Consider the following 57,671-nt stretch of genomic DNA (forward strand, 5'->3'; position numbering starts at 1 on the left):
AGCGGCTGGATGCCGTTCTATTCTTGTACTAACCGGAGTTACGACGGAAGCAAATCTAGAGACTCACATGCGTGCGACTGGCATTAAACCAAATGAAATTCATAAAAATCTTCATGATTTGATAACCACCATCTAACAAGAACATAGAATAAACTATTTATATAGCATCAAGGGAAGGAAGAGGTTCATATGCCGGAATTACCGGAGATGGAGAACTACCGAAAGTTATTATCGGAACGAATACTGGATCAATCCATTACGAACGTTACCGTTAGCCGTGAAAAATCAATAAATGTAACTCCAGAAGTTTTTGAAAAAGAACTTGTAAATGAGCGGATTGTTTATATCGAGCGCAGGGGTAAACATTTGATTTTTCATATGAGTACGGGTAAAAGACTTGTACTGCATCTCATGCTTGGAGGCATACTTTATATCGGAACAGAACAAGAGCGTCCAAAACGGTCAACTCAAGTGGAAATTGAATTTGGTGAAGTCGTTCTTTATTTTATCGGCCTGAGACTCGGTTATCTTCACTTATTGAGTGCCAAAGAAACGGATGAGCTCATGTCTGATCTTGGACCCGAACCTCTTGACTATCGTTTTACGTTAGAAAAGTTCAAAGACCGATTAAAGGGTAGAAGAGGTACGATAAAAACAACACTTGTGAATCAGCGTGTTATTGCGGGAATTGGGAACTGTTATTCCGATGAAATCGCCTATGCTGCCAGTCTAAGACCTGATACGAAAATACAAGATGTTCTTCTTAACGAGGATGCTTTATCAAGACTCTATCATGCGATCCAATCTGTTCTGCGCGAAGCGACTGCAGGCGGGGGTTACATGGAAATGCCGCTGTATGCAGGTGACGAATTGACAGGAAAGTATGATGAGCAGTGCCGTGTCTACGACCGAGAGGGAGAGACCTGCACGAGATGTAACGAGGGGATCATTAATAAAGTGGAGATTACCGGGAAGAAAGCTTTTTTCTGCCCCGTATGTCAGCATTGACCCCTAACTTATATATAGGTAGTCACGTAAGTACTCGCGGGGGTTATTCGAAAGCAGCTCAAAGAGCATTTGATATGGGAGCCAATGCTTTTCAGTACTTTCCGAAAAATCCTCGAGGACTTCGTGTGAAAAATTTTGATATGACAGAAGCGATGCGTTGCAAAGCTTTCTGTATAAAATATGGGCTTCAGTCTATCGCACACTCTCCCTATCCTACGAATCCCGCTTTGGGTCCTATCAAAGGGAATAGTCAATATCAAGGAATGGTAGCTTCTTTACAAAATGATCTACACATTGCGGAAGCTTGTGGTTCAGCGGGTGTTGTCGTTCATTTTGGTCATGTGAAGACGAGTGATCCGCTTGCTGGGTATCGTCACATTATTCAGTTTTTAGACGATGTTCTAACGGGCTGGGAAGGCAAATCTAAGATTTTAATCGAAAATCAAGCAGGGGATCATGGTCCTATGGGTACGACTATCGAAGAAATGGTGCAAATACGAAATTTGTCCCGATACGCTGACTCGATTGGTTTTTGTTTAGATACATGTCATGCCTATGCGAGTGGTCTTTGGAACGGATCAGAAGATCCAGAATTGCTTGAAAAAGGACGAAGTCTGGGCTATTTTGATGCGCTTGTTGCCATTCATGTGAATGATTCAAAGTATGGATATCGTTCTAATAAAGACCGCCATGAACGAGTGGGTAAAGGATATATAGGGGAGAAAGGACTTGCCTGGCTGTTACAGCAAAAAGACGTGAAGGGCTCGATATGGGTACTGGAAACGGAAACAGGTGAAGATGGAACTCATCAAGAAGACATAGAGTTAATTCGAACTTGGTTAACTTGAAAGCTGTTTTAGGAAGGTGAGGGGAGAATGAACTTATTTCTGGATGATTATCGAACATGTCCACCTGGATTTACCCTTGCAAGGGATGTAGAAGAGTGTAAGCTGCTTCTTATTGAATATGATGTAAATATTTTATCCTTGGATTATGATCTAGGTTATGGCAATCCAACGGGTCTTGATATTGCTTCATTTATCGTGAATAAGCAGATGTATCCGAATGTAATTTATTTGCATACTTCAAGTGATGCTGGACGAAGAGCAATGTATGAATTACTATACATGAATAAGCCGGACCGTACCGAAGTTCATAATGGCCCTATGCCGCAGGAGCTACTTGAACAAATTGCGCAAGCATCGAGAACCAAACAATGAAACCTATTGAACAAAATGAAATTTTGCGAATGGCATGGGAAGGGAAAGCCTTTGCTCTGTATGTGTATACTCCTTTATGCGGCACTTGTCAGGCGGGCTTGCGGATGCTTGAAGTGGCAGAGTATCTCTTGCCAGAAGGGATCCTGTATGAAGCAAATATAGCAGATATCCAGAACGTGGTTCAGCAATATCAGATTACGAGTGTACCCGCTTTACTATTGTTTAGCGGAGAGAAGCAACTTCCGACTCACATTTATAAAATGGAATCGGCTCAGCATTTGTTGAATCAAATCAGGAGGGTGGTTTCTTCATGATTGGGATGCAAAATGTATCACTTCAGCGCGGTGACAAGCTTATTCTTGATGATGTAAACATTCAAATGGGTAAAGATGAAAATTGGGTCATTTTAGGAAGAAACGGAAGCGGGAAAACGACGATTCTTGAAATGATGATGGGTTACTTGTTCCCAACGAAAGGGAAAGTGAATGTACTTGATTATACCTATGGAGAATGTGACGTCCGTGAAGTCCGTAAAGAAATCGGCTACATTAGTCAAACATTAATAGAAAAGCTGGCGTTAAAAGATCCAGTATGGGAAGTAGTCGCTACTGGAGCTTACGCTTTTTTGCGTTTTTATCAGCACATCCCGGATGAAATTAAAGAAGAAGCGCATGCCAAACTTGCGGATATCGGAATTTCCCATTTAGCACAGCAGCCTTTTGGGACGCTATCACAAGGGGAACGTAAAAAGGTGCTCCTGGCGAGGTCGCTTATGGCCCATCCCAAATTATTGATTATGGACGAGCCATGCGCTGGTCTAGATCTGTACGAACGGGAGAATATGTTACTGGCCGTAGATAATCTAAGAAAGCAAGATATTGCTATTGTGTATGTAACGCATCATATTGAAGAGATTATGCCCTTATTTACTCATATTGCGCTTATCAAAGATGGGAAGGTCGCTGCGGCGGGTCCTAAAAAAGAAGTATTAACTAAAGAAACAATAATGGAAACGTACGGAATTTCTGTGGAGCTGGATTGGTTTCATGAACGCCCTTGGATACGAGTATGCAGTGGAGGTTAATAAGAATTGAGTAATCAAGAACAGACGGCAGAAGGAATCACAACCCGTTTTATATGTACAGCAAATCATGGATTTGCTCCTTATGCACAAGAAGAACTTCGGAGAATGTTTGGAACCGTAAAAAGTACAATGCTTGTCTCTGGTGAAGTGTTTTTAGCTACTTTGTCAGCACCTCAGGGAGAAGTTACAGAGCTTCTGTATCAAACGCCTCCCATTTTTCTAAGGCATTTATTCCCTATCCACTTTGAAGTGGGGATGGACGATCAAGACCATGCGTATGATCAGTTATTTCGGTTTTTACTGAATCATAGTGCACTGCAAGAAGGCACATTCAGTCTGCAGGTAAGAAAAACAGAACAGAGCTATTACGAAGGAACTTCTGGTGCATTTAAACAGCATATCTTACATGGCATTGAACTTCTCCCTGCGCAGCACGTGGTGCAGGATGCGGACCTTATCGTATCTGTATATCTTACAGAGGAACGTTTGTATGCAGGTGTATCCCGTGCGGCAGATAATCTGTCGGACTGGAATGGAGGAGCTGTTCGCTTTCAGAAGGAAGAGGGACAGATCTCAAGAGCTAAATTCAAACTGCTTGAGGCCGAAAAGACATTAGGGATTCCTTTTTCATCGTTTCATCGTGCAGTGGATATCGGTGCAGCACCAGGGGGATGGACTTCCTTCTTGCTAGAAAGAGGGCTTGAGGTTACAGCAGTTGATCCTGCCAAAATGAATCCAGTTCTTCTTAAGAATCCTAGACTTAAATATGTATCTAAAAATGCGGGAGATGTAAAATTCAAGGAAAATGAATTTGATCTTCTCGTATGTGATATGAGCTGGAGTCCAAAACTCATGGCGAGATTAGTTACCGATTTACTTTACAGCTTAAGACCTGGCGGTACAGCTGTCGTAACTGTAAAGCTAATGCATAAAAAACCAATGGCGCTGATTAAGGAAGTAACCCATATGTTTGAAGATTCTCGAATGCAGATTCAGCTTGCTAAGCAGCTTTTTCACAATCGGGACGAGATTACGTTATATATGATTAAGTATTAATGGTGGAAAAGGCAATGTCTATATAAACATATGCCTTTCGCCATATAAAAGAACATTTAAAAAAGTGCTTTACATTTGGTTCATTCCTGTCATATAATGAATCCAAAATTAACCAGTGCGATAAATGAGGGAAAGCATCCCTGTTGTATGAATTTGCAAGTAATGATTGCAAATTCAGCAATAGGGGGCTTTCTCTTTTTTTATGTACATAAGGAGGTCATTATGCGGTTTCCTTCGCGTTTAGAAAGAGGTTCTATCCTCGGAGGGAGATACCAGGTTGTCAGGAGTATCGGCCCTGGTGGAATGAGTCATGTATATATGGCAGAAGATTTAAGGCTTCCAGGAAAGAAATGGGCAATCAAAGAAAGCCTGGCGCATCCAGGATATCAAGGGAATGTAGTTACAGAAGCCGAGATGCTGATTGAACTTCAGCACCCTCGTTTACCGCAGATTGTAGATTTTTTTGAACCCGATGCAGACGGATATACCTATCTAGTGATGGATTATATTCAGGGGATAACACTTACTGAATATCTTAGCAAACATGATTTTACACTTCCCTTTGACAAGATCATCCGGATGATCCAAGAGGTAATGGAGGTTCTTGATTATTTGCACCACCGTTCACCGGCCATCATATATCGTGACTTGAAGCCGGGAAACATTATGATCACAGGAGCAGAAGAACTTCGACTTATCGATTTTGGAATTGCTCGAAATTATAAAGAGAATCATCAGCAGGATACAGTGAAACTCGGAACCATCGGATTTGCTTCACCCGAACAGTATGGCAGCGGTCAGACGGATGTAAGGTCCGATTTGTATAGTCTTGGAGCATTATTCTTATATTTGATAACCCGGGGAGCACACAGCGAATGGATACCGGGCGTAGAGCAACTGCTTCGACATGAGGCATTTCGTCCTTATATTCCGATCATCAGGAAACTGCTTCGATCTGATCCAGGAAGCAGATATCAGTCAGTAGAAGAACTTAGAGAAGAGATGTTCAAGTTATCACATCGCTCATTACCTGGTATACAAGAACAAGGAGCGGTGTTTCCACACGGAACTTGTGTTGTCTCTGTTATAGGCACAGGACCTGGCGTGGGCGTTACTCATACTTCCATAGCCATTGCTCATTATCTGGCTAGATTGAAATGCAAGGTAGCCATTATCGAATTTTCTCAGCGAGCAACTGCTTTTTCGAGAATAGATTCGATAGCTCATGGAGAAGATGGCGTAACAGAAGAACGGCGTATGTTTGAAATAACAGGGGTTCACTATTTTCGCAGAACAAGCAAGAAAGAGATTCTTCAGCTTTTAAATAGCAATTATCAATATATTGTTTTGGATCTAGGATGTGAACGTCATCCCTATTCCATGGAAGAGCTGCAGCGAAGCGATGTGCCGATTGTGGTTGGAGGAGCAGCAGAGTGGAAGCAGTCAGATCTCTATTTGTTCTCACGAAGTTATGAATCAACTGTTAAAGCAAAGTGGAATTACGTTGTACCTCTCGCCGGAAAAAACACGGTAGTAAGATTGCGAAAAAACTTGAATTCAAGACATGTATACAGTTTACCACTACAAATAGACCCATTTGATCAAGAAGATGAGGTCGATGAAGCTATATCAGACATACTTAAGGACATCGTTCCCGCGATGAAGAAAAAAAGCTTCTTTTTCAAAAAAAGAAATTAGGAAACAGCACTCAAAGTAAGGGTGTAGATAGGAGTTCACTTGTGTCAAAACTTAGACGACAGAGCAAAAAAATGATCTATGCCGGCCTTGCAGGTGCAGGAGCTGCTAGTCTTTTACTCGGAAGTTATATGTTCTACGATTTTTATGCTGACAATGTGAAACAGAATAAGCAAGAAGCACAATACGAAATAAAGCTAGGTGAGCTTACACAGCAGTTAAAGGGTGAACAAAAAGGTAGCAGGAAAGGTTATGTTGCTGCTCGGGATGTGAAGCCGGGTACGCTAATTCAGAATTCGGATGTAAAAGCGATCCAAATTTCTGCTGACCAGTCACCAGCGAATCTAATGGATAATCTGGAGGATATAAGAGGCACAGTTGCAAAAATAGAACTGCAAACCGGAACAGTCATTACCGAAGCCATGTTGTACCAAGACGAGCCGACACCAGCTGACCTAAGAAACCGTGAGATTTCAGTTATTAAACTGCCATCTGTATTATCAGCGGGGGAAATGGTCGATGTTCGTATTCAGTTTCCCACAGGTCAAGATTATATTGTTTTATCAAAGAAAAAGGTAGAAAAACTAAACGGTCCTACCATGTGGATCACATTGACGGAGGAAGAAATACTGACCTTGTCGAGCGCAATGGTTGATGCCTACTTACATAAAGCATCTCTCTATTCACTAAGTTATGTAGAACCAGAGTTTCAAGAAAGAGCTATTCCTACATATCCAGCTAACGAAAAAGTACTCCAGCTAATCGAGGTAAATCCCAATATAGTAGAACACGCGGAACAGGCTCTAGCAAAACACTTGAGAGGGACACTAGAAAGTGCACTTGCTTCCTCCCAGACAAACGTAGTCTCAGAATCAATTGAACAGGATCTTTTGACTTCACGAGGTGGAGGTATAAGCTCTTTGGGTGAATCATGGCACTCAGATCAAGATATGAACCAGACAAGCTCTGAAAGTTCGAGCGAAGCAGAAGTATGGAAAGAATCTGCGTCTGAAGAGCCCGGAAATTCCAAAGAAGTTTATGGACCGTTAGCGGAGCAAAATCAAATTTTATCACAGCCAGGGACGACAAATCCTTAAGTGAAGGGTGAAGGGCTAACCAATGAAAACATGGATATTTGCAGGTTTGGCAAGCAAAACAGACGTAACATTATATCTTAGTAAGATCCTAGCGAACATGGGTTTTAAAGTACTGCTTGTTGATGGAACCGAATATGAACGCTATAGGTATAGCATTGATCCTATCTTTTTACCGGAGTGGATTACTGAGTTTGAAGGATTCGATGTAGCTTGCGGGTTTACAAATTATAAGCGAATAGTGGATTACTTATCTAGTGTGGATGAGGATATAACCCATTATGATTTTATTCTTGTGGATGTTGAAAAGATCGATTTTTTAACCAAAGAAGAGTGGATATCAGCGGCGGCAAGACTGTGGGTCAGTACGTATCGTCGAGAGGATCTCGAGAGAGGCAAGGAATGGATTTACATACTTCAAGAGAGACTTCAAGCCGAAGAGTTACCGAGCTTTTACAGACTTTGGACGCAGATCATGGATACGACAATAGATCAGTATGCATGGGGATTTTATAATGACATTCCCATTCATTTTCATGGAACACCTGTCTCGATCTATTGGAATGAGATGGATATGGCGCTGCAAATTGAAAATGAACATATCAAAAAAATTCGTATAAAGCCATTATCTAGACAATACAAGAAATCACTTGCGTTATTGCTTGAACTCCTTACCGGATGGACATTTGCGGAGTCGAAAAAAGCCTTATCCCTTATAGAAAGGAAGAGAGCATGAGTATTGTTACTTTTTGGAGTCCATATCAGCGTAGTGGTACCACATCAAACATGATGTCAGTAGCTTATATGATTGGATTATCTGAACGTGTACGTTCCCTTGTCATGCATATGGATTATGCAGGAGAAAGCTGTGAGTTAGGGATGCCGGTTCGTGAGACGAATACCGACTTTGTAATGGATCAGTTATCCACAACCGGATGGGATGCTATGTTTCGTTTGTATTCCAGTGGAAGTTTAACAAAAGAAAAGTTTAGAGATTGTACGATACCTCTTCTGAGGGACCAGCTGGATTTACTTCCAGGGAAATATAGACTTCCTTTTACGGGAGAGATGGACCTAAGCTCTAAGCAGATATCTCCTGTTTTTAAAATTGCGAATGCGGCGTATGACCTGATATTACTGGATGCAGGAAACGGAGAAAGTAAGGAGAGAGAGATCATGAAAGATAGTGATGTTGTGGTTGTTAATCTGAATCAGAATATGCGAGAAGTAGAACAATTCTTCACAAACACGAAATGGAAGGAAGAATGGGAACAGAAGAAGATTATTATTTCACTCGGCTTATATGATCGTGATTCTAATTGCACTCCAGCCAATATTAAACGTCGTTTTGGTTATAAAGATCCAATCTTACCGATTCCATATTGTTCACCGTATAGAGATGCATGGAACCGAAGAGATATCGGTACTTACATACATCAGACGATAAATATGGATAAGAAGAGCGGAGAGATGGGAGAACTTGCTGCGAGTATTCGTGAATTATCTAAATTGATTATGGAGAGCGCTGGTTTGCGTAGTATTTTAAAACAACTCGAAAGAGGAGCATAACAGAGGGGAGGGAAGACGTAATGAATATTTTCCTTCTGCTCATATTGTCTGCCAGTTGTATTCTACTCTTATTCATGAAGTTAAGGAATAACCGAAAGATCACAGAGTCCAACCCTAAGAAAGGGAAGGAAGAAGAAGCAACATTAGTGCATGTGACAGAGTATGTGAAACAGGCGTTACATGAGTTAAGTCATAGCCAATTGGCAGATGCAGGACTGCACGAAGAGGAATATAAGCGGAAAATAAATCAAAGAGCAGAGATGAGAAGAGCACTGAAAGACTGTATATCGGGTAGCTTGAGTGATAAACATTATGTGAAGAAATTAATTACCGATGTACTTATTCATAGTTATGGACTGACAGAACGTAATATTAATGAAGCCATCCCATTTGACCGTCCTGGCGAGTTAAGTATTCAGGACCAATTCGAGATTATATTTTATATTTACCAGCAGCAATTTGGAGTAGAAGCGTTATCAAAGCTCATTGATACATATGATTTGGCAGAGCTAAGAAGGCAATCTGAATCAGACTCAGGCGGATACTACGAAATTACTTCGAAAGACATTATGTATATTTTTGAGTGTGAATATCGCGAACTGCATTTTTTAGACAAAGTTAATATTCTCGTACAGCGGGTTTATCAGCAGTATAAAGGATTCTCGGTTGTTGATGATATTCGGGATCAGCAGATTGACGGGGTAAGTGCTGGGGTGAGCGGAGTATTAGGACATGAGATGAATCCGATTCCAGATATGTCATTTCATATCCTTAAGGAAGATCATGATTATGAAATCGAATCTGAAGTTAGCCGCAGTACAGAAAGTGTTTGGATTTTTTATAGAGGAAAAACGATTCATTTATCATTTTTATCTTTTGGTTCAGAACGTGAGCTGAAAAGAGTATGCCAGAATATATACAAGTACAATCATCCGGGTCAGTTATCAGAATCCAAAGGATATAAGGTGAATGAAATGAAGGACGGATCAAGGGTAGTTGTCGTTAGACCTCCTTTTTCGGAATCCTGGGCATTTTTTGTTCGTAAATTCGATTTACCGAGTGCGACATTGCCGAAATTAATTACGGGCGCTAATTCAGATATGGTTATTGAACTCATTCGTTATCTTATGAAAGGCTGCAGAATTACATCGGTCACTGGTGCGCAAGGCTCTGGCAAAACGACCTTGTTAATGGCGATGATCGAGCATATTTATCCATATCATACCCTGCGTGTACAGGAAATGGCTTTTGAACTTCATTTACGAAAGCTGTACAGCAAACGTAATATTTTGAGCTTCCGGGAGACAGATCATATTTCAGGTCAACAGGGGCTCGATCTGCAAAAAAAGACCGATGGGACGGTTAATATTCTCGGCGAGGTTGCAAGTGACGAAGTGGCGGCTTGGATGATCCAAATGTCTCAGGTGGCCAGTCTATTTACCGTATTTACACATCATGCCAAGACCTTTCCTGATTTGATTTTTTCTCTGAGAAATTCACTTCTTAAAGTAGGAATGTTTAGACATGAACATATTGCGGAGGAACAGGTGGCGAGTGTGCTTAATTTTGATATTCATCTGAAAAAAGATGCGGATGGAGGAAGATATATCGAGCGGATTACCGAATGTGTCCCAGATCTAGCTTCATCTCGCTCAGGTGGAGAAGCTTTTACCTATCGGAATATAGTGGAGTATCGTGCTGGCATGTATCATATGGTCTCTCCGATTTCGTCACGTAATCATAAGGAAATGATCTCGCAGATGAGCAGGGAGGATGCCTCACGGTTCGAACAATTTGCAGCATCCTATTGGGGGAGCAGCCATGTCTCTTAAACAAGTATTACTTCTGATCCTGACGATATCCATCCTAGGTCTGCTCATCATTTACGTTTTCATACAGCTCACGAATCGTAAACACCATTATTCGCCGCAAAGAATGGATAACCAGAAAATTAAGAGTTCCAAAAGTCTCAGGGCTGTAATGAAAGCCTTTCTAGTTCAGTCTTATGCTTATGCAGTTAAAGTTCCTGGTGTTGCTGGTTATATTCAACTTGTCCGAAAGAAATTAAGTTATCAATATGGAATGAGTGAATACTTGCTGCGTATAGAGACGATGAAACAGACTTTTCTGATATGGGCTACCTTCCTTGTTTCAGGTATCGTTCTCATGACAATTCAGCCTGGCTTGCATTTCTTCATGTTGGTCTTGCTGGTAGGTGTTGTGGTTAACAGTCTATTTCTAGATATGGCGGTCGCTAGACAAGAACGTAAACTTTTATCTGAGATGGTAGAGTTATTTGCAGAAGTCAGGCATAGATACCATCAACATGGCATGGTCGAAGAAGCGTTATACGAAGCAGCCGAAGTGTCTCAAGGAGAAGCTGCGAGACATGCGATGCACATCTACGCTGCGCTAACATCTGTTCATCCAGATGAAGCTTTGGAACGTTATTATGAGACAGCCCCTAATCGATTTCTAAAAGCATTTGCTGGAATATCCTATATGGTAATGGAGTTTGGAGATCAGGAGGCAAGACAAGATTCCATCTATCTTAAAGGAATTGGAAGTCTAACACAGGAAATTCATCTGGAAATATTACGACTTTCAAAGCTGGATTATTTATTAAAAGGTCTTAATGTGATTAGCCTCGCTCCGGTCTTTTTCACAAAACCCATAGAGGAATGGGCAAGAAACAGTTTTCCTACGATGAATGAATATTATGAAAGCAAACATGGTTTTATTATTCTGTTGTCTATTTACATCATTATCATCGGATCCTATGCTTTATTGCAGCAGATTCAGCGGACGCAAGAGACGGGTTACCTTGCAGGAGACCGGAAGCAGATATGGGAAAAGCGATTGTATGAGTGGAAATGGATGCGGCATTTAGCATCGGCTTTTGGTCCGAAAACGGGCACCCGGTCCTATGCATCTCTTGCTAAGCTTCTTCGTGATACGAATACCCATCTCAGATTGGAATGGTTTGAAGTTAGAAGAATTACCTGCTTTATCGGATGTTTTATTTTTGCTGTAAGCAGTGTCGGTATCTTGCATCATATTCAAAGAAATCATATCTCAAATCAGCCTGTTGTGAACGCTACTGTATTTGGAGAATTACCGCAAGCCGAGAAGGAAACCTCACTTTGGTGGACAACTCTCGACCAGAAAGTAATGAAAGATTTGAACATGAGTGCGAGCAGCACCTACGAACAGATTGAGAATTCTTTGCATCGTCACTCAGATAAAAAGTTGCTTCATGAAGATATAAATACTTCAGTACATCGAATTACAGAGAAGCTCCAGGCGTGGAATCATGAAGTTTTTCATTGGTGGGAACTGTTGTCTTGTCTGTTCATAGCTTACATAGGTTACCATCTTCCCTTATTGCTGCTTTACACCGAAAGGCGTTTCCGCAGAATGGATATGAGGCATGAAGTATACCAGTATCAGACTGTAATTTCGATTCTTCGGGATATGGACCGAATGTCGGTTGAAGAAATACTCGAATGGCTGAATCGTTTCGCAGTGATTTTCAAAACTCCGCTGCAAAAATGTCTTCTTCACTATGAACATGGCCCTGAAGAAGCTTTGGAACAGTTAAAGGAAGAAATAACTTTGCCTGAGTTCCAAAGGATTGTAGACAAGCTTATCCTAGCGCTTGGTACGATCACGATAAAGGAAGCATTCGATGATTTGGATCATCAGATGTCCTTTTATTTTGAACAGAGAAGACAAGAATACGCGAAGACGATCGAGACGAAAGCAGAATGGGGCCGCATCATTGGTTTTACTCCGATGTATGCTCTGATTTTTCTTTATCTGGTGCTCCCGCTGATCGTGGTCAGTTTTACGCAAATGAATGTTTATTACGAACAAATTCAAAAAATATAAATTGAGAACTCGGAGGCATTAAAAATGAATAACGCATCTTCCGCATTAAAAGTAGCAGCAGGTATTTTTCTTACCATCGCCTTGATAACGATTGTGGTCATTCTCTTTATTTCAGCTCAGGAGGCAACCAAGACAGCCCAAAATAACTTTGCTGATATTCAGACTGAATTATCACAAACATCGTTTACCGTTTATGACGGAACGACTATTAGCGGATCTCAAGTAACGAATGCACTTCGTAAATTCAAAGGAAAAGACCAGTTCGGTATTTACATTAAAACAGGTAAAAATGCAGCAGGACAATGGTACGGATATCCTCTTAATGTAACAACAGAGTCTTCCGCATATGGCGAAGTCGTAGCGCCTGAGGGGGCAACATTAGGTGCCGTTGAAAATACATTAAATGAACGTAAAAGCGAGTACGTAAATCCGAGCGGAAGATTTAAAGCTACCGTGGTGAAAGATAGTTCCAACGTGGTACGCGGACTTCTATTTACACAATCATAATTAGATGAAAAGGGGCGAGCAAGCTGGGAGAACATACACGAGACATCCTGTTAATAAGTGCAGTCATTAGCCTTTGTCTTGCCGCCTGCATTTTCACACTTTCTTTACTATCCAGTATGGAAGAAGCTGCAGAAGAGAGACGTAATTACCATGCAATCGAAGATGGAAGAATCCAGAGTGTGAGTGAATCTCCCGTGACGGAATTAATTAAAGGGGGATATGTACATGCACTTATCAATGAAACCAAGAGCACGGAGAATAGAAGATCCTATGAATCCTATAAAATAAAAGTGAATGGTCTAGATCTAGAAGAAGCAACAATCGAGATAAATTCAAGTTACCTTATAGAGTACGAAAGAGATTCAGCAGGGGTTCTTAAGCAAATCTCTTTTTGGAAGGAGGGAATTACTCCTTGATAGACAGTCTTTCAAAAATGCTTGCCGCATTGCTTGCTGTACTTCTGCTTTATATATATCCTGCGGCAGAGGCCGCAAACAGACAGGATGAGCTTTCTCAGCTGACTGTATATAATACGGTCACTAGCTTTGTTGATGCAGTAAGAACGAAAGGATATATCACTCCGACGATGTATAATCAATTTCAACAGGAATTATCTTTAACAGGAAATACATATAACACCCAAATCGAACATCTTCATAAAAAGTATGTCCCGGCGTATGATGATCCCGCCAATCAGCTGGGTTTTACAGGTGAATTTGATGCGGTAATGAATGGCTACTATAATGAGCAGATTATGCCTGTTTTATATCCTGACAATCTAGTTTCAATTGATGATCCTAGCCGGAAGTACTTTTTGACAAGCGGTGATTCTTTTCGAGTCGAAGTACAGAATACAAACCGCACACCAGGCGCTATTTTTCAGGAGTGGCTTCATTTTGGAGCTGAATCTGTGAACAGGGTAACCGCCAATTATGGGGGTATGGTGCTAAATGAGGATTACTGATTATTCCGTTCTTTTTGTAATTATCATGTTTCCTTTCTTTTGGGTTTATTCTCTACATGGGACGGATGACCTGATGGTAATGAGGTTAGAGCAGAAATATAACCAGTCGATTCAGACTGCAGTACAAGATGCAAGTCAAATGATGCATCAGAACGAGGACCCATCACTTGAAGCAAGTTATGATTCCGTCAAGCTGCTTAAGGTGGATAAAGATCTTCTACTGGATCGATTCATGCAGACCATTTCAATCAATTTTGGACTTGAAAATGACCTTCCTGCGCAGCAGGCTTTTCTTACCTACCTGCCCGCTCTTGTCGTTATCGATTATGACGGGTTCTATCTTTATCGTTCAACAGCTTACACGGATATTTCCGGAAATGAGGCAGAAAAGCATCTCTGGACGGAGAAGAAATTGTATGTATATGAAGATGACGATGGCAACCTATTTCGATTCACGCTGGATGATTATGTACACGTATATGCACAAGGTACGAATCAATGGATAGAGGGTTACCGGAATGAGCTGCAATGGCTAACCTCTGTACCTTTACTACAAGATGCAGAAGGTTTTGAAAATGTAAGAAGACAGGTCATAGTCAGCAGCATTCAAGATCATCTTGCGAGCGCCATTACATATCATAATGATCATGTACTTCGTAATGGGAATGTATATCAGTTCACATTTCCTACCATTCGACAAGAAGAGTGGTACAACACGATTGATGATGTGGGAGTCATGGCTTTTATCCAGGGAATCCCTGTTGGTGATCAGTATTACAATAATTACGCTTTTGGAAGTGGAAGATTAGTAAAAAAAGACGTGATCATCGGTGCGATCGATGAATCGACAGGTTCTAAATATTACTATAAGAGTGGTTGTGAGTTTCCTTATAGGCCGGTAGAAAGGTTCAACAATGCGAGAGAAGCGGCCGCCTCTGGTTACTATGAGCGAACTTGTTATGAAGGACAAGGCAGTTTCTAGTTTTATTCTCAAATATAATAGCAAGAAGTTTATGGCTTATTCAAACTCCTTGTTTCGGTAGAGCTCTGTCTTGTGCTAATATATCATATTAGAGTGAAATATGAACAAGATCATATAGGCATACTGCCTTACAGATAGGAGCCAATCGCACGATATGAGTTTATTGACTGTTGAAAATGTAAGTCACAATTTTGGAGATCGCACTTTATTTAAGAATGTTTCCTTCCGCCTGCTTGCAGGAGAACGTGTTGGGATTGTAGGAGCGAATGGGGTCGGCAAATCGACACTCATGAATATTTTAACGGGCAAACTGCTGAAAGACAGCGGAAAAGTGGAGTGGACACCAAAAGTTCGTTACGGTTACCTCGACCAACATACGAAACTGACTCCTGGAAAAACAATTCGGGATGTCTTGAAGGATGCATTTTTACCTTTGCTTGAACTTGAAAAAGAAATGATGGAAATCACGGAACGAATGAGTGATGCTACGCCAGAGGAACTTGAGCAATTGCTTGAGGAAATGGGCGAAATACAGGAGCAACTGGAAATCGGAGACTTCTACCTCATTGATGTAAAAGTAGAAGAAATGGCGAACGGACTTGGTTTGTCTGCTATTGGACTTGATCGGGATGTAGCCGCACTAAGCGGGGGACAACGTACGAAGGTACTCCTCGCAAAATTGCTGCTTGAGAAACCGAATGTTCTACTCCTGGATGAGCCTACTAACTATTTGGATGTAGAGCATATTGAATGGCTTACTCGTTATTTGAACGATTATCCATATGCATTCATGCTTATTTCTCATGATACGGAATTTATGAACAAGGTTGTTAATGTGATCTACCATTTGGAATTTGCGAAGCTTACGCGATATACAGCGAATTACGAAAAATTCCTTGATATGGCGGATATGAACAAAAACCAGCATATTGAAGCTTATGAGAAGCAGCAAGAGTTTATTAAGAAACAGGAAGACTTTATTCAGCGTAATAAAGCGAGATATTCTACATCAGGCCGTGCAAAGAGCCGCGAGAAACAGCTGGATCGTCTTGAACGCATTGATCGTCCTGAAGAAGCAGCGAAACCTATTTTTGGATTTAAAGAAGCTAGAGCCAGCGGAAAAACGGTATTCGAGGGGATCGATTTTGAAATCGGATATGACCGTCCGCTTCTTCCTAAGATGACGATGACGATTGAGCGCGGAGATAAAATAGCAATCGTCGGTTGTAATGGTGTAGGTAAATCAACACTGCTAAAGACCATTCTTGGTAAGATTCCGGCATATAGCGGAAAAACCTACCTTGGTGACTTTTTGTTCCCTTCTTATTTTGAACAGGAAGTTCGTCCTGAGAAAATCACACCAATCGATGATGTGTGGAATGAATTTTCTCATCTGAATCAGCATGAAGTGCGTGCTCATCTTGCTCGCTGCGGTCTTAAAAATGAACACATCACAAGACCTCTCAATATGCTCAGTGGTGGAGAACAGGCTAAAGTTCGGCTATGTAAATTAATGATGCGTGAAACGAACTGGATTCTATTTGATGAGCCTACGAATCACTTAGACGTTGTGGCAAAAGAAGAGCTGAAACGTGCGTTAAAAGAATTCAAAGGTACGGTAATTCTTGTATCTCACGAACCTGATTTCTATGAAGATTGGGTAACAAAGACTTGGGATGTGGAGGAATGGTCTCAAAAAGCTTAGTTTTAAGCTAATGAGTCTTTCTTTTACAAATTTTCTCATCTGTGTTAAAATGAGCACCTGAATATAACTTTATATCGACGAATCACTAGGGGGGCCGCTTGTCGGCTGAGATGGATATATTCCGGACCCTTTGAACCTGATCTGGTTAAAACCAGCGTAGGGAAGTGGGCTAGCAGACTTGTGCTAGTATGAGTTTTGACGTATTGAATAAAGTATATGGCTAAGTAGATGTTAAGGCGAAGAGAATTTCCTTCCTTCTTGCTTTATATATCACTTTAGTGAATGCTCATTTTCAATTCCGCCTAACCAAACCACTCCTTACGAGGAGTGGTTTTTTTGCGTTCATTGCAACCAGTTATCAGCAAGGACAGTTTCATACCAAATGTAAACTGCTAGATGAAAGCGTTGGGGTATGGTCTCACAGTGAAATTGGAAGGAGGGTTCGCTTGCCTAAAAAATGGATTGAATTTCATGTAATTTCCTCTCCGCAGATGAATCATGACTTAGAACGAAGCCATTTTACAGAGATCTGGCCGTATGTAACTTCATTACATCTACGGAAGAAGGAAAGTACTTACGAAGAAATGGAGAAACTCATACATCGGTTGCTAGAGCTAAAGATACCTGCGAATAAGTTGACCCTTAACCGTCAAACCAAACTTGCGCTTACATACCAAACAGGAGCTCTTCATGTGGGAGTGCAAGAAGTAAGCCTCGCTTTGAAAAATTCACTATACAAAGAAGGACATACAGATTCAAGAACTAAACGAGCTATAAGACTTGGTGTCTCTGTCCATTCACTGGAAGAAGCGAAGATCGCTGAAGAAGAGGGAGCAGATTATATTTTTTACGGGCATATGTACTCTTCTCATAGTAAACCTGGCATGCCTCCAAAAACACTTTCTTCCCTTCAAGAGATTTGTGGTGTGATTAACCTGCCTGTTATCGCCATCGGTGGAATTACACCCTCACGGGTTGAAGAACTGATGCTCTCAGGTGCAAGTGGGATTGCCGTAATCTCCGGAATATTACATTCAGAAGATCCGCTGGAAGCTGTCTATACGTATAGAAAAGAACTAGAAAAGTATGGGGATATCAAGGAGTAGGGAATGGAGGTAAATAGGTGACTGTGAATAGATTAGATCAGACAAATAAACGGAATTCGGAAGTGCTTGTTATCGGAGGCGGTGTCATCGGTTCTGCTATAGCCTACTACTTGTCATGTGATGGAATGGATGTAACCCAGCTGGAAGGTGCCCATCAGGCAAATGGCGCTTCTGGTCATGCGGCGGGTATGCTTGCAGCAGGGCTTGAGCATTTTTCATCAGAGGAGCTTAGGAGATGGGCTCAGCGCAGCCAGCAGCTTATGGGACCATTAATTGATAATCTAAAGCTACACAGTGAAATCAATGTAGCCATGAATGGCTCAGGCTTTGTTGTCCCCTTTATAAAAGATAGGAAACCTGGAGAAGAATTCTCAGAAACCATAGACCCCGCAAAGCAGAAACACTGGTGGGACAAGAGTAAACTTCAAGATGAAATCCCAGGTATCACTGGGAATGCAGAAGGTGCTTTGTTTTATCCAAAAGAACATCAACTGTTACCAGCCGAGTTAACCAAAGCCTATATCAAAGCTGCACAAAAGAATGGAGTTGCTTTTATCGATCACTGCTCCGTTTCAAGGCTGCTGCTCGAAAATGACCGCGTTACTGGAGTAGAGACGAATCAAGGCATTTATAGAGCAGATAAAGTAGTGGTTGCGGCAGGACTTGGCAGTGATGCAATCTTAGGGTCCATCGGTATTGAACTGAATACCTATCCTGTAAAAGGCGAAATGGTAGCCCTATCAATGAACAGTGAAACTTTACGTTATACGATCTATACTCCTGATGTTTACATTGTTCCAAAACCAAATGAGGAAATTTGGATCGGTGCCACGAGTATTCCTTACGGAAATGATCATAAGGTAAGTGCCTTTGGGCTGAATACCCTTTTACATAAAGCAACAGGCTTGGTTCCTGGCATAGAAGAAGCTGCTTTTCTGCGCACATGGGCAGGCCTAAGGCCACAAACAATAGATGGATTACCGTACATAGGAGCGTATTCTGAAGTTCAAGGCTTGTATCTTGCTGTAGGTCATTACCGGAATGGGATTTTACTTAGTGCAGTCACAGGAGAGACGATGAGCCGCTTGTTATCTGGAGAAACGGAAGATGAGATCGGTATTAGGTCCTTTTCAGCAAGCCGGATTATAAAGAAGAGGAGGGGAATTTATTGCTAATAAGGGTAAACGGACAGCACATGCAAATCGAAGAGGATCAATTAAGTGTCAAAGATTTGCTGGAGTCACTAGACCTTGGCGTAAAGACCGTTGTTATTGAATGTAACGAACAAATTTTGACGAAAGATATGCATCCAAATACATTGCTAAAAGATGGAGATCATATTGAAATTGTACATTTCGTAGGAGGGGGATAATGATGTTAACGATAGGTAAATATAATTTTCATTCTCGGCTATTGCTCGGAACAGGTAAATTTGAGAATCTGGATGTACAAGGAAAGGCAGTTGAAGTTTCAGAAACAGAGATTCTTACGTTTGCAGTACGCAGGCTTAATTTGGATAAGAAAAACGAAGCTCATTTTCTAGACCAGCTCGATCTCACGAAATATACATTATTGCCTAATACAGCAGGTGCAAAAACCGCCGAGGAAGCTGTACGAATTGCAAGGCTCGCGAAAGCTTCAGGTCTATGTGATATGATAAAGGTTGAAGTCACCCAGGATGAACGAACACTGCTTCCTGACCCATTAGAAACGGTAAAAGCATGTGAAATCCTGCTTACGGAAGGCTTTATCGTCCTTCCGTATATATCGGATGATGTCATTCTTGCCAAAAGACTTGGAATGATGGGTGTCCATGCACTTATGCCTGGAGCGTCACCTATTGGTTCTGGACAAGGCATTAATAACCCAAGAGCACTTGAATTTATTATAGAACAAGCGGCTGTCCCTGTTATCATTGACGCAGGAATACGTTCACCTCGCGATGCGGCGTATGCCATGGAACTAGGTGCGGATGCGGTGCTTCTAAATTCAGCTGTATCTGGCGCAGGCAATCCGGTCGTGATGGCAGAAGCGATGAAATATGCAGTCTGGGCAGGAAGGAAAGCATACGAGTCCGGGATGATTCCCGTGAAACGGTATGCTGCAGCAAGCAGTCCGCTGGAAGGGATGTTTGAAAATTGAACAAAGAAGTTTTTTCTACTCATAAAAACGAAGAAAAGATAGAAGCTCAGCATCATGAACGATACTCAAGGCAGGAGCTTTTTACTCCGTTTGGAGCCGAAGGTCAGAAGAAATTAATGGACAGCCATGTGCTTATTATCGGTGCGGGTGCACTAGGCACAGGGATCGCTGAGACGCTGGCAAGAGGAGGCGTAGGTCACCTTACGATCGTGGACCGCGATTATGTGGAGTGGTCTAATCTGCAAAGACAGCAGCTGTATAATGAAGATGATGTGAAACAGCGGCTTCCAAAAGCGGTGGCAGCCCAGAAACGGCTGCAGGCTATTAACTCTGAAATTACCATTGATATTCATGTTATGGATGCAGGGATTGATGAACTAGATGAATTGATCGAGGCTGCAGACTTAGTTATGGATGCGACTGATAATTTTGATACAAGGCTTATTATTAACGACCTGGCTGTGAAATATGGTACTCCATGGATTTATGGGGGCTGTGTTGGCAGTTACGGAATTACCTATACCTTTATTCCCGGCAAGACCCCGTGTCTAAATTGTCTGCTGGGGGAAGTTCCGCTTGGCGGGGATACATGTGATACTGCGGGGATCTTACCTCAGACGGTACAGATGGTAACGGCTAATCAGACAATGGAAGCCTTTAAATGGCTGAGTGGAAATGATGATGCGATGCGTAAAAAGTTATTATCTTTTGATATGTGGCGCAATGAATATACATCGATTGGTGTAGATCGAGCTAAAAATCCTGCATGTCTTTCTTGCGGAGCGGAACGCACATATCCCTATTTAAATGCTGCTAATAACGATAGGTCTGAGGTGTTGTGCGGACGGGATACGGTACAAATACGGCCTGCTCGTAAATTAGAGTGGGATCTGGAGCAGGTTGCAGAGCGCCTTCGCAGACTGAATCAAGGCAAGGTAGAGAGCAATCCTTTCCTGATTTCTTTTCAGCTGGATGCGCAGCGGATGGTTATTTTTAAAGACGGGCGGGTTCTCGTACACGGTACAAAAGATAAAGCGGCTGCAAAAACGTTGTATCATCGTTATTTCGGATAATTCTTATTAAATAGCATTCATCAAAAAAACCATTCACAGTGCTGTGAATGGTTTCTATTTTTACATGTGAATTATCTGTAATTACTCATCTTTACTCTGAATAACCAAGAGTAATCCTTCTTTTATGGTTATGGTTCCTGTTTCATGCAGCAGCCGATTACTGATCCCAAGAGATTCACCAATAGAGAGTACGGCATCATGAAGTGTGTACATAAATCCTTCGAGTGTTATTCCTGTAACCTCATTTGACAGAGGGATGAGTGATACATAAGGAAAATCATTTCGCGAAACGACATGTACCGAATCTGTTACTGATATACGATTATGTCGATTCCGGATTGAACACGTAATGCCGCGCTTCAACACTTTAGACAGAATCTGAATATTAGCGAGTGTATGGTCCAGTCTTGTTCCGATTGCGCCCAAAATGATAATTTCCCCAGGCTCCATTTTTATTGCATATTCTAAAGCCAATTCAGTATCAGATAAATTTTTGTTAATCGGGTCACAACTAACAAATTGTTTGCTGCTCTGCTGTATTTTACGAAGCTGCTCCTCTGTTACCGAATCAAAGTCTCCTGCGGAGAGATCAGGTGTAATTCCATGCTGAACCAGGAACCATGCCCCATAATCAGCACCAATGACGGTGTCTCCCGGCTGTATTTCTTTGATATCACTTTCTTCGAGTGAGCCTCCCGTAAAAATAATTACTCTTCCTATAGTCATTCTGGCACCTTCTTGAATGTGAGTTCATTACTATCCTTGAGTATATAGGACATTTTCTTGTTGCACAATCTGCCAAAAGTCTTCTACAATGTAAAAAGTGTGTTAATAAAATGACTTATAAGGTGAGGTTAGAAGCCGCAGTGGATATGAGTGTTTTTGAAGTGTTCAGTATTATAGGAACGATTGCTTTTGCGATGTCGGGAGCTTTTGTTGCCATGGAGGAAGATTACGATATCTTAGGCATTGTGGTACTCGGATTGGTGACGGCCTTTGGCGGGGGCGTAATCCGGAACGTTCTTATCGGAGTTCCTGTTACAACGCTCTGGAGTCAGGGCACCTTAATTATGCTTGCACTTATTTCTATTGCGATTGCCTTTGTACTGCCTATTCCATGGATTGGTCATTGGAAAAAAACAGAGATGTTTTTTGATGCGATTGGGTTATCTGCTTTTGCTATTCAGGGTGCGCTTTATGCTACAAAAATGAATCACCCGATCAGCGCGGTTATAGTAGCAGGGGTTCTGACCGGTATTGGCGGTGGTATTATTAGAGATTTGCTCGCAGGACGGAAACCGATGGTCTTAAGAGATGAAATTTATGCGGTGTGGGCAATCATGGCGGGACTTCTTATTGGACTGGGTATGACGAACAGTACAACGAGCCTGCTCATTCTTTTTACAGTAGTTGTTATGCTGAGAATGCTATCTGTGCACTATAAATGGAAGTTGCCTAGAAGATCTCTAAGACCAAGTGAAGAAGTGATATTAGAGGCTGGTGCTAACAACCATCAAACGAAAAGTTTATAAGGGTAGGAGATAGGAGAGAGATATGATACACGTTTTGTTTGTCTGTTTAGGTAACATATGCAGGTCGCCGATGGCGGAGGCGGTACTGCGGCATAAAATTGCAGCTCGTCATCTGGATGGTAAAATAGCAGTGGATTCTGCAGGCACGGGGGATTGGCATATCGGTAAACCTCCTCACGAAGGAACAAGCTCATTACTAACTTCTAAAGGAATCACATATGAAGGTATGACCGCGAGACAAGTGAAAGAAGAAGACTTTGTTACATTTGATTATATTATTTGCATGGATGATTCAAATGAACTCAATCTTCGCAAACTACGGGGCGCGGAAAATGCCAAGATTATAAAGTTTATGGATCTGCTTCCTGATGAGCAGGTTAGAGAAGTACCGGATCCTTATTACACAGGCAATTTTGATGAAGTGTACCGGCTTATTGATCTTGGGACGGAAGTATTGTTGAAGCAAATTATAGAAGAAAATTAACATGAAAAAGCCGGCTCTGTGAGCCGGCTAATATCATGATTTTAATGAAAGCGATATCATTAGGCCTGTATGAGTTGTTATACCTGTAATCAACCTTTATTGAGGAAGTGGATCAATGCATCGGGTAATTCATTTTGCCAAAAACCCCATTGATGCTTACCGTCTTTTTCAGCATAAGTTACCGCAGCACCTCGATCTTCTAAAAGTTTGCGAGTTTTTCGGTTTAGATCTACAAAATCATAAACGCCCGTATCGGCTTCGAAATCTCTTTCTTGCAGTCCGACAATCATCCAAATTTTAAGCCATGATAAATCGTTTGCTTGCGCGTATATTTCCTGCGACTCTTCATAAAAAGCACCAGACATACTGATGACTTTGCTAAACAGGTCTGGATACATCAAGGCCAAGTGCAGCGATACACTTCCGCCAAGCGAATCGCCAGCCAGAATACGTTCGTCTTTAGAGCGGCGAACCGGATATTTTGCTTCGATGAAAGGAATAATCTCTTCTGCAAAAGCAGAAGTGTACTTATCAAACAGGCTGCCAAAAGGAGCATATTCCTGCGTTCGAACTTTCACATTAACTTCGACACCGACGATAATAAAAGGTTCAATGCCTTCATCAAGAATAAGGCGGTTTGCCGTTGTAGCGATCCGGCCAAAGTTAAAAAATTCTTCGCCATCCTGACAGTAAACAACAGGATAACTTAATAATTCATTGTAACCAGGCGGGAGATAAATGCGAAGATTACGTGTTTCATTCAAAAATTGACTGAACATTTCTTCTTTTAAGATGGTTCGTTTTAAATATCGAGAATCCGTCATGATTTGTCACCTTTTTCGTTTATTTTTGCAATCATCTTAACAATAAGATAAGATTAAACGTAAGTGCTTACGTTGTACAAGCAATGATTCTAGCATGAAGCTGTTATACCAATTTATAATACCTGTTATATAAACAAAAAAAGACAAAAGTTAAAAAAATCAACGTTTATCTTTGACGTATGTACCAAAACAGGTGTATAATAATTCTATAACAGCGGAACTTGATATTCAAATTTTTTGTTGAGGTGAAGAAAAAAATGAGCAAGGTTCCTTACGAAGTATATACAGAGGAAGTAGAAGCTCTTTCTGTATTGTCTCCAGACGGTGAAATCGTTAATAAAGAGATGATGCCAGAGCTTTCCGATGATCAATTGAAAGAAATTATGTACCGTATGGTATTTACACGTACTTGGGATGATCGCGCAGTTAACCTGGGCCGCCAAGGACGTCTTGGATTCTACGCACCAGTATCTGGTCAAGAAGCTTCCATGATCGGTAGTGAGTTTGCACTTGAGAAAGAAGACTATGTAGTACCGGGTTACCGTGATATTCCGCAACTCGTATGGCACGGACTTCCACTTTATCAAGCATTCTTGTATTCCCGCGGTCACCAACACGGTGGTCAAATTCCAGAAGGCGTAAACGTAATGATGCCGCAAATCATCATTGGTGCACAAATTCTGCATGCAATGGGTATTGCAATGGGCTTCAAATTGAAAAACCAAAAGAATGTTGCAATCACTTATACAGGTGATGGCGGTTCTTCTGAAGGTGACTTCTACGAAGGTCTTAACTATGCAGGCCGTTTCAAACTGCCAGTTATTTTCTTTGTACAAAACAATGGTTATGCCATTACAACACCTTTCGCGAAACAAACAGCTGCTCTGTCTATCGCACATAAAGCAGTTGCAGCAGGTATCAAAGGCATTCAAGTTGATGGAATGGACGTTTTCGCAGTAATCGCCGCTGTTAGAGAAGCTGCAGAACGTGCTCGCAACGGAGAAGGCGCAACTTTGATCGAAGCTTTGACATATCGTTACCGTCCGCACTCCTTGTCTGACGATGCTTCTAAATATCGTACGAAAGACGAAGAAGGCGAATGGAATGAAAAAGATCCAATCAATCGTCTTGCTAAATACCTTGAGAAAAAAGGTCTTTGGACTGAAGAAGATACAGCTCGCGTGAAAGATGAAGCGAAAGCGAAAGTGAACGAAGAAATCAAACGCGCTGAGAAAACAGAAAAAATGACAATCTCTGGTCTGATCGACAGTATGTTCGAACACACACCAAAACATATGGAAGAACAAAAAGCAGATTTCGAATAATTTCGAAATTCGGTAAAGGCTTTTTATAGAAGTGTTTGCCACAGAATTTGTGGCTGGACCCTGATCCTTGTAACTGCTTGTACATATCAAGCTGACAAAGGTCGCTGGGTGGTCATAGGAACTGTTAAATGTTTAAGGAGGAAATGAAGCAATGGCACAAATGAACATGAAAGAAGCGATTCGCGATGCAATGCGCGTAGAGCTCAAACGCGACCCGAATGTCCTGGTTTTCGGTGAAGACGTGGGTAATGTCGGCGGTGTATTCCGTGCGACTGAAGGTCTTCAAAAAGAATTTGGCGAAGAACGTGTATTCGATACACCGCTTGCTGAGTCTGCGATCGGCGGTCTTGCAGTAGGTCTTGGTGTTACAGGTTTCCGTCCTGTTGCTGAAATTCAATTTGTAGGATTTATCTTTGAGGCACTTGACCAAATTGCGGTTCAAGCTGCACGTATGCGTTTCCGTTCAGGCGGTCGTTACAACTCCCCAATCGTGTTCCGTACACCTTTTGGCGGCGGCGTAAAAGCAGCTGAACTTCATACAGATTCTCTGGAAGGTTTGCTTACGCAAACTCCGGGTATTAAAGTAGTAGTCCCATCTAACCCTTATGATGCAAAAGGTCTTTTGATCGCGTCTATTCGTGATAACGATCCTGTATTCTTTATGGAGCATTTGAACCTCTACCATGCGTTCCGTGCTGAAGTACCTGAAGAAGATTATGTGGTTGAACTTGGTAAAGCGAATGTTGTTCGCGAAGGTTCTGATGTAACCATCATTACCTACGGTATGATGGTTCATACATCTGTGAAAGCTGCAGAAGAACTGGAAAAAACAAAAGGTATTAAAGTAGAAGTTATCGATTTGCGTACAATTAGCCCAATCGATATCGATACAATCTTGGCATCTGTTAAGAAAACAAACCGCGCAATCGTGGTTCAAGAAGCTCAAAAGAGTTCTGGCGTAGCTGCTGAAGTCATTGCACAAATCAATGAAAAAGCAATTCTACACTTGGAAGCTCCTGTTCTTCGTGTTGCGGGTCCAGATACCGTATATCCATTTGCGCAAATCGAAGACGCTTGGCTTCCTACACCTAATCGCATCATTGCAGCAGTGAACAAAGTACTCGAATTTTAATTAGGGATTTAAACTAGGGAGGTAATACAAGTGGCAAAATTTAATTATAAATTCCCTGAACTTGGGGAAGGTCTTCACGAAGGCGAAATCATCAAAATGCACATCAAACCAGGTGATAAAGTTACTGACGACGATATCATCATGGAAGTTCAAAACGACAAGGCAGTCGTAGAAGTACCTTGCCCTGTTAACGGTACAGTTCAAGAAGTATTCGCAAAAGATGGCGACATCTTTAACGTTGGCGCAATTGTAGCGGTAATTGATGCTGAAGGCGAAATTCCTGAGCAAGACGAAGAAGAAGCTTCTCAAGAAGCAAATGCTGCACAAGGCGGAGCAGACACTACAGATTCCCCTGCAAGCAGCAGCCCAAGCGAAGCAAAAGAAGGCGGAGAGCAAGGCGTTTCCACAGCTTCTAGCAAAGAAGTTTTGGCAACACCTAGCGTTCGTAAATTTGCTCGTGAACAAGGTGTGGACATCTCTGAAGTTACGGGAACTGGCAACAACGGTAAAGTAACAAAAGAAGATGTAGAAGCATTCAAAAATGGCGGCGGTAAAGCAGCAGCTACTCCTGCGAAAGAAGAAGCAGCACCAGCAAGTGCTCCTGCAGCAAGCGCTGGCGTTAGCACTCGTGCGGAAGAAGAGCGTGTACCATTCAAAGGAATTCGTAAAGCAATTTCTAATGCAATGGTTAAATCTGCGTACACAGCACCTCACGTTACAATCATGGACGAAGTAGATGTAACTGAACTTGTTGCATTCCGTACTCGCATGAAACCAATCGCTGAGAAAAAAGGTACAAAAGTAACTTACTTGCCATTTATCGTAAAAGCACTCGTTGCAGCAACTCGTGAGTTCCCTGTAATGAATGCAATGATCGATGAGCAATCTAATGAAATTGTATACAAAAAATACTACAACATCGGTATCGCTACGGATACAGATAACGGACTAATTGTTCCAGTAATTCATGATGCAGATCGTAAGAGCATCTGGATGATTGCTGACAGCATCCGTGACCTAGCAGCACGTGGTCGTGACGGTAAATTGTCTGCTAACGAAATGAAAGGCAGCACAATTTCTATCTCTAACATTGGTTCTGCTGGCGGTATGTTCTTCACTCCGATCATCAACTTCCCAGAAGTTGCGATTCTTGGAACTGGACGTATTAGTGAAAAAGCAATCATTAAAGATGGTCAAGTAGTTGCAGCTCCAGTAATGGCTCTGTCCCTAAGCTTTGACCACCGTATTATCGATGGTGCTACAGCTCAAAACTTTATGAACTACATTAAATCCCTGCTCGCTAATCCCGAGTTGTTGGTAATGGAGGTATAATAATATGGTAGTAGGCGACGCTTCTCTCGATATTGACACTCTAGTCATTGGTGCAGGCCCTGGTGGTTATGTAGCAGCAATTCGTGCGGCTCAGCTTGGTCAACAAGTTTTGATCGTTGATAAATCAGAACTCGGCGGTGTATGTTTGAACCGTGGTTGTATTCCTTCCAAAGCATTGATCTCAGCAGCTCATGCTTTTGAAAATGCAAAACATGCTGATCAATTCGGCGTAACTGCAGAAAACGTAAAAGTGGACTTTGCAAAAACTCAAGAATTCAAAAACGGTGTTGTTAAAAAGATGACTGGCGGCGTTAGCGCTCTTCTTAAAGGCAATAAAGTGGAAGTATTCAACGGTGAGTGCATGTTCATTAATGAAAACGAAGCGCGTGTATTCAACGATCATGAATCTCCGCGTTACCGTTTCAAAAACGCAATTATTGCAACAGGTTCCCGTCCAATTGAACTTAAACCATTCCCATTTGGCGGACGCATTCTGTCTTCTACAGAAGCTTTGAACCTGCAAGAAGTACCAGCTAGCATGATCGTTATCGGCGGCGGCTACATTGGTGCTGAGCTTGGTCAAATGTACTCCAAATTCGGAACGAAAGTAACCATCATCGAAGGTATGGATACTGTTCTTCCTGGATTTGATAAAGACATGACGAACCTTGTTGCGAAAAACATGAAGAAAACAGGCATCGAAATCGTAACAAATGCAAAAGCAGAATCTGCTGAGCAAACGGATAAAGATGTAACTGTTAAATATAGCGTTAACGGCGAAAGCAAAGAAGTTACTGCAGAATACCTGCTTGTAACGGTTGGTCGTCGTCCAAACACAGATGGTGAGCTTGGTCTTGACCTGATCGGTGTTGAAACTGACGAGCGTGGTTTTGTTAAAGTTGATAACCAAGGCCGCACAAACCACAAACACATCTTCGCAATTGGTGATATCGTAGCAGGTCTTGCACTTGCACATAAAGCTTCTTACGAAGGTAAAGTAGCAGCTGAAGCGATTGCTGGAATGCCTTCCGTAGTGGATTACAAAGTAATGCCAGCGGTAGTATTTACAGATCCTGAATGCTCCAGCGTTGGTTACACTGAAAAAGAAGCGAAAGAAAAAGGATATAAAGTTAAATCCGGTAAATTCTCTTACGCAGGTAACGGTCGTGCCGTTTCCCTTGGACATCCTGAAGGTTTCGTGAAGCTTGTTGCTGAAGAAGACACAGGAATCGTACTAGGCGGACAAATCGTTGGTCTGGAAGCTTCTAACTTGATCGCTGAAATCGGTCTTGCTATCGAAATGGGTGCTACCCTTGAAGATATCGCATTGACTATTCATGCGCATCCAACACTTGGTGAAATCGTGATGGAAGCATCCGAAGTGGTTCTGGGTCATCCAATCCACACAATGGTTCGCTAATCTCTTACGAGTTTAAGTAATTCATTTAAACAGCATAGTTTGCTTTGGAGGCAAGAGGCGGTCATTCGTCTTCTTTGCCTCTTTTTTTTGCTGAAACGAAAGTGGTTCACGTATTCACGTGTGAAAATTGTGATAATATGAAGAAGTAATCATTATGTTTTAAAGGAACAAGGAACAAGGAACAAGGTTATAAAGGAAAGGGGTTAGTCTTAAAGTGAAAGTCTATCAAGAGCTGCTTCAAGATATTATGGAAAACGGTGTAAAAAAAGAAGATCGTACAGGTACAGGGACGATCTCAGTATTTGGCCGTCAAATGAGATTTGACCTATCAAAAGGATTTCCGCTCGTTACAACGAAACGTATTCATTTAAAATCCGTCGTTCATGAACTGTTATGGTTCTTAAGCGGTGAGACGAATATTAGATACTTAAAAGAAAATGGTGTACGCATTTGGGATGAATGGGCAGATGAGAACGGTGATTTGGGACCCGTCTACGGTTCGCAGTGGAGAACGTGGAAAACACCTGAGGGCACATTTATTGATCAAATCTCGAATGTTATTGATTCCATTAAAAATAATCCGGATTCACGGCGTCATATTGTAAGCGCATGGAATGTAGCAGAGATCGATAACATGAAATTGCCTCCATGTCATTTTGTATTTCAGTTTTATGTAGCTGGAGGCAAGCTGTCATGTATGCTGACGATGCGTTCCGTGGATACATTCCTTGGGTTGCCTTTTAATATTGCAAGCTACGCGTTATTAACACATATGGTAGCTCAGCAGTGTGGTTTAGAGCCGGGTGACTTTGTTTGGTCCGGTGGAGATGTGCACATTTACATGAACCACTTGGAGCAGGTAGAGACACTTTTATCCCGCGAACCATATGATCTTCCTAAACTCGTAATCCACCGGAAGCCGGAGTCTATTTTTGATTATAAATATGAAGATTTTGAATTTGTAGATTATAAGTATCATCCGACGATTAAAGCACCGGTTTCTGTATAAATTCTATTATTTATGGAGGTGAGCTAATGAGCATAAGCATGATCTGGGCCATGGGCAAAAACGGAGTAATCGGAAAAGATAACGGCATGCCTTGGCGACTTCCTAAGGATATGGCTTTTTTTAAGGAACAAACAACAGGACACACCGTCATCATGGGACGAAAAACATGGGAATCCTTTAATGGCAAACCGCTTCCTAACCGCAAGAATGTAATCCTCTCTCGTAAAGAACAAACCTTTGATGGGGCTGATGTGATCCATTCCGTAGAGGAAGGGGTAGAGATGGCGAAAGAACAGCCGCTATTTGTCATCGGAGGAGCAACCGTATATACGGCTTTTATGCCATATGCTGATCGATTGATCGTTACCAGAATTAATGAGACTTTCGACGGTGATACGTTTATGGAAGATGTGGACTTGGAGCAGTGGGAGTTGGCTAAAGAGATCGCCGGAGAAAGAGATGAGAAAAATCCATATGATTATACCTTTCAATTTTATGAGAGACGTTCTTAATCTTGGTCTTTTAAAAGTTCCTAGCTTGTAGAGACGTAAATTCCCCATTTTATTTTGTGTTTACCTTCATAAAAACTATCTATCATGTTATGTAATCAATATGCAGAATAATGCAAATTATTATTCTCAAAATCCATTTAATATTTGTGATTCTGAATGCTAATATAGTTGAAATGTCAGCACTTGCAGGAATACTTAAGCCATTTATGATGGATCTCTAGTGTGAATGCGCCCCGACTGTTGTATAACCTAAAGTACAAATTTTCTTTTTGTGATACAATAATCAAAAAAATGATACATGGACTGTCAACTATAGTGCAATTGTTCGGATTTTAGCATGAATAGCTCGATAATGTTGGGCAGATGAAAATGGATGGGGGAACGTAACATGTCTACACCAACTGGATTTATGGAGTACAAAAGACAACTTCCGGCGGATCGACCGCCTGAGGATCGTATTAAAGATTGGGAAGAGTTCCATAAACATATGTCAGAGGAAGAACTAAGAACACAAGGTGCCCGCTGTATGGATTGTGGAACTCCCTATTGTCATGCCGGGGTTGATATGATCGGAGGAACATCCGGTTGTCCGGTTCATAACTTAATTCCCGAGTGGAACAATCTGGTGTATCGTGGACTATGGAGAGAAGCACTTGACAGGTTACACAAAACGAACAATTTCCCTGAATTTACAGGCCGCGTTTGCCCAGCTCCTTGTGAAGGTTCATGTACAGTTGGCCTTATCAGTCAGCCGGTTACGATCAAGACGATTGAGGAAGCAATTATTGAAAAAGGTTTTGAAGAAGGATGGGTAGTTCCAAATCCTCCTGAGAAACGTACGGATAAACGAATTGCTATCGTAGGCTCCGGGCCCGCTGGACTCGCTGCTGCTGCACAACTTAACAAAGCAGGTCATAACGTTACTGTCTATGAGCGTGCTGACCGTATCGGCGGTCTGTTAACGTACGGTATTCCCAGCATGAAACTGGACAAAGGGGTAGTGCAGCGCCGAGTAGATCTGCTTGCGGCAGAAGGAATTACTTTTATAACGAATACAGAGATCGGCAAAGATATTTCATCGGAAGAACTGGTGAATCAGTATGATGCGGTTGTCCTTTGCGGCGGAGCAACCAAACCTCGTGAATTTAACATTGAAGGCAGTCAGCTGAACGGAGTTCACTACGCTATGGATTTTCTGAATGGAACGATCAAAAGTTTGCTCGATACAGGACTTGAAGATGGAAACTACATTTCGGCAGAAGGCAAAAAAGTGATCGTCATCGGCGGAGGCGATACCGGTTCTGACTGTGTTGCGACTTCGCTGCGGCATGGGGCAAAAAGTGTAACCCAATTTGGTACACACGAAAAGGCACCATTGGAACGCGATCCCCTTATGAACCCATGGCCGCAATTCCCGAATGTATATACACTCGATTATGCTCAGGAAGAAGCAAAAGCACTTTTTGGTAATGACCCTCGTGAATTCTCGATCATGACCACGAAATTCGTGGGTGACGAGGATGGAAATCTAAAGGAACTTCATACGATTGAAATTCAGCGTATTGTCGATGAGACCGGTCGCAAAATCTATAGACCGATCGAAGGAACTGAAAAAGTATTTGAAGCGGATATGGCCCTTATCGCGATTGGTTTTGATGGGCCAGAGCAAATGATTCCTCAGCAGCTGGGACTTGAAACAGATCGTCGTTCGAATGTGAAAGCACGTTATGGCAAATACAACACGAACGTAGATAAAGTATTTGCAGCCGGCGATATGAGACGTGGTCAAAGCCTTGTGGTATGGGCAATTAATGAAGGACGCGAAGCGGCCCGTGAAGTGGATAAATATTTGATGGGTTCTACTGTACTTGCATAAGGAAAAAAAGTGGAGTTTAATTTATATAGTTAAAAATAAATGAAGAGAGTCTCTTAGAGAAGTTTACATTTCTAAGAGACTCTTTTTTATTACGAAACCTCAATTTTTCTGTTATAATGAGGTCTACTTAGAAGCAAGGAGCTTCCGTCATTACTTGAGGGGAGCTCCTTTTCGCTTCGCTAGGGCTACAGGGAGGAACGGACGCATGAAAACGCTGATTATCGCGGAAAAACCAGATATGGGACGCACTATAGCGGCGGTCGTTGAACCGCGTGCCAAAAACAATCGTACGTATCTTGAAGGTGAACAATATATCATAACTTGGGCCATCGGTCATCTACTGGGGCTTGCACAGCCAGAAGCTTATGATAATAAATATAAACGGTGGAGTATTGATGATCTGCCGATTATTCCAGATCGATTCAAGATTACACCTAACCCAAGAACAAAAGACCAACTAAAAGTGATTGGAGAGCTCTCGCGCAAAGCGAATTTGATTATTAATGCTTGTGATGCGGGGAGAGAAGGACAGTATATTTTTGATCTGATCCAGCAACAATTGAAGCTGAGTCAACCTGTCAAACGATTATGGATTTCGGATCTGACTCCGGAGAGTATAAAAAAAGGGTTCGAACAGCTACATGATGCTTCGGAATTTGAACATTTAACGGAAGCTGCAAGAGCTCGCAGTGAAGCGGACTGGCTGATTGGCATGAATGCATCCAGAGCATTTACAACAAGACATAATACACTGCTTTCCGTAGGAAGAGTACAAACCCCTGTACTTGCGCTAATCTATGACCGGGAAAAAGAAATAGAAGCTTTCGATTCTCTCACCTATTTCGAGGTTTCAGCTTTATTTGAGCAGGAATCTACGGATTATCAGGGCATATGGCAAGGTGAACGATTAACTTCTGCTGAGAAAGCGCAAGAGATTGCGGATAAAGTAAAGGGCAAAACAGGGAAGATCGCTAAATATGAGGTGAAAAATTCGAAAGAGTATCCTTATAAACTGTATGATCTGACTCTATTACAAAGAGAAGCGAATGCGAAATTTGGATATCCAGCAAAAAAAACACTCGATATTGCACAAGCCTTATATGAAAAACATAAATTGATATCTTATCCAAGAACCAATTCGAACTATGTTACGGAACAGAATATAGATGGTATGCAAAAAACACTACAGTTGTTAAAACATACACCGTATGCCGAATTAGCAGAGAAAGCAAATCCGTCCCTTGTACACAAGGGAAATAAAAGTGTATGCAATCCGCAGAGAGTGGAAGATCACCATGCGATTTTGCCAACGCTGAAGAAGCCAGGAACACTTAGCAAAGATGAAGGACAGATCTATGATTTAATTGTACGCCGGTTCTTATCACACTTTTATCCGCCAGCAGAATATAAACTGCATACCGTATATACCGAAGTGGAAGGTCATACATTTAAGACGAACGTTAAAGAACTGCTTTCGTTAGGTTGGAAAGTGGTGCAGCCTTCGGAAGATAACCAGGCGAAAAAACGCAAGACAAAAAAGGGTGGGGAAGAGGAAGAACCCGAAGAACTTATTTCGGTTCCTTTTCAGGTAAATCCCGATCTGCCTGTGCAGTGTACAAAGAGTGAGATGAAAGAGAAACAAACGAATCCGCCGAAAAGTTATACAGAAGGTACCTTGCTAAAAGCAATGGAAAGTGCGGGTAAGCAGATAGAGAATGAGGAGCTTCGAGATGCCATGAAAGATGCGGGCCTCGGAACACCAGCAACGCGGGCGGCTACGATTGAACGGCTTAAACAAGTCGGTTATATTACGATGCAAGGCAAGAAGATGCTGGTTACTCAAAAAGGGAAGATGGCCATCGAACTCATTCGAAGTGCAGGCGTCGATCTGCTAGCTTCCCCGGAAATGACTGGACAATGGGAACGCAGACTGAGTCAGATCTCTAAAGGAGAAGCTGCGCAAGATAAATTTATGGAGAACGTGAAGCGATTTACGATATCCATTATTGAAAAAGTTCGGGTTCAGAAACCAGCTCCAAAAGATGCTTTTGGTGATGAGGATACAGCTAGTAAAGGGAAGAAGGCAGCGGGAACTCGGACAAAGAATCGAACAAGTTCACCAGCTGGGCAGCCTCGCTCCCAAAATAGTACAAGCCGGGGTACTTCTTCTGCGGATAGATCCGTAGCAACAACCAGTACAAACCGTACAGGAACTGCTGCAACCGTGCGTACTGCACTAGGTTCTTGTCCTCGTACAGGATGCGGAGGGCAGATTATTGAAGGGCGTAAAGGATATGGTTGCAGCCATTTCAAACAAGGATGCGGTTTTGTCATATGGAAAGAATACGCTGGAAAACAAATCTCTCAAAAAATGCTGGAATCTTTACTGAGCAAGGGAAAAACGCAGGTGTTATCTTTTAAAGACAGCAGGGGGACCGTAACAAAGTCGAAGATTATACTAAATGATCCGGTGACTGGAAAGTTATCACTTGAACGGCAAGAGTAGTACATGTAATCAAACATGAATGATAAAAGAAGGACTGACCTTGGTGGTATTCCATGTCAGTCCTTCTTTTATTATTTTAAATGAGATTGTTGCTTAATATACTCCGAAATAATCTTCGGTACATGAGTAAGGTCTTTAATCGTATAAAGGGAATAGTTCTCTGGCTTATTTAATTCGATCAGATTGTACTTCCACTCCATATCTTGCTCGATGTATATAGCATGGACTCCTGCCGTGAGAGCAGGTTCAATATCTGTACGAAGAGAGTTGCCAATCATCCACGTATTTTTACGATCCATTTGCCCTTCGCTTACAATTTTTTCGAAAGCTTCAATGTTTTTATGGCGAGTAATATAAATTCGATCTTCAAAATATTCACCGAGCTTCATTTGATCAATCTTACGTTGTTGAATCATTTGCTCGCCGCCAGTATATAGGTGAAGCGTATGGCCTTGATCAACGAGATACTCTAAAGTTTCAACCATACCTGGATAGGCTTCAATCTCCTGATCATATACACTCATTCCAAGCTTCTGAAGTTGTGCTTGTTCATTCGTATCAATGGGACGATTTACCTTTTTAGAAAAATAGACGTAGGTGTCAATTAATGACTGAGGGAAATGCTGACTTGCAAAACCAAAAATGGCAACCCCGGATACATCAATCTCCATTTGCTTATTTCGAATTTCCTCTACGGTAATTTGGTAATCACAGAACCATTCTTGCATCAGTTCGAGGAATGCTCCGAGTGTAAGGTTAAAATACTTATTGCAATGAATGAGCGTGTCATCAAGATCAAATATGATTTGCTGTTTTATATTGGATTTCATAGAATCTCACTCCTTATTTCTCTAGTGATGTCGATGTCATAACCTGATATAAGATTCCAAATACATGTTCAGTTCCGATAATCCATCAGGACGCACACAGTACTTCTCACTTTGCTCTTGACCCAGATGTGTTTGCAGAAGACCGGACACTCGTAGTGACATCAGATGAGGTCTGAGTTTGTCTTCTGTTTGTCCAAGTTCCTCTGAAATTTGTTGTAAGGATTTGGGCTTATTAGAGATATATCGTAAGAGCTGGAGCCGTTCGGGACTTGAAATCGCTTCGGTCAGACGAAGTAAACTGATAGGCGGCTCGTCCTCCCGATGTTCAGGCACATCTACAGGATATTGAATTAATAACATACCTTTATAAAAACAATACATATTAATAGGCCGATTATGAACGGTAGGGAAAAGTATGATTTTTTGAAGATCAGGCATCTCCTCGACCATTAACCCTGAAGTAGCATAATCAATCAATTGGTCGGGACTCATTTTTGTCAGGAGGAGCTCTTTCTCTGAACTGTCTTCCTCAATTAATTTCCGAAGTTCTGGATTCAGATGTTGAAAATAATGCTCATCCCACATTTTAAGTAAAGGTATGTAGTCATCACGAATGCGTAATGTTTCCGCAAGAGTCATATCTGGAAGGATATGATGAACCTGTTTCCACAGCTTTTCGGCAGGTTTTGTGCCGAGTTCATTAAGAAATGGCTCAACTTCACTCGTTGTCTCTCGTAGTGCTGTCCAGGCATACAAAACATCATAATCGCTAAAGGGCCAGTTAGAAGCTTCTTTCAATAATTCACGAACTTCTTCCTTTAGTGTGCTATCTACGGTGTGAATCCATTCAGGCCCGATATCTAGGCTCTGAACCCATCTTCTAGTTACATAGACCATAAAGCTATTCAGCAACTCGTATATGGGAGTAACGTCTATTTTCACCTGATAACCCATCTGTATGAACAGACCTCCTATCACAGGTATAAGCTTACTATACAAAAACAAAGTATTCATACTATTATCGCTTGTGTTTAGCTGTATTGTCCACTATAATGTTGAATACTTTGTAACCCGTTTCTGAATGAATAAGCATATAATAGAAGATAGTTACAGGTCGTCAGAAATGACGATTTTTTATTTTGTCATGGGAGCATAGGAGGGAAAAAATGTTTTGAGTAAGGCAACTGGGGCAATACGACAGGAAGGTTCTAAGGCGCATTTTAGTATTCTCATTGTAGTTATTATTGTAGCTGGTCTAAGTCAAGGTTTGCTTTTGCCTGTTCTCTCTATTTTTATAGAGCAGATGGGTGTCTCCTCCAGTATAAACGGTTTAAATGCCGCAGTCATGTACATAGGCTCTTTTGCAATGACACTGGTAGCTGAGCGGATTTTAGGGGCGGTAGGTTTTAAGAAACTAATCGTTTCTGGTCTTATTATCGTTATGATTCCGCTCATGTTGTTTCCACTCATTCCTGATCTAAGACTTTGGTTCTTATTACGGTTTTTGGTTGGGATCGGAGACAGCGCCCTCCATTATTCAACTCAGTTATGGGTACTGCTGGTCACTCCGGCAGCTTCTCGGGGTAGAAACATATCGATATACGGAATGTCTTATGGAATTGGATTTAGTATAGGTCCCCTGGGAATTAAGCTCCTAGGATATGGACAGGTTGTACCGTTTGCTATTCTTTTTTTCTTAATGTTAATCGTTTTGTTATTTGCTTTGAAATTACCGGATACCCGGCCTGAGAAAATAATGAATGAAGGAAGCGGAACCGGGAGATACCGTCGCAGCTTTATTTTAGCCTGGTATGCACTCATTCCAGCATTCTTATATGGGTATATGGAATCGGGCATGAACAGTAATTTCCCTATCTATGGACTTCGTATCGGATTTAGCGAGAGTGATATCTCTACATTACTTCCTTTTGTAGGGATCGGGGGACTGCTTCTTCAATTACCGCTTGGAGCTTTAAGTGACCGGTTTGGAAGAAAACGAATTCTTATGATCTCAGGAATCGTAGGCGGACTTTTATTTATGCTTATCCCCTCAGCAGGGACACAATTTTGGCCAACCTTATTACTACTAACTATAGCTGGAGGACTTGTTGGTTCGTTCTTTTCTCTGGGCCTTGCTTATGCAGCTGATATTTTACCTAAAAATGTGTTGCCGGCTGCAAACGTTGTGGCTTCTTTTCAGTTTAATATAGGGAGTATTATTGGACCTAATCTCGGAGGGATTATGCTTGGACTGGGTGCTCCGGGCGGCATGTTCTGGCTGCTGGGCGCATGTTATCTCTTGTTTGGAATGGCCGGGTTTTTCTTTAAGCAGAACAAATCATAAAGAAAGAACATTTGTTCGCATGGAAAATCTACTCTATTTCCAATAAACTAAAGATATACATTCTACGGATAAGAGGAGATATAAACGTAAATGATCAGAGTAGAGCAATTGGCAAAGGCCGTTGGTTCAGATAAGATTCCCGTTTTGAAAGAAATTAGCTTTGATCTGCAGCAAGGCGAGTTTATTGGCATTGTCGGTGGAAGCGGAAGCGGTAAAAGCACTTTGTTACGATTGTTGGCTCTTAAAGAAAGTTGGGACCGTGGAAAATTCAACGTGCATGGTACAGATATTTTCAAAGCTGGGTATGCTGGTAAAAAACAGATTAAACGTGAGTGGGCTTATTTAGAGCAGAATCCAGAATTATTTACGAATAAAACAGTTCTCAAAAATGTACTCATCGGAAGATCGGGACAAACACCTTGGTGGCGTATGCTGACAGGTATGGTTCGGTCTGATGATTACATGGGTGCTATGGATGTGATAGAGAGTGTCGGGCTTCTGGACAAAGCCCATATGAAAGCTGGACAACTTAGCGGCGGTGAACGTCAACGTGTTGCTGTTGCCAGGGCTCTAACCCATGGAGCGAAAGTAATTCTAGCGGATGAACCTGTTATCGGTCTTGATCCGAAATCAGCAGATAGTGTACTTGAAAATTTCAAGAAGCTATGCGAGGAAGAGAATATGACGGTGATTGCAGTGCTGCCCATCGAACTTGCAGAACGTTATGCTACTCGGATCTGGGGGCTTTCTGAAGGAAGGCTCGCGTTTGATATTCGTGGCAGACGACTTACATTATATGAGAAAAACAAGATTTAATGAATGAGAAGAGTGATCTGGTGCAAATCATAAGAAATTCACATAAACTTTTCTTTCTGGGTGCGATGCTGCTTTCTATATTTTTGATTAGTGGCTGCGGCAATGGACTGGATTCCTTCAATGATCCAAAATCACTTATGAAGACTCCGCAAATGACAACAGAAAGAGAAAATCTACTCAGTGTTATTCAAGGAGAACTTCCTGAAGGTTCTACGATTACCCAGCCCAGAGAGATGTCAAATAAGATTATTCAAAAAGATTTAAATAACGATGGCGTAATGGAGGCAGTTGTTTTTTATGATCTGCCTGATGATCCTGAAGTGAAGATTCGAGGAATGCTGCTTGAGAAGCAGGGAGATACATGGGTCAAGAAATTGACTTTTGATGGGATAGGTTCAGTTCTTAATTCCTTTCGTGTACAAGAGATAACAGGGGATGAAGGACTCGAAATTTTGGCTGGATTCTCAAGCGGAGTAGAACAGAATGCGCAAAACTGGCTCGTCTCCTACACGTATAAAGGTGGAACTCTGCAGAAAATTTTGGAGATGCCTTATTCAAAATACGTAATTATGGATGAATTTCGTAATCCTATGGATTTAAATGGTGATGGTATTCATGACCTCACAATCATGAATATCCTACCGACGACAGGACAAGGGACGATAACGGTATATCAATATAACGATGGAAGTTTTGAAGTGCTCGACAAAATGACGATTGATACGAAGATGCGGGATTTCTATAATGTATCAGCAGGAAAGATATCGAAAAACAAAACAGGGATTATTCTGGATATCGCGCTTGATGCTTCGAATTCCTATTCTGATTTAATCTATATGGAAGATAATCAATTGGTTGAGGCTTTTAAAGGAACAGATATTACGTTTAAACCTAGAAAGATATTAAGTGAAGATATCAACAACGACGGTATTGTGGAATTCGGTTTGCTTGAAGAACCGCCGGGTTGGGAACATTTTGTAGATAGTGAAAAACTATACTTCTATTCTTTTTATCAATGGAATGGTGAAGATGGCCTAACCTTTATAATGCAGCAATATCGGGATGATCAAGATCGTTTTTATTTCAACTTGAAACCCGAGCAATATGGGAATGTCACACTTGACACGAAGTCAGTCAAGGATAAATATTTACGCTTTAAATTGGCAGATACCGATGAAACGGTTGCTGAGATTCAGTTTTTCTCACTGGACAGCTGGGAACGAGTAAAAGATGAATGGAAACAAATCGTTCGTTCTAGTAATCAGGTAATAGGATACAGATTGCCAAAACAAGCAGGTCAAAACACACCAAGTAATAATTTACTTACAGATCCGCAACAGGAAGGAATGATTATAGAATGAGTAAAGTACTGATTATGGAAGATGAGGAGTCTATCCGCAGTTTTATCGTACTAAATTTAAAAAGAAATGGATTTGACGTCTTGGAAGCGGCGGATGGTCTTGAGGCAATGAAGATCATAAATGCCGTAAGTGATATTGATATTGCGCTTCTTGACGTCATGGTACCTGGGATTGATGGGTTTGAAGTGTGCCGCCGTATTCGTGAAACCAATGAACGAATCGGGATTATCTTTTTAACAGCAAAAGTTCAGGAGCAGGATAAGGTATATGCTTTATCTGTTGGGGCTGACGATCATGTAAGTAAACCTTTTAGTCCGACCGAGCTCATTGCACGTATACAGTCTTTATTGCGCCGAGTGAATGTGCACCGGGAAACAGCGGCCAAAGTTACCTTTGAATCAGGTCCATTCTCTCTTGACCTAATCTCCAAGCAGTTTAAAAGAAATGGGCAAGCCATTGAACTCACACCGACTGAGTTTTCTCTTGTACAATTCTTCCTTGAAAAAGAAAACACTCCTCTGAGCCGGGATGTACTTCTGGATCATGTCTGGGGTAAAGAGTACATGGGTGATCCTAAAATTGTAGATGTAAACATAAGACGACTACGTCAAAAAATTGAAGGCAACCCTTCTGAGCCGGAATTTCTCCAAACGGTTTGGGGGCATGGCTACAAGTGGAAAGGTAGAGCTTAATGATGAAAGGCATTCGCAGGCAAATTGTGCTGCAGTATTTTATTCTTGTTCTGCTTGCGCTGCTTTTGATTGAATCCATCTTTCTGGTTGCGATGCAGAAGTATTACTACGACAGTATATATAACTACATTGAGTCTAACTCTAAAAATGTAATCAGATATTACAATTCATCATTTATAGACAGCAGTAACGAGAGTTCGTTCATATCCAATCTGATGTATTATCTTAAACTCGAAAATACATCGCTTGAAATTCTGGATACGGAGGGCCGAGTTCTTGCTCTTTCCTCTGGTTTTGAATCGGATCGGGTAGTCCAGACAAGTGATGTCCCGCAGGCTCTTAAAGGCAGTACGGGTCGTTGGATAGGTAAAGACGTGATCACTGGTGAGTCTGTTATGGCGGTATCCACCAAAATAGATTACGGTAACGATAATGTATATATTGCTCGGTATGTAACAAGTATGGAGCGAGTGAATGATGCTCTAGTAGATATTTTAGTATGGTCAGGACTGATCGTTGTAGGGGTGCTTGTGCTTGTCTTTACAATTAGTATTGGGCTGGCGAATTCCATTGTAAGACCGATCAATATCATTACAGCCGCCTCGGCAGAGATGGCAAAAGGCCGCTTCGATGTCCGAATTGAAGGGGATTATAAATATGAGATTGGTGAACTTTCTTCTACCTTAAATTATATGGCTGAGGAAATTGTACGCAGCAATCAGGTGAAGGATGATTTCATTTCATCCATTTCTCACGAACTTCGTACTCCGCTGACAAGTATAAAAGGATGGAATGAAACACTCGAATCAGGCGGGTATGATCCGGAAGAAACAAAAATGGGTCTTAAAATAATTTCAAAAGAAACCAACCGCCTCATTGGGCTTGTTGAAGAATTGCTCGATTTCTCTAAATTGCAACAAAATGAGATGAAGATGGTCAAAGGCACGGTTAGCGTTCGTGAAGTTTTGCAAGAAATCATGCTGAATGTATGGGCTAAAGCAGAACAAAAACAGATCAAACTTAGACTCAGTGCAGAAGAGGAAGATTATTTAATTATTGGTGATGGCAACCGATTAAAACAAGTGTTTCTTAACGTCATTGACAATGCAATTAAATTCTCACATATGAATACATGGATCGATATTACGATAAAACGTGAGCAAGATCAGGTAGTTGTCATTGTTCAAGATACAGGAATCGGGATCAGCGAAGAACATCTTGAACGTGTAAAAGATCGATTCTATCAAGTGGATCACCAACATGGCGGAACAGGGCTGGGACTGGCTATTAGTCAGCAGCTGATTGAGCTTCATGGCGGTACGCTTCAGATGGAAAGTGAACTTGGAAATGGAACAACGGTGACGGTCAAACTCCCTGCTTTAACCCAGGAAGAACACTTTGAATCGGATATAGATCCTGAGGTAGTCTAAAGGGAAGAGGTAGAGGTTAATGATTCAAGATCTGAAAGTAGTAAAAACGAGAAGAGAGCCAGATGGGATCATTAGACTGGTACAAGCGACGCCTAATCAATCGGAAGATATTAGGGCACTGCTTGTTGAAGCGGCAGAGTGGATGGTGGGTAATGATCTTAACCACTGGACACCGGATCTGTTTACACAAGATTCTATTCGCAAATATTTTGATGATCGAGATATTTATATTGCTTACTTGAATGAGTCTCCAGCCGGATTATTCACCTTGCAAGGAGATGATCCTGCTTATTGGGGGGCGCTCAATGATGAGGCATATGGTTATCTGCATCGATTGACCGTGGGCAGATCTTACCGCAAGCGGGGACTAAGCAGCTGGATGATTAATGCAGCAGAAGAGATTGTTCTCGCTGCAGGAAAAAAAGGCTTACGTCTCGATTGTATAACACATAGTCCGAAATTGAATGATTTTTATCAAGGGCAGGGGTTTATTCACCTGGGTGTGACAGATATGGGAGATCGAAAAGTAAACCTATATCAAAGAAAACTTTAAAGAGTACAGTACATTACAAAAAGAGCATCCTAATCATGGGGTGCTCTTTTTGTTCAAAGATGGTATGATGAAAATAATCTTTTTTAGCTCGAAGTTGCTCGAAGCTGTCCTGCTTTCTCGTACACGTCTTTGAGAAGACGGTTTGTTCGAACAGAAGGCTTGCCTGCGACCGTTTCTCCAGGACCAATGACAACTATTTCATCTAGACTGCCTTTGATTACTGCCCCATCTCTAATGGTCGCTCCTTCACCGATAATGGCACGGTCTATGGTAACATTACGTCCAATGCGAGCATTAGGCATGATTACACTTTCTTTAATCGTGGAATTTTTACCAATCTCTGCGCCGTAGAAGATAACAGAATGATCAGAATTTCCTTCCATGTAACAATTTTCATGGACCATTGAATTTCTGGATAGTGTTGCTTTTTGTCTATAACCAGTTAGCTTTGTACGTCCTTGACGTGAATACATAGGCCATGCCTGTAGTTCTTCTTTCGTCAAGTTCACTCCGTTTAATACATCCATATGGGCATCCCATAAGGATTGCACAGTACCAACATCTTTCCAATATCCTTCAAAGTTATACACATAAAGCGGATCTTCACCCTTCAGCATAGAAGGAATGATATCCTTGCCAAAGTCATGACTAGACTCCGTAGAAGCCGCATCCTCAATCAAATGTTTTTTAAGGTGCTTCCAGTTAAACACATAAATACCCATAGAAGCCAAGTTGCTTTCTGGTTGTGCTGGTTTTTCAACAAACTCAGTCACACGCATGTCTTCATTGGTATTCAATACTCCAAAGCGATGAGCTTCATTCCAAGGTACTTCCATTACTGCAATGGTAGCTAGTGCTTGTTTTTCCTCATGATACTTCAGAATTTTCCGATAATCCATTTGATAAATATGGTCACCAGACAAGATTAAGACGTTTTCTGGATCTTGTGCATCAATGTATTCCATATTTTTATAGATGGCATCTGCCGTTCCGCAGTACTCATCTGAACCTGTATTCCAAGAAGGAAGAAGAGTAACTCCCTTGTCCTTAGTTGTATTTAATTTCCAAGGTTCGCCTTTACCAATATGTCCATGTAAAGATTCTGCCTCATACTGTGTCAAGACTCCCACAGTGTCAATACCTGAATTTACGCAGTTACTGAGAGGAAAATCAATGATTCGATAATTACCGCCGAAGTGAACAGCTGGTTTTGCGATTTTTGATGTCAGTGGAGCCAGACGTTTCCCTTCTCCTCCTGCCAATAACATGGCGATGCATTCTTTTTTAGCCATTTGTATTTCCCTCCCATAGTATGTTTCCGTGATATGTTATTAAACGGAGCCCAACATAGATGAATCACTATTTTCTGAAAATAGCTAAAAATTAATTTTATATTTTCGTTTAGCTATTTTTCATTTTCATAATGGAGAAAATGGGGTAATAATGTTTTTGTAGTGTTTATTCTATTTTAAAAAGAAGGTGATCTCTTTGATCGAAAACAAGGTACCGAAATCATTTATCTCTTCGGAAGATATTTATTTGTTTCACGAAGGAACTTCACATTTTAGTTATCATTTTCTCGGAGCTCATCCGGTTCAGGAAGACGGAGTATCAGGCTATCGTTTCACAGTCTGGGCACCAAATGCTTCAAAAGTAGGCCTTGCTCTTGATCGCAACGGTTATCACGGTCTGGGAGAAGCGGATGTATTATATAAGATACCCGATTCTGGGCTTTGGAGTCGTTTTTTCCCTGACATCGATGAAGGAACATTTTACAAATATCATATTCTCACCTCTAATAATGAATCTCTGCTGAGAGCTGATCCTTACGCTTTCCATGCAGAAGTCAGACCGAGTACAGCTTCCATTACCTCCAAGATCGAGGGTTATAAGTGGAAGGATGCTTCCTGGAGACGTAAACGTAAAGAGATATATCAAAAACCACTTCATATTTATGAGATGCATTTTGGGACATGGAAACAAAAAGAGACAGGGGAGTTCTATACATATGCTGAAATGCCTGAGTTATTAATCCCTTATTTGAAAGAAATGTCTTACACTCATGTAGAGTTTATGCCAATAACGGAACATCCATACGATTTGTCATGGGGTTATCAAAATACCGGATATTACGCCCCGACAAGTAGGTACGGAACACCTCATGATTTTATGTATCTGATTGATCAGCTGCATCAGGCGGGTATCGGTGTTATTTTGGACTGGGTACCTGCGCATTTCGCTAAAGATGCCCATGGACTTCGGATGTTTGATGGAACACCATTGTTTGAGTATGCAGATCCGCTTAAGGCAGAAAAACCTGGTTGGGGAACCCTAAGTTTTGATTATTCCAAACCGGAGGTTCGCTCGTTCCTTATATCTAATGCGCTTTACTGGATGGATATGTACCATATCGATGGTCTCCGTATTGATGCAGTAACAAGTATGCTGAAGCTGGACTTTGAAAAAGCAGAAGGCCAGTATCGTCTTAACGACAAAGGTACGAATGAAAATGTGGAAGCCATTGACTTTATTAAACAATTAAATGAAACGGTTTTTCATTATTTCCCCGCAGCGTTAATGATGGCGGAAGAATCCAGTTCATGGTCTCAAGTAACAAGTCCTGTATATGCGGGTGGACTTGGTTTTAATTACAAGTGGAACATGGGATGGATGAATGATACGCTTGAATATTTTGAAACGGATTTTTCGGAGCGTCCGGCAAGACATAATTTATTAACTTTCCCTTCGGTATATGCCTATAATGAGAACCATTTGCTGCCGCTGTCACATGATGAAGTTGTGCATGGTAAGAAATCTCTCCTTAATAAAATGCCGGGAGATTATGAACAAAAATTTGCGGGTCTGCGTGCTTTGCTTGGTTATTTTATAACTTCCCCAGGAAAAAAACTGTTCTTTATGGGTGGGGAGTTTGGTCAGTTCATTGAATGGAAGGATGAAGAACCTTTAGATTGGTTTTTGCTTGACTATGAGAGCCACCGAAAGCTTCTCCACTTCTCCAAAACATTAAATGAGTTTTATTTACAAGAAAAAGGATTATGGGAATTGGATCATAGTACCGAAGGATTTGAATGGATTTCGGCAGATGATCGCTCTCAAAGCGTACTTTCTTTTGTAAGAAAAGGGAAAAAGCCAGGTGACTCCCTAATCGTACTTATTAACCTACAACCTGTATCCCGTTCTCATTATAGAGTGGGTGTACATCGTTCTGGTTCCTATACAGAGGTGTTTAATAGTGATCGGGTTGATTTTGGCGGACAAGGGCTTCTTAATGAAGAAGTGCGCACTGAAAAGATCAGCTATCATGGACAGCCGAATAGTATGGAGGTTACCTTGCCACCTCTAAGTATTGTTATCTTCAAGAAGACACCCAGAAGCAAACGTGCTTCCGTAAAGGATGAGCCAGTCCTTAATACCACTTCAAAATCAAAACAGAAAAGCAGGAAAACAACAGAATCCATAGAGACAAAGAAACCTAGAAGACAAATAAAAAAAATAAAAGATGGTGAACCATCCTTATAGAAGGAAGTTGCATCGTACTTAAGTAAGGCATAATAAGGAGGAAGTAAGTAATGAAAGTATTATATGTCGCAGCAGAGGGTCATCCATTCATAAAAACAGGAGGACTTGCCGATGTGATTGGTGCTCTGCCCCAGGCACTCATTAAAGAGGGAGTAGATGTACGGGTCGTTTTACCCAAGTACAAAAATATTCCTGAGCGGTTTAAAGAACAGATGGAGCCAGTTGAAGTGACAGAAGTAAATGTAGGCTGGCGCAAGCAGTATTGCGGCGTTGAACAACTGATTCATCAAGGTGTTACATTTTATTTTATTGATAACGAGTACTATTTTGGAAGAGACGGAATCTACGGTTATATCGATGACGGGGAACGATTTGCTTTCTTTAACCGAGCTGTTCTCGAAGTCATTCCTTTCTTAGATTTTAATCCGGATGTAATTCACTGTCATGATTGGCATTCTGCGATGATCCCTTTGCTAAAGAAGGCACATTTTGACCATATTGCAGCTTATCAGTCCATGAAAACGGTATTCACCATTCATAATCTGCTATATCAAGGTGTATTCCCTTATGAAGTACACAGTGATTTGCTTGCACTGGACAGCCGTTATTTCACCTCCGAAGGTGTAGAGTATTATGGAAACCTGAATTTCATGAAAGCTGGATTAGTTTACTCTGATCATGTCACTACCGTCAGCCCTACCTATGCGGAAGAGATCAAAACATCTCATTACGGATATGGTTTGGATGGTCTCCTGCGTTCCATTGAAGGGCGTTTAACAGGGATTGTTAACGGTATTAACACAGAAAGTTATAATCCTGCGACTGATGATCAACTGGCAACAACCTATGATATGCAGCAGATCGAGAAAAAAGTAGAAAACAAAATTGCGCTTCAAAAAGAACTCGGATTACCTGTCAAACCAGAAGTTCCAGTGATCGCCATGGTGACTCGCCTTGTGGAATCAAAAGGTCTTGACCTCGTAACTAGAGTACTTGATGAATTATTATATTATGATGATGTACAGTTTATTCTTCTGGGAACAGGAGAGGGTGAATTTGAGCACTGGTTCCGTGAAGCGGAGAAACGCCATCCTCTAAAAATGTCAGCTCAGATTCGTTTTAATGAAGGTTTATCGAGAAGATTCTACGCAGGAAGTGATATGTTCCTGATGCCTTCTAAATTTGAACCTTGCGGAATTAGTCAATTATTAGCTTTGCAATACGGAAGTATTCCCATTGTGAGGGAAACGGGCGGACTGAATGATACGGTCCAAGCTTACAATGAATTCTCTGGTGAGGGAACCGGCTTTACGTTTACCAACTTTAATGCGCATGACATGCTTTATACAATCCGGCGTGCAGAGTCATTCTATAGACAAGCTGAACATTGGAAGAAAATTATGAATAACGCCATGAGCGGTGATTATAGCTGGGAAGTTTCAGCAAGAGAATATCTAGATATTTACGAACAGATAACGGAATAAAGTATGGAAAATAAAAAGAAGGGGCCTTTTGCCATAATGGCAAAAAGCCCCTTCTTTTGCTTGTTTCTATTTTCATTCCAATAGAATTTCCTACTATATATTATGCATTGCGTCGAAATTCATCTTGAATAGAAGCCAGAAGATCCGGTTGTGATATGACGTCATAAGCGGTACCCGCTAATGCTTTTGCACCTAGAATCATAGCGTCAAGAGCCTGTTCTTTCATGGCAAGGTCCCTGAATTCAATGGAATGCAGCGCGTGTTGTTCATTAATAATTTTGATGTATGGATGAATGGCAGGAACACGTAGTGAGACATTTCCCATATCCATTGAGCCATGATCGTCTCCTGTGACAATCTCCTTCTCATCGATACCGAGTTCTACAAGATTTGATGAGAATACGTCAGACAAAGTTTCATTTGTATACATCTCATCATATGAAGTTTCATAATTCGAAGTTTTGAGTGTGCAGCCTGTTTGCAGAGCAGAACCTTCTGCGATTTGTATGACACGTTTCGTCAGTACATCAAGTTCTTTACGTGTAGCTGCACGTACATAAAATTGAGCGGAAGCGTAATCTGGAATGATATTTGCCGCCTCTCCGCCATGGTTGATAACACCGTGGATCCGAACTGTGCTTTTCACTTGTTGACGGAAGGCATTGATTCCATTAAAGGTTTGGATCACGGCATCTAGTGCATTAATTCCCTCATGAGGAGTAGCCGCAGCATGGGATGATTTACCGAAAAATTCGAATTGAACCGCGTCGATCGCGAGTGATTTTCCTGACTTTTCAAAAGCATAATAAGGGTGAGTCATCATTGCGATATCGCAATCATCAAATAGTCCAGCTGCAGCCATAGGAACTTTCGCCCCTTTTGTTTCTTCTGCCGGGGTACCAAATACTTTAATCGAGCCGCCAATCGTATCAATAACAGATTTGAGACCAACCGCTGCACCTAAACCCATCATGCAGATCAAGTGATGCCCACAAGCATGTCCGATTTCTGGGAGTGCATCATATTCACATAATAAAGCAACTTTTGGGCCAGGTTTAGAGGATGCATAGGTACCAATAAATGCAGTATCAAGACCTAGCACAGGTGCTTCCACTTCGAAACCATGATAAATCAGTTCTTCTTTCAAGCGCTTGCTGGCAAGAAATTCTTCATTTCCGAGCTCAGGATTTGCGCCAATATATAATGATATTTCTTTAAATCGGGAACTATATTGATCAATAGTGTCATTTATTATTTGTTTGTTCATAAGACTCTCCCTTTGATAATGATTTGTCGATTCATGGGTGTATATTTAAAATCGTATATACATTATAGCACTGGCTTTTAGAAACGTCTTGTAATTCAGGTGAATCAATGGAAAACTATGAAAACAAAAAGAAAACCCGTTGCATATTCATACATTTTCACTTATAATAGTTCAATCTTATAAAAATGATCTAGAGTCAGCTAAGGAGAGACAGAAGTTGAAAAAAACAGTTCGTATACTTATGTTATTAATGTGTATTGTCTTGTTGCTTCCAGCCGGTATGGCTACCGTTTATGCAGCCGACAATGTAAACAGCAAAGAAACGCTGGTTCTAGGGACGAGTGCTGATTTTCCGCCTTATGAATTTCATAAAACGATTGATGGACAAGACCAGATTGTTGGTTTTGACATTGAAATAGCAAAAGCCATTGCTGAAAAAATGGGCGCAGAACTTGTAATTGAAGACATGGGATTTGACAGTTTGCTGCCTGCCCTTCAGAGCGGACGAGTTGATCTTGTCATATCAGGAATGACTCCTGACGAAAAACGTAGACAAAGCATCGACTTTTCAGATTATTACTACAAAGCAAGTCAGGTTATCTTAGTTCGAAGTGAAGATGCGGATAAGTATCAAACAATGACTGATCTGGAAGGGGAGACCATCGGAGTTCAAAAAGGCTCCATCCAAGAAGGAATTGGCCAAGGAATCAAGAATGCTAATCTCGTAGCGCTTGAAAAAATGGGTGATCTTGTTCTTCAGCTCGAAACAGAACGTGTTAATGCAGTAATTGTAGAAGATACGGTTGCAAAAGGTTATCTAAACAATAAAATTGTGATCGCTGGTGCAACTCCAGAAGAAACGGACTCGGCAGCAGCGATCGGGGTTGCTAAAGGGAATACAGAACTATTAGAAGTCATTAATGCCACAATCGCTGAACTAAAAGTGGATAATGGCATTGAGAAGATGGTAGAAGAAGCGAGCTTGCTCGCATCAGGTAACCAAAAAGATCGCAATATATTTACGATTGCTTATGAATTCCGTCATTATTATGCGAAGGGTATTGGTTATACCCTGTTATTGTCTGCACTTGGCGTTATCTTTGGTTTTCTGATTGGCTTAATTATTACTTTAATGCGTATGTCTGCATTCAGAGTACTTAGATGGATCGGAACGGCATACGTAGAAGTGTTACGCGGTACACCAATGCTGGTGCAGTTAATGATTATGCATTATGGACTTGCACTCGTATTTGGTCTTAATCTTTCACCGCTGCAATCGGGGGTTATCACTCTTTCGATCAACAGTTCCGCTTATTTGGCCGAGATATTTAGAGCAGGAATTCAAGGAGTGGATAAGGGGCAGATGGAAGCTGCACGTTCACTTGGAATGAAACGGAGTGCTGCACTTCGTCACATCATTCTTCCTCAAGCTTTAAAATCTGTTCTGCCTGCGATCGGTAACGAGTTTATTACCATTATTAAAGAATCATCCATCATTTCGATTATCGGTATGGCTGACATTATGTACCAAGCTAACTCGATTAGAAATATCACTTATGCAGGTCTAAGTCCTTACATCATCGCAGCAGCTATTTATTTCGTTCTAACCTTCATGCTTTCCAAGCTGCTAAGTCTATTCGAAAGGAAGTTGAGTGCTAGTGATAAGCGTTAAAAATTTGCATAAATCATTCGGAAAACTAGATATTCTTAAAGGCATTGACATTGAGATTGCGAAGGGCGAAGTGGTTGTTGTCATTGGCCCATCAGGTTCAGGGAAAAGTACCTTTTTACGCTGTATCAATCTGCTGGAAGTACCGACAGATGGCGAAATTTTATTCGAAGGTGCGTCCATAACGAACCCGAAACACGATATCAATTCAACTCGTGAAAAAATGGGTATGGTGTTCCAGCACTTTAATCTTTTTCCACATAAAACGGTAGGTCAAAACATTACACTTGCGCCTACCATCGTGAAAAATGTATCTGCTGAAGAAGCAAATAAGATCGCTGATGATCTGCTGAAGACGGTGGGTTTAGCAGATAAGAAAGATATATATCCGAATCAGCTTTCTGGCGGACAAAAACAACGCATCGCCATCGCAAGAGCGCTTGCGATGCAGCCGCATGTGATGTTGTTCGATGAACCAACATCAGCACTGGACCCAGAAATGGTTGGGGAAGTACTTGATGTTATGAAAAAACTCGCCGAAGGCGGAATGACCATGGTCATTGTTACTCATGAAATGGGATTTGCCCGTGAAGTGGGAGACCGTATTGTATTTATGGATGGCGGTAAAATCGTCGAAGAAGGTACTCCAGACGAAGTATTTGGTAACCCGCAGCATCCTCGTACTCAAGACTTCTTAAGTAAAGTACTATAATTAATTAATAGATTAGGTATGTAAAAGCTCTCCTAGCATGAATTTTATTCATGTAAAGGGAGCTTTTTTTGTATGTTTAATTCGAATTAATAACAAAATGGTAACTATTACATACGCACAGGTTACAAAATTGTGATATATTAGCTACATCTTACGACAAAACAACTAGAGAAGCTTCTATGAAGAAGCTAGCTATAGGAGGAAATTATGTTTAAACGTTTCAAAAAAACTTCTACACTAGCAGCTGCTTTGCTAGGTGTTACATTAATGGCACAAAGTGTTCCCGCTCATGCAGAGCAAGTATATGTAGCTAAAGAGGGGGATACATTTTATAAACTATCTCAAAGATACGACATTGACTTAGAAACTTTGATGAACGCAAATAAAAATATTTCGCCGTATAATATTTATGAAGGATTAAAATTGATTCTTCCAACAAATAGTGCAGAGAGTTCTTCTAGTAATAATTCAGTAACAGCAAGCCTGAATGTGGATAGCAGCAATAAAGTGGTAGAAGCATGGGGGAAAACATTTAATTACAGCGAAACCTTGGATGTAAAAGCGACAGCATATTCTGCTGATCCCGAAGAAAATGGCGGTTATGGATCCGTTGATTACTTCGGCAACCCGCTGGAACTAGGTACGATTGCTGTTGATCCTTCCGTCATTCCACTGGGAACGAAGGTTCTAGTTACAGGTCATTCTCACGATAACCTGCCAGATCAAGCATTTGTTGCTACAGCTACCGATATCGGTGGAGCTATTAAGGGCAACAAGATTGATATCTTTATCCCGGGAAGTAAAAGTTCCGTTGCGAAGTTTGGTATCCAAGATGTCAAACTCTATATAATTGAATAAAATTGAAAATGGATAAAGTAAAGCACCTGTGTATATGGATTCAATTACACAGGTGCTTTTTTATTTTGATTTTTCAATTCCTAGCAGTTCAGGCACCGTGACCAATTCGTATCCTTGATTTTTCAAAGCTTTAATGACTTCAGGTAAAGCTTCAATAGTCCCTTGAAGTTTCGATCCATATCCGCCGCCCCCATGCTGAAGCACGATTGCACCAGGGCGAATACCTGAGAGAATGTTCGTTAACACTTGTTCTTTGTTTAGTCCTTTCCAATCTAAAGAATCTACATTCCAATTCACAATTCGGTACTTGTGCTCAGCCGCCCATATGAGCTGTTCTTCTGTGATTTCACCATACGGCGGGCGAATTATTTTTGGAATATATCCTGTAATTGGGAGAATGGCTTGCTCCGTTTTTTTGATTTCTGAAATAAAAGCAGACATAGATATTTTACTGAAATCCGGATGAGTAAAGCTGTGATTACCAATTACATGACCTTCATCATGAATTCGTTTGGCAAGTTCGGGATGATTCAGTACTCTTTGACCATTTACAAAAAAAGTTGCTTTCACCCCGTACTCTTTTAAAACATCTAATATTTGCGGAGTGAATCTTGGATCGGGTACATCGTCAAATGTTAAGGCAATTCTTTTTACATTAGGCCCATTCGTAACGAATGTACTTTTATATTTCTTTCGAAGCTGGCCAAGTGTAAGTTTTGATTTCTCATCTACTTCCTTCTGCGGTTCTTTTACAGGAGGAAGTTCTTTCGTAATTGAATCCAGTTGAAAAAATGGATCTTCTATGTTTTTACTATCCTCCGGAGCGTAAATGTATGTACGATCCAGCACGTATGCCGCAGCAGTTTGCGAAAAATAGAACAGGAGGATACCGGATAATAAAGTAAATGCAACAAAAGAACAAACGACGCGTTTCATGTAAGCATAACTCCTTATATTTGTGATTATGGTTACGAAAAACAATGGGACAGTACATGACGGGTATTCGTATGTTATTGCCTAGACGTAACAAAATTATTCTTACATCAACGATCCTGACATTCTGTTAGTTCCCATTTATTAAATAAATGAAACTTCATGAATCACTGATCCGTATAAGGTAATTAGATGCATAAGTAGTGATTCATTACCGAGTAAGTGAGTATATTAAGTAAAAGAAAACATATACGGGAGGAATTTTATAATGTCTCTATTTAAAAGATTTCGTGATTTGACCATGTCCAATATTAATGCTCTGATTGATAAAGCGGAAGATCCAATTAAAATGACCGATCAATATATTCGTGACATGCAGAAGGATTTGGAAGATGCAGAGAAAGCAGTAGCTGCACAAATCGCCATTGAGAAGAAATTCAAAGCTCTATATGAAGAGCAGGAAGCTCTGGTGAAGAAAAGAGAAGAGCAAGCGCATACGGCTGCTAAAGCACAGAATATCGATCTTGCTCGTCGTGCTCTCGAAGAAAAGAAAAATGCAGAAGCAAAACTTACGGAATACAAAACTAGTTTTGAACAGAATAAAGCTTCTGCAGACAACCTTCGTTCCAAATTGGAGCAAATGCGTAAACAGCTGACGGAAATGAAGAACAAGAGAGAAACACTGGTAGCTCGTTATAATGCAGCCAAAGCTCAGACGGAAATCAACAAAGCAATGAGTGGTTTTGGTTCCGATACGGCCGCATCTGGTATGAAGCGTATGGAAGAAAAAATGCTTCAAGCGGAAGCACATGCAGAAGCAAGTAATGAAATGAACAGCAAAGAAAAATCACTTGATGAAGAATTTGAAAATATGGGGAAAGACAAGGAAGTAGAAGACGAACTGGCAGCTTTGCTGAAGCAGTACGAGAATAAATAACAATCATGAGTATGATAAAAAATGAATAAAGTGATTGTAAGCTTTATTCCATGTGACGGAGGGGGAACGACGCAGTTTCTCCTTCGTTTTTCATGAGGGAGCTATCTGACACTATTGGAGGATGTTATATCTAATGGAATTTATGGATATCGTACGCATGCTGGTATGGACAGGTTCAGGAGCAGTACTGCTGTTTATTCTCATGTATGTCGATTCATTATTTACAAAGTACAAAGATTTTACAGAAGTAAAAGCAGGCAATATGGCAGTTACAACAAGGCTTATTATGAAGTTGTTTGCTCAGGGATATATTTTATCCTCGTCTATTTCGGTATCTTATCATCTAGGAGACGCACTTATTGTATCCGTCGTTTCATTTATTATTTTACTTGTGATCGAAGGTGTCGTGCACACCATGATTCGCCGTTTTGCTTCTTTTGACATTGACGGTGGAATGCAAAAAGGAAAGATTGGCTATGGGCTGTTCTCAGGAACACTTCACTTAGTAGGGGCATTAATCATTTCAGCCTCTCTGTAACCGAGTTATTCCAACCAGAAATAGGAGTTCGATGAATGATGAGTATATGGAAAAGAGTAACGAATCTATTATCAAAACCAAAACCTTCTGCTCCGGAGAAAAGTATGTTACAGCTGAATCCAGGTGATATATGCGAGGTTTCGCTTGTTACTTATGAAGTAACGGGTAAAGTGCAAAACCGAGGGAGAAATGCGGCTCTGCTTACACTGAAAGACGGGAATACAATTGCGTATTTATATATTGAAGAAAGAGAACGTCTTATCTATGCATTATATACTCCTATCGATGGAAGATTGGATCATCCAGAGGAAGTACCGACAACGATCGAACTGGATGACAGAGAATATCATTTAGAGGAACAATATGCGGGTCATGTAACGACAGCAGGGAAGACACCATTTTCTCAAAATGGGGAACAACATGTATGGCAGTTTCAGTCGGATGATAATCATCTCTTACGTATTGAATGGCAGAACGGTCGATTTATGCTATATGAAGGAGAAGATATCCTCCCGGCAGATGTAAAAGTTATTCGGGCAACCTAGGAGAGGTTATTCATGAACAAGCGTTTTTGGCACATCTTAAAAATCACACTGGTCCTCAGTTTATTTGTCTCTCTGTTATCAGGCTGCGGCGCACCTGCTGTGAAAGATACGTACCCGCTTGAATCGGTGAACAGCAGTGGTAATTCGACTTCTTATGTATACCGTGCGGCGAATCTTACTGTTCCAGAAGTAGCCGATGAACTGATGGAAGATCGAACTCCGGATGAAGTGTCACCCGTTGATACAGAGCGAATGTTTCTCGTGTATCCGAATGAGCTCTACCATTTGCAGCAAGATCCAGATCAGCCGGAAGATACACTGATCGAGGTTGATTCTAAAGAATATGTACAGCGTAATTATAGTTCCTCTTTCTTACAGGGATATATTACTGCTTCTATTCTGGACAGTATCTTTGATGTAATGCGAGGATCGGGGAATTACAGGGGATACACTTCCTCTAAGACATACAAACCGACTCAGGGACAATACCGAACAGCTACTGACAATGATAAGAAAATTGCCCCGCCGCTAACAACAAAGCGTAGTGGGTCCATTATTCGTAGAGGGCTTGGAGATTCAGCTAACACGAAAAAAACGGACAACGGCAGCATTCTTAATCGGGATACTTCTTCTTCAAGCTCGTCAACTAAAGGGAAGATTGAGAGAGGAAAAAGCAGTGGATCGAGCATTTTTAGCTCACCAAAGAAAAGCACGAGACCGAAGACGAAGTTCGGTTCAGGCCGAATATCAAGGCGAAGATAGAAGAATGGTAAAACCCGGATACCTCGTAGTGTCCGGGTTTTGTGTTTTATCATCTGGCTTTGCGTACATGTCTAGATTTCTTAGATTTAGGAATGACGGTAGCTGGCTGTTTACGTATCCATTTCACGTAGGAGGCAATCTTTGGTGATTGCAGAAGCGCTTCAATTGTAGTCAGTCCGAGTACGACTAACTCTCGATTGGTAAATAAATGATGAATCTGTTTATGGCATGGAATACATAGATCTGCTGTAGGCTTGTCTTTTCCGCCTTCTTCCCGAGGAGTGAGATGATGTACGGTCGTAACCGGGACTTTTCTTTTGCAGAGAGCACAGGTGTGTTCTTCCTTCTGAGATGGCATTGCCTTCACCTCCTTTCGTAGCGTGAGATAAAAAAGCATACAATATGCATGTATAGCTTGATTAATCAAATAGGAGCATTACTTTTCGTACACATCCTCCCTTGCAACGAAGAAGAGATGGAGATACACTTTATTCAAAAGACAGATAAGCAAGGAGAACATATATGAGTAACTATAAGTCAGATCCAAAATTCAACCGAAAAGCCATTCAAGTTGATGCTGCGCAGCAGCTTATCGCAAATAAAGTAAAGTTAATAGATACAGAACAGGTAAGGATCGAGGATGTGCATGGCCGCATTATTGCTCAAGATATAATCGCACCACATCCTTATCCGTTCTTTAGAAGATCGGGAATGGATGGATATGCTGTCCGAAGTGCAGACATTAGCACAGCAAGCAGTGATCAAACAGTTCAACTTACGATCATTGACGAAATTCCCTGCGGTTATTCCTCACAGAAGGAGATTGTGGAAGGAACCGCTGCCCGTATTATGACAGGTGCTGAGGTTCCACTCGGAGCGGATGCCGTTGTTATGCTGGAAGCGACAGAATCGTGCGAGGTAGAAGGAAAACCATATGTAGTATTTAAACGTCCAACAACGCAGGGAGCAAACATTACGCCCGTTGGTCTTGAAGTGTCAGAAGGGGATTTACTGGTTAAAAAAGGAACTCTGCTGACTGCAGGAGAGATCTCGGTTCTGGCCACGTTTGGTATTCATCAAGTGCCTGTTTTTAGAAAACCTCAAGTGGGGATTTTTGCAACAGGAACCGAATTGCTTGGCATTGAAGAAGAACTAGAGCTAGGGAAAATACGTAACAGCAACAGTTACATGCTACAATCTCAGGTGAGGGAAGCGGGGGGCGAGCCTCATCTACTCGGAGCTATTGTGGATGATTTGAAGCTGGCTCAGCAAAAACTGCAGGAAGCTTTATCAACCTATGATGTGGTCATCACTACGGGTGGTGTATCCGTGGGAGATTATGATATTATGGG

57 protein-coding genes and 1 riboswitch (2 of these 58 running past the window's edge) are annotated in these 57,671 nt (G+C 41.3%); of the genes, 49 read left to right on the forward strand and 8 right to left on the reverse strand.

Features of this window, described 5'->3' with window-relative positions; all coding sequences use genetic code 11:
* From PV403_RS05975 to PV403_RS06085, 23 genes are all read left to right on the forward strand, one after another.
* Window positions 1-136, forward strand: the 3' end of a protein-coding gene (locus PV403_RS05975; protein WP_213531094.1) for a TIGR01457 family HAD-type hydrolase. Its footprint begins 647 nt before the window's first position; the window shows 136 of its 783 coding nt (coding positions 648-783); its start codon lies off the left edge, out of view; the stop codon is at window positions 134-136.
* Window positions 137-189: 53 nt separating this feature from the next.
* A complete protein-coding gene (locus PV403_RS05980; RefSeq protein ID WP_332083861.1) occupies window positions 190-1,008 on the forward strand; it encodes an Fpg/Nei family DNA glycosylase in 819 nt (272 codons plus the stop codon).
* Window positions 996-1,856 carry a deoxyribonuclease IV gene (locus tag PV403_RS05985; protein WP_332083862.1) on the forward strand — a complete coding sequence of 287 codons (861 nt, stop codon included), beginning with the start codon at window positions 996-998 and terminating at the stop codon, window positions 1,854-1,856. Before PV403_RS05980 ends, PV403_RS05985 begins: the two co-directional genes overlap by 13 nt.
* A gap of 27 nt (window positions 1,857-1,883) precedes the next feature.
* Window positions 1,884-2,228 (forward strand): cyclic-phosphate processing receiver domain-containing protein, encoded by a 345-nt coding sequence (locus PV403_RS05990; RefSeq protein WP_332083863.1) that lies wholly within the window; start codon window positions 1,884-1,886, stop codon window positions 2,226-2,228.
* Window positions 2,225-2,542 carry a thioredoxin family protein gene (locus PV403_RS05995; RefSeq protein WP_213531101.1) on the forward strand — a complete coding sequence of 106 codons (318 nt, stop codon included), beginning with the start codon at window positions 2,225-2,227 and terminating at the stop codon, window positions 2,540-2,542. Before PV403_RS05990 ends, PV403_RS05995 begins: the two co-directional genes overlap by 4 nt.
* Complete coding sequence (locus PV403_RS06000; RefSeq protein ID WP_332083864.1) at window positions 2,539-3,312, forward strand: ABC transporter ATP-binding protein; 774 nt, start codon at window positions 2,539-2,541, stop codon at window positions 3,310-3,312. Before PV403_RS05995 ends, PV403_RS06000 begins: the two co-directional genes overlap by 4 nt.
* A 6-nt stretch (window positions 3,313-3,318) precedes the next feature.
* Window positions 3,319-4,368 carry an SAM-dependent methyltransferase gene (locus PV403_RS06005; protein WP_332083865.1) on the forward strand — a complete coding sequence of 350 codons (1,050 nt, stop codon included), beginning with the start codon at window positions 3,319-3,321 and terminating at the stop codon, window positions 4,366-4,368.
* Between the two features lie 222 nt (window positions 4,369-4,590).
* Complete coding sequence (locus PV403_RS06010; RefSeq protein ID WP_332083866.1) at window positions 4,591-6,066, forward strand: protein kinase domain-containing protein; 1,476 nt, start codon at window positions 4,591-4,593, stop codon at window positions 6,064-6,066.
* 41 nt (window positions 6,067-6,107) lie between these two features.
* Window positions 6,108-7,160, forward strand: a complete 1,053-nt coding sequence (locus PV403_RS06015; protein ID WP_332083867.1) for an SAF domain-containing protein — start codon at window positions 6,108-6,110, stop codon at window positions 7,158-7,160.
* 22 nt (window positions 7,161-7,182) lie between these two features.
* Entirely contained in the window at window positions 7,183-7,893 is a 711-nt protein-coding gene (locus PV403_RS06020) for a ParA family protein (protein WP_332083868.1), read from the forward strand.
* Complete coding sequence (locus tag PV403_RS06025; RefSeq protein ID WP_332083869.1) at window positions 7,890-8,726, forward strand: hypothetical protein; 837 nt, start codon at window positions 7,890-7,892, stop codon at window positions 8,724-8,726. Before PV403_RS06020 ends, PV403_RS06025 begins: the two co-directional genes overlap by 4 nt.
* A 20-nt stretch (window positions 8,727-8,746) precedes the next feature.
* Window positions 8,747-10,558 carry a pilus assembly protein CpaF gene (locus PV403_RS06030; protein WP_442951735.1) on the forward strand — a complete coding sequence of 604 codons (1,812 nt, stop codon included), beginning with the start codon at window positions 8,747-8,749 and terminating at the stop codon, window positions 10,556-10,558.
* The gene (locus tag PV403_RS06035; protein ID WP_213531115.1) at window positions 10,548-12,617 is read left to right on the forward strand and encodes a hypothetical protein; all 2,070 of its coding nucleotides are present in this window, start codon (window positions 10,548-10,550) and stop codon (window positions 12,615-12,617) included. Before PV403_RS06030 ends, PV403_RS06035 begins: the two co-directional genes overlap by 11 nt.
* Before the next feature lie 24 nt (window positions 12,618-12,641).
* Window positions 12,642-13,124: an ABC transporter permease gene (locus PV403_RS06040; RefSeq protein ID WP_160031920.1), complete on the forward strand. Its 483-nt coding sequence runs from the start codon at window positions 12,642-12,644 to the stop codon at window positions 13,122-13,124.
* A gap of 179 nt (window positions 13,125-13,303) precedes the next feature.
* Complete coding sequence (locus PV403_RS06045) at window positions 13,304-13,540, forward strand: hypothetical protein (RefSeq protein WP_332083870.1); 237 nt, start codon at window positions 13,304-13,306, stop codon at window positions 13,538-13,540.
* Window positions 13,537-14,088 carry a hypothetical protein gene (locus PV403_RS06050; RefSeq protein ID WP_213531119.1) on the forward strand — a complete coding sequence of 184 codons (552 nt, stop codon included), beginning with the start codon at window positions 13,537-13,539 and terminating at the stop codon, window positions 14,086-14,088. The genes PV403_RS06045 and PV403_RS06050 overlap by 4 nt, the downstream gene beginning before the upstream one ends.
* Window positions 14,075-15,070 carry a hypothetical protein gene (locus PV403_RS06055; protein WP_213531121.1) on the forward strand — a complete coding sequence of 332 codons (996 nt, stop codon included), beginning with the start codon at window positions 14,075-14,077 and terminating at the stop codon, window positions 15,068-15,070. The genes PV403_RS06050 and PV403_RS06055 overlap by 14 nt, the downstream gene beginning before the upstream one ends.
* Window positions 15,071-15,224: 154 nt before the next feature.
* The gene (locus tag PV403_RS06060; protein WP_213531123.1) at window positions 15,225-16,775 is read left to right on the forward strand and encodes an ABC-F family ATP-binding cassette domain-containing protein; all 1,551 of its coding nucleotides are present in this window, start codon (window positions 15,225-15,227) and stop codon (window positions 16,773-16,775) included.
* Window positions 16,776-16,852: 77 nt separating this feature from the next.
* Window positions 16,853-16,955, forward strand: a riboswitch (TPP riboswitch).
* Between the two features lie 266 nt (window positions 16,956-17,221).
* Window positions 17,222-17,881 (forward strand): DUF561 domain-containing protein, encoded by a 660-nt coding sequence (locus PV403_RS06065; RefSeq protein ID WP_332083871.1) that lies wholly within the window; start codon window positions 17,222-17,224, stop codon window positions 17,879-17,881.
* A gap of 17 nt (window positions 17,882-17,898) precedes the next feature.
* Window positions 17,899-19,056, forward strand: a complete 1,158-nt coding sequence (gene thiO, locus PV403_RS06070) for a glycine oxidase ThiO (protein WP_332083872.1) — start codon at window positions 17,899-17,901, stop codon at window positions 19,054-19,056.
* Window positions 19,050-19,253, forward strand: a complete 204-nt coding sequence (gene thiS, locus PV403_RS06075) for a sulfur carrier protein ThiS (protein ID WP_442951736.1) — start codon at window positions 19,050-19,052, stop codon at window positions 19,251-19,253. Before thiO ends, thiS begins: the two co-directional genes overlap by 7 nt.
* 2 nt (window positions 19,254-19,255) lie before the next feature.
* Window positions 19,256-20,023, forward strand: a complete 768-nt coding sequence (locus PV403_RS06080) for a thiazole synthase (protein ID WP_213531753.1) — start codon at window positions 19,256-19,258, stop codon at window positions 20,021-20,023.
* Window positions 20,020-21,096: a thiazole biosynthesis adenylyltransferase ThiF gene (locus PV403_RS06085; RefSeq protein ID WP_283771246.1), complete on the forward strand. Its 1,077-nt coding sequence runs from the start codon at window positions 20,020-20,022 to the stop codon at window positions 21,094-21,096. The genes PV403_RS06080 and PV403_RS06085 overlap by 4 nt, the downstream gene beginning before the upstream one ends.
* Window positions 21,097-21,177: 81 nt before the next feature.
* Here the strand turns inward: PV403_RS06085 and PV403_RS06090 are convergent, their stop codons facing one another.
* The gene (locus PV403_RS06090; protein ID WP_213531130.1) at window positions 21,178-21,822 is read right to left on the reverse strand and encodes a thiamine diphosphokinase; all 645 of its coding nucleotides are present in this window, start codon (window positions 21,820-21,822) and stop codon (window positions 21,178-21,180) included.
* 146 nt (window positions 21,823-21,968) lie between these two features.
* On the opposite strand from PV403_RS06090, the gene PV403_RS06095 reads away from it, so the two are divergent.
* Window positions 21,969-22,628, forward strand: coding sequence for a trimeric intracellular cation channel family protein (locus tag PV403_RS06095; RefSeq protein WP_191799474.1), 660 nt, complete (start codon window positions 21,969-21,971; stop codon window positions 22,626-22,628).
* A gap of 22 nt (window positions 22,629-22,650) precedes the next feature.
* Window positions 22,651-23,112, forward strand: a complete 462-nt coding sequence (locus tag PV403_RS06100) for a low molecular weight protein-tyrosine-phosphatase (protein WP_213531132.1) — start codon at window positions 22,651-22,653, stop codon at window positions 23,110-23,112.
* An 89-nt stretch (window positions 23,113-23,201) separates the two neighbouring features.
* Here PV403_RS06100 and PV403_RS06105 read toward each other — a convergent pair whose 3' ends face one another.
* Window positions 23,202-23,936, reverse strand: a complete 735-nt coding sequence (locus PV403_RS06105; RefSeq protein WP_332083873.1) for an alpha/beta hydrolase — start codon at window positions 23,934-23,936, stop codon at window positions 23,202-23,204.
* A gap of 257 nt (window positions 23,937-24,193) precedes the next feature.
* Between PV403_RS06105 and pdhA the strand changes: the two genes are divergently transcribed.
* The 8 genes from pdhA (at window position 24,194) to PV403_RS06145 (ending at window position 35,048) form a co-directional block, all read left to right on the forward strand.
* A complete protein-coding gene (gene pdhA / locus PV403_RS06110) occupies window positions 24,194-25,261 on the forward strand; it encodes a pyruvate dehydrogenase (acetyl-transferring) E1 component subunit alpha (RefSeq protein WP_213531758.1) in 1,068 nt (355 codons plus the stop codon).
* A 151-nt stretch (window positions 25,262-25,412) separates the two neighbouring features.
* Window positions 25,413-26,393 carry an alpha-ketoacid dehydrogenase subunit beta gene (locus PV403_RS06115; protein ID WP_160031907.1) on the forward strand — a complete coding sequence of 327 codons (981 nt, stop codon included), beginning with the start codon at window positions 25,413-25,415 and terminating at the stop codon, window positions 26,391-26,393.
* 30 nt (window positions 26,394-26,423) lie between these two features.
* A complete protein-coding gene (locus PV403_RS06120; protein WP_332083874.1) occupies window positions 26,424-27,725 on the forward strand; it encodes a dihydrolipoamide acetyltransferase family protein in 1,302 nt (433 codons plus the stop codon).
* 4 nt (window positions 27,726-27,729) lie between these two features.
* Window positions 27,730-29,145, forward strand: coding sequence for a dihydrolipoyl dehydrogenase (gene lpdA, locus PV403_RS06125; protein ID WP_160031905.1), 1,416 nt, complete (start codon window positions 27,730-27,732; stop codon window positions 29,143-29,145).
* Between the two features lie 214 nt (window positions 29,146-29,359).
* On the forward strand, window positions 29,360-30,154 hold the full coding sequence (locus PV403_RS06130; RefSeq protein ID WP_332083875.1) for a thymidylate synthase: 795 nt from the start codon (window positions 29,360-29,362) through the stop codon (window positions 30,152-30,154).
* 26 nt (window positions 30,155-30,180) lie between these two features.
* A complete protein-coding gene (locus PV403_RS06135) occupies window positions 30,181-30,666 on the forward strand; it encodes a dihydrofolate reductase (protein WP_213531139.1) in 486 nt (161 codons plus the stop codon).
* Window positions 30,667-31,054: 388 nt separating this feature from the next.
* Window positions 31,055-32,542 (forward strand): glutamate synthase subunit beta, encoded by a 1,488-nt coding sequence (locus PV403_RS06140; RefSeq protein ID WP_213531140.1) that lies wholly within the window; start codon window positions 31,055-31,057, stop codon window positions 32,540-32,542.
* A 205-nt stretch (window positions 32,543-32,747) separates the two neighbouring features.
* Window positions 32,748-35,048, forward strand: coding sequence for a type IA DNA topoisomerase (locus PV403_RS06145; RefSeq protein ID WP_332083876.1), 2,301 nt, complete (start codon window positions 32,748-32,750; stop codon window positions 35,046-35,048).
* Between the two features lie 71 nt (window positions 35,049-35,119).
* Here the strand turns inward: PV403_RS06145 and PV403_RS06150 are convergent, their stop codons facing one another.
* Window positions 35,120-35,878 carry an HAD family hydrolase gene (locus PV403_RS06150; protein WP_213531144.1) on the reverse strand — a complete coding sequence of 253 codons (759 nt, stop codon included), beginning with the start codon at window positions 35,876-35,878 and terminating at the stop codon, window positions 35,120-35,122.
* A 36-nt stretch (window positions 35,879-35,914) separates the two neighbouring features.
* Entirely contained in the window at window positions 35,915-36,832 is a 918-nt protein-coding gene (locus tag PV403_RS06155; RefSeq protein ID WP_213531146.1) for a winged helix-turn-helix domain-containing protein, read from the reverse strand.
* Between the two features lie 217 nt (window positions 36,833-37,049).
* On the opposite strand from PV403_RS06155, the gene PV403_RS06160 reads away from it, so the two are divergent.
* The 6 genes from PV403_RS06160 (at window position 37,050) to PV403_RS06185 (ending at window position 43,074) form a co-directional block, all read left to right on the forward strand.
* Window positions 37,050-38,222 carry an MFS transporter gene (locus PV403_RS06160; RefSeq protein ID WP_249716932.1) on the forward strand — a complete coding sequence of 391 codons (1,173 nt, stop codon included), beginning with the start codon at window positions 37,050-37,052 and terminating at the stop codon, window positions 38,220-38,222.
* A gap of 90 nt (window positions 38,223-38,312) precedes the next feature.
* On the forward strand, window positions 38,313-39,038 hold the full coding sequence (locus PV403_RS06165; protein WP_213531148.1) for a phosphonate ABC transporter ATP-binding protein: 726 nt from the start codon (window positions 38,313-38,315) through the stop codon (window positions 39,036-39,038).
* On the forward strand, window positions 39,038-40,399 hold the full coding sequence (locus PV403_RS06170; protein WP_213531150.1) for a hypothetical protein: 1,362 nt from the start codon (window positions 39,038-39,040) through the stop codon (window positions 40,397-40,399). The genes PV403_RS06165 and PV403_RS06170 overlap by 1 nt, the downstream gene beginning before the upstream one ends.
* Window positions 40,396-41,091 (forward strand): response regulator transcription factor, encoded by a 696-nt coding sequence (locus tag PV403_RS06175; RefSeq protein WP_332083877.1) that lies wholly within the window; start codon window positions 40,396-40,398, stop codon window positions 41,089-41,091. Before PV403_RS06170 ends, PV403_RS06175 begins: the two co-directional genes overlap by 4 nt.
* Complete coding sequence (locus tag PV403_RS06180; protein ID WP_332083878.1) at window positions 41,091-42,521, forward strand: sensor histidine kinase; 1,431 nt, start codon at window positions 41,091-41,093, stop codon at window positions 42,519-42,521. Before PV403_RS06175 ends, PV403_RS06180 begins: the two co-directional genes overlap by 1 nt.
* Window positions 42,522-42,540: 19 nt before the next feature.
* Window positions 42,541-43,074, forward strand: coding sequence for a GNAT family N-acetyltransferase (locus PV403_RS06185; protein ID WP_332083880.1), 534 nt, complete (start codon window positions 42,541-42,543; stop codon window positions 43,072-43,074).
* Window positions 43,075-43,157: 83 nt separating this feature from the next.
* Here PV403_RS06185 and PV403_RS06190 read toward each other — a convergent pair whose 3' ends face one another.
* Window positions 43,158-44,366 carry a glucose-1-phosphate adenylyltransferase gene (locus PV403_RS06190; RefSeq protein ID WP_332083882.1) on the reverse strand — a complete coding sequence of 403 codons (1,209 nt, stop codon included), beginning with the start codon at window positions 44,364-44,366 and terminating at the stop codon, window positions 43,158-43,160.
* Window positions 44,367-44,565: 199 nt separating this feature from the next.
* On the opposite strand from PV403_RS06190, the gene glgB reads away from it, so the two are divergent.
* Together glgB and glgA are read left to right on the forward strand one after the other, a co-directional pair.
* A complete protein-coding gene (glgB, locus tag PV403_RS06195; protein ID WP_442951748.1) occupies window positions 44,566-46,614 on the forward strand; it encodes a 1,4-alpha-glucan branching protein GlgB in 2,049 nt (682 codons plus the stop codon).
* Window positions 46,615-46,664: 50 nt separating this feature from the next.
* Entirely contained in the window at window positions 46,665-48,098 is a 1,434-nt protein-coding gene (gene glgA / locus PV403_RS06200) for a glycogen synthase GlgA (RefSeq protein ID WP_332083884.1), read from the forward strand.
* Window positions 48,099-48,198: 100 nt separating this feature from the next.
* On the opposite strand, the gene PV403_RS06205 is transcribed toward glgA, so the two are convergent.
* A complete protein-coding gene (locus PV403_RS06205; RefSeq protein WP_332083885.1) occupies window positions 48,199-49,365 on the reverse strand; it encodes a M20 family metallopeptidase in 1,167 nt (388 codons plus the stop codon).
* A 217-nt stretch (window positions 49,366-49,582) separates the two neighbouring features.
* Between PV403_RS06205 and PV403_RS06210 the strand changes: the two genes are divergently transcribed.
* The 3 genes from PV403_RS06210 to PV403_RS06220 all read left to right on the forward strand — a co-directional run bounded on the left by PV403_RS06210 (window position 49,583) and on the right by PV403_RS06220 (window position 52,604).
* Window positions 49,583-51,037 (forward strand): ABC transporter substrate-binding protein/permease, encoded by a 1,455-nt coding sequence (locus tag PV403_RS06210; RefSeq protein ID WP_442951737.1) that lies wholly within the window; start codon window positions 49,583-49,585, stop codon window positions 51,035-51,037.
* A complete protein-coding gene (locus PV403_RS06215) occupies window positions 51,024-51,746 on the forward strand; it encodes an amino acid ABC transporter ATP-binding protein (protein WP_332083886.1) in 723 nt (240 codons plus the stop codon). Before PV403_RS06210 ends, PV403_RS06215 begins: the two co-directional genes overlap by 14 nt.
* Window positions 51,747-51,953: 207 nt before the next feature.
* A complete protein-coding gene (locus tag PV403_RS06220) occupies window positions 51,954-52,604 on the forward strand; it encodes a 3D domain-containing protein (protein ID WP_332083887.1) in 651 nt (216 codons plus the stop codon).
* A 60-nt stretch (window positions 52,605-52,664) separates the two neighbouring features.
* Here the strand turns inward: PV403_RS06220 and PV403_RS06225 are convergent, their stop codons facing one another.
* Window positions 52,665-53,540: a polysaccharide deacetylase family protein gene (locus PV403_RS06225; protein ID WP_332083888.1), complete on the reverse strand. Its 876-nt coding sequence runs from the start codon at window positions 53,538-53,540 to the stop codon at window positions 52,665-52,667.
* A 265-nt stretch (window positions 53,541-53,805) separates the two neighbouring features.
* Here PV403_RS06225 and PV403_RS06230 point away from each other — a divergent pair, with 265 nt between their 5' ends.
* The 4 genes from PV403_RS06230 to PV403_RS06245 all read left to right on the forward strand — a co-directional run bounded on the left by PV403_RS06230 (window position 53,806) and on the right by PV403_RS06245 (window position 56,319).
* Window positions 53,806-54,474, forward strand: a complete 669-nt coding sequence (locus tag PV403_RS06230; protein ID WP_213531172.1) for a PspA/IM30 family protein — start codon at window positions 53,806-53,808, stop codon at window positions 54,472-54,474.
* Window positions 54,475-54,607: 133 nt separating this feature from the next.
* Window positions 54,608-55,012 (forward strand): DUF350 domain-containing protein, encoded by a 405-nt coding sequence (locus PV403_RS06235; protein WP_213531174.1) that lies wholly within the window; start codon window positions 54,608-54,610, stop codon window positions 55,010-55,012.
* Window positions 55,013-55,050: 38 nt separating this feature from the next.
* The gene (locus tag PV403_RS06240; RefSeq protein ID WP_332084277.1) at window positions 55,051-55,557 is read left to right on the forward strand and encodes a DUF4178 domain-containing protein; all 507 of its coding nucleotides are present in this window, start codon (window positions 55,051-55,053) and stop codon (window positions 55,555-55,557) included.
* Between the two features lie 12 nt (window positions 55,558-55,569).
* Entirely contained in the window at window positions 55,570-56,319 is a 750-nt protein-coding gene (locus PV403_RS06245; protein ID WP_213531175.1) for a DUF4247 domain-containing protein, read from the forward strand.
* 49 nt (window positions 56,320-56,368) lie between these two features.
* On the opposite strand, the gene PV403_RS06250 is transcribed toward PV403_RS06245, so the two are convergent.
* A complete protein-coding gene (locus PV403_RS06250) occupies window positions 56,369-56,677 on the reverse strand; it encodes an HNH endonuclease (RefSeq protein WP_213531177.1) in 309 nt (102 codons plus the stop codon).
* Window positions 56,678-56,841: 164 nt separating this feature from the next.
* On the opposite strand from PV403_RS06250, the gene PV403_RS06255 reads away from it, so the two are divergent.
* On the forward strand, window positions 56,842-57,671 hold the 5' portion of the coding sequence (locus PV403_RS06255; protein WP_332083890.1) for a molybdopterin molybdotransferase MoeA. Its footprint extends 433 nt past the window's final position; the window shows 830 of its 1,263 coding nt (coding positions 1-830); the start codon lies at window positions 56,842-56,844; its stop codon lies beyond the right edge, outside the window.

Origin of the sequence: Paenibacillus sp. GYB006, assembly GCF_036577645.1 — a bacterium.
GTDB lineage: Bacteria > Bacillota > Bacilli > Paenibacillales > Paenibacillaceae > Paenibacillus.

What these genes read in the sequence shown, in the direction of transcription:
- PV403_RS06220 (WP_332083887.1), top strand. Translation starts at nt 51,954, where the DNA reads ATGTTTAAACGTTTCAAAAAAACTTCTACACTAGCAGCTGCTTTGCTA.
- PV403_RS06055 (WP_213531121.1), top strand. Translation starts at nt 14,075, where the DNA reads ATGAGGATTACTGATTATTCCGTTCTTTTTGTAATTATCATGTTTCCT.
- PV403_RS06165 (WP_213531148.1), top strand. Translation starts at nt 38,313, where the DNA reads ATGATCAGAGTAGAGCAATTGGCAAAGGCCGTTGGTTCAGATAAGATT.
- PV403_RS06010 (WP_332083866.1), top strand. Translation starts at nt 4,591, where the DNA reads ATGCGGTTTCCTTCGCGTTTAGAAAGAGGTTCTATCCTCGGAGGGAGA.
- PV403_RS06105 (WP_332083873.1), bottom strand. Translation starts at nt 23,936, where the DNA reads ATGACGGATTCTCGATATTTAAAACGAACCATCTTAAAAGAAGAAATG.
- PV403_RS06205 (WP_332083885.1), bottom strand. Translation starts at nt 49,365, where the DNA reads ATGAACAAACAAATAATAAATGACACTATTGATCAATATAGTTCCCGA.
- PV403_RS06030 (WP_442951735.1), top strand. Translation starts at nt 8,747, where the DNA reads ATGAATATTTTCCTTCTGCTCATATTGTCTGCCAGTTGTATTCTACTC.
- PV403_RS06115 (WP_160031907.1), top strand. Translation starts at nt 25,413, where the DNA reads ATGGCACAAATGAACATGAAAGAAGCGATTCGCGATGCAATGCGCGTA.
- PV403_RS06155 (WP_213531146.1), bottom strand. Translation starts at nt 36,832, where the DNA reads ATGGGTTATCAGGTGAAAATAGACGTTACTCCCATATACGAGTTGCTG.
- PV403_RS06190 (WP_332083882.1), bottom strand. Translation starts at nt 44,366, where the DNA reads ATGGCTAAAAAAGAATGCATCGCCATGTTATTGGCAGGAGGAGAAGGG.
- PV403_RS06020 (WP_332083868.1), top strand. Translation starts at nt 7,183, where the DNA reads ATGAAAACATGGATATTTGCAGGTTTGGCAAGCAAAACAGACGTAACA.
- PV403_RS05985 (WP_332083862.1), top strand. Translation starts at nt 996, where the DNA reads ATGTCAGCATTGACCCCTAACTTATATATAGGTAGTCACGTAAGTACT.
- PV403_RS06150 (WP_213531144.1), bottom strand. Translation starts at nt 35,878, where the DNA reads ATGAAATCCAATATAAAACAGCAAATCATATTTGATCTTGATGACACG.
- PV403_RS06145 (WP_332083876.1), top strand. Translation starts at nt 32,748, where the DNA reads ATGAAAACGCTGATTATCGCGGAAAAACCAGATATGGGACGCACTATA.
- PV403_RS06095 (WP_191799474.1), top strand. Translation starts at nt 21,969, where the DNA reads ATGAGTGTTTTTGAAGTGTTCAGTATTATAGGAACGATTGCTTTTGCG.
- PV403_RS06025 (WP_332083869.1), top strand. Translation starts at nt 7,890, where the DNA reads ATGAGTATTGTTACTTTTTGGAGTCCATATCAGCGTAGTGGTACCACA.
- PV403_RS05995 (WP_213531101.1), top strand. Translation starts at nt 2,225, where the DNA reads ATGAAACCTATTGAACAAAATGAAATTTTGCGAATGGCATGGGAAGGG.
- pdhA (WP_213531758.1), top strand. Translation starts at nt 24,194, where the DNA reads ATGAGCAAGGTTCCTTACGAAGTATATACAGAGGAAGTAGAAGCTCTT.
- PV403_RS06230 (WP_213531172.1), top strand. Translation starts at nt 53,806, where the DNA reads ATGTCTCTATTTAAAAGATTTCGTGATTTGACCATGTCCAATATTAAT.
- lpdA (WP_160031905.1), top strand. Translation starts at nt 27,730, where the DNA reads ATGGTAGTAGGCGACGCTTCTCTCGATATTGACACTCTAGTCATTGGT.
- PV403_RS06040 (WP_160031920.1), top strand. Translation starts at nt 12,642, where the DNA reads ATGAATAACGCATCTTCCGCATTAAAAGTAGCAGCAGGTATTTTTCTT.
- PV403_RS06100 (WP_213531132.1), top strand. Translation starts at nt 22,651, where the DNA reads ATGATACACGTTTTGTTTGTCTGTTTAGGTAACATATGCAGGTCGCCG.
- PV403_RS06080 (WP_213531753.1), top strand. Translation starts at nt 19,256, where the DNA reads ATGTTAACGATAGGTAAATATAATTTTCATTCTCGGCTATTGCTCGGA.
- PV403_RS06245 (WP_213531175.1), top strand. Translation starts at nt 55,570, where the DNA reads ATGAACAAGCGTTTTTGGCACATCTTAAAAATCACACTGGTCCTCAGT.
- PV403_RS06000 (WP_332083864.1), top strand. Translation starts at nt 2,539, where the DNA reads ATGATTGGGATGCAAAATGTATCACTTCAGCGCGGTGACAAGCTTATT.
- PV403_RS06240 (WP_332084277.1), top strand. Translation starts at nt 55,051, where the DNA reads ATGAGTATATGGAAAAGAGTAACGAATCTATTATCAAAACCAAAACCT.
- PV403_RS06135 (WP_213531139.1), top strand. Translation starts at nt 30,181, where the DNA reads ATGAGCATAAGCATGATCTGGGCCATGGGCAAAAACGGAGTAATCGGA.
- PV403_RS06175 (WP_332083877.1), top strand. Translation starts at nt 40,396, where the DNA reads ATGAGTAAAGTACTGATTATGGAAGATGAGGAGTCTATCCGCAGTTTT.
- PV403_RS06225 (WP_332083888.1), bottom strand. Translation starts at nt 53,540, where the DNA reads ATGAAACGCGTCGTTTGTTCTTTTGTTGCATTTACTTTATTATCCGGT.
- PV403_RS06140 (WP_213531140.1), top strand. Translation starts at nt 31,055, where the DNA reads ATGTCTACACCAACTGGATTTATGGAGTACAAAAGACAACTTCCGGCG.
- PV403_RS06185 (WP_332083880.1), top strand. Translation starts at nt 42,541, where the DNA reads ATGATTCAAGATCTGAAAGTAGTAAAAACGAGAAGAGAGCCAGATGGG.
- PV403_RS06170 (WP_213531150.1), top strand. Translation starts at nt 39,038, where the DNA reads ATGAATGAGAAGAGTGATCTGGTGCAAATCATAAGAAATTCACATAAA.
- glgA (WP_332083884.1), top strand. Translation starts at nt 46,665, where the DNA reads ATGAAAGTATTATATGTCGCAGCAGAGGGTCATCCATTCATAAAAACA.
- PV403_RS06035 (WP_213531115.1), top strand. Translation starts at nt 10,548, where the DNA reads ATGTCTCTTAAACAAGTATTACTTCTGATCCTGACGATATCCATCCTA.
- PV403_RS06060 (WP_213531123.1), top strand. Translation starts at nt 15,225, where the DNA reads ATGAGTTTATTGACTGTTGAAAATGTAAGTCACAATTTTGGAGATCGC.
- PV403_RS06250 (WP_213531177.1), bottom strand. Translation starts at nt 56,677, where the DNA reads ATGCCATCTCAGAAGGAAGAACACACCTGTGCTCTCTGCAAAAGAAAA.
- PV403_RS05980 (WP_332083861.1), top strand. Translation starts at nt 190, where the DNA reads ATGCCGGAATTACCGGAGATGGAGAACTACCGAAAGTTATTATCGGAA.
- PV403_RS06180 (WP_332083878.1), top strand. Translation starts at nt 41,091, where the DNA reads ATGATGAAAGGCATTCGCAGGCAAATTGTGCTGCAGTATTTTATTCTT.
- PV403_RS05990 (WP_332083863.1), top strand. Translation starts at nt 1,884, where the DNA reads ATGAACTTATTTCTGGATGATTATCGAACATGTCCACCTGGATTTACC.
- PV403_RS06235 (WP_213531174.1), top strand. Translation starts at nt 54,608, where the DNA reads ATGGAATTTATGGATATCGTACGCATGCTGGTATGGACAGGTTCAGGA.
- PV403_RS06090 (WP_213531130.1), bottom strand. Translation starts at nt 21,822, where the DNA reads ATGACTATAGGAAGAGTAATTATTTTTACGGGAGGCTCACTCGAAGAA.